Annotated in this window: 56 protein-coding genes, 1 tRNA gene, 2 pseudogenes and 1 riboswitch (1 of these 60 cut by a window edge); of the genes and pseudogenes, 28 read left to right on the plus strand and 31 right to left on the minus strand. The window is 62.8% G+C overall.

Translation table 11 applies throughout. The features are described from left to right. From CR492_RS13025 to CR492_RS13045, 5 genes and pseudogenes are all read left to right on the plus strand, one after another. A pseudogene (locus CR492_RS13025) lies at positions 1-340 on the plus strand (P-type conjugative transfer protein TrbL); the annotation flags it as partial. Between the two features lies 1 nt (position 341). Further along, a complete protein-coding gene (gene trbF, locus CR492_RS13030) occupies positions 342-1,031 on the plus strand; it encodes a conjugal transfer protein TrbF (RefSeq protein ID WP_102844184.1) in 690 nt (229 codons plus the stop codon). After that, complete coding sequence (gene trbG, locus CR492_RS13035; RefSeq protein ID WP_102844185.1) at positions 1,028-2,101, plus strand: P-type conjugative transfer protein TrbG; 1,074 nt, start codon at positions 1,028-1,030, stop codon at positions 2,099-2,101. The genes trbF and trbG overlap by 4 nt, the downstream gene beginning before the upstream one ends. Next, complete coding sequence (locus tag CR492_RS13040; protein WP_102844186.1) at positions 2,098-3,303, plus strand: TrbI/VirB10 family protein; 1,206 nt, start codon at positions 2,098-2,100, stop codon at positions 3,301-3,303. Before trbG ends, CR492_RS13040 begins: the two co-directional genes overlap by 4 nt. Further along, entirely contained in the window at positions 3,300-3,554 is a 255-nt protein-coding gene (locus tag CR492_RS13045) for a DUF2274 domain-containing protein (protein WP_102844187.1), read from the plus strand. The genes CR492_RS13040 and CR492_RS13045 overlap by 4 nt, the downstream gene beginning before the upstream one ends. Here the strand turns inward: CR492_RS13045 and CR492_RS13050 are convergent. From CR492_RS13050 to CR492_RS13075, 6 genes and pseudogenes are all read right to left on the minus strand, one after another. Beyond that, entirely contained in the window at positions 3,518-4,435 is a 918-nt protein-coding gene (locus tag CR492_RS13050; RefSeq protein WP_102844188.1) for a LysR family transcriptional regulator, read from the minus strand. The genes CR492_RS13045 and CR492_RS13050 overlap by 37 nt on opposite strands. A 182-nt stretch (positions 4,436-4,617) precedes the next feature. Continuing rightward, positions 4,618-4,844: pseudogene (locus tag CR492_RS13055) on the minus strand (glutathione-dependent disulfide-bond oxidoreductase); the annotation flags it as partial. Positions 4,845-4,873: 29 nt separating this feature from the next. Continuing rightward, positions 4,874-5,578: a glutathione S-transferase family protein gene (locus tag CR492_RS13060; protein ID WP_102844189.1), complete on the minus strand. Its 705-nt coding sequence runs from the start codon at positions 5,576-5,578 to the stop codon at positions 4,874-4,876. Positions 5,579-5,786: 208 nt separating this feature from the next. Next, on the minus strand, positions 5,787-6,515 hold the full coding sequence (locus tag CR492_RS13065) for an alpha/beta fold hydrolase (RefSeq protein WP_210200252.1): 729 nt from the start codon (positions 6,513-6,515) through the stop codon (positions 5,787-5,789). Between the two features lie 105 nt (positions 6,516-6,620). Continuing rightward, positions 6,621-6,917, minus strand: a complete 297-nt coding sequence (locus tag CR492_RS13070; RefSeq protein ID WP_102844190.1) for a putative quinol monooxygenase — start codon at positions 6,915-6,917, stop codon at positions 6,621-6,623. A gap of 100 nt (positions 6,918-7,017) precedes the next feature. Continuing rightward, the gene (locus CR492_RS13075; RefSeq protein WP_210200253.1) at positions 7,018-7,680 is read right to left on the minus strand and encodes a peroxiredoxin-like family protein; all 663 of its coding nucleotides are present in this window, start codon (positions 7,678-7,680) and stop codon (positions 7,018-7,020) included. 165 nt (positions 7,681-7,845) lie between these two features. On the opposite strand from CR492_RS13075, the gene CR492_RS13080 reads away from it, so the two are divergent. Then, entirely contained in the window at positions 7,846-8,733 is an 888-nt protein-coding gene (locus tag CR492_RS13080) for a LysR family transcriptional regulator (RefSeq protein ID WP_180982542.1), read from the plus strand. 248 nt (positions 8,734-8,981) lie between these two features. Here the strand turns inward: CR492_RS13080 and gcvH are convergent, their stop codons facing one another. Next, positions 8,982-9,362 carry a glycine cleavage system protein GcvH gene (gene gcvH, locus CR492_RS13085; protein WP_102844193.1) on the minus strand — a complete coding sequence of 127 codons (381 nt, stop codon included), beginning with the start codon at positions 9,360-9,362 and terminating at the stop codon, positions 8,982-8,984. Positions 9,363-9,547: 185 nt separating this feature from the next. Here gcvH and CR492_RS13090 point away from each other — a divergent pair, with 185 nt between their 5' ends. After that, entirely contained in the window at positions 9,548-10,027 is a 480-nt protein-coding gene (locus CR492_RS13090; protein ID WP_102844194.1) for a hypothetical protein, read from the plus strand. 433 nt (positions 10,028-10,460) lie between these two features. On the opposite strand, the gene CR492_RS13095 is transcribed toward CR492_RS13090, so the two are convergent. The 8 genes from CR492_RS13095 to CR492_RS13130 form a co-directional block, all read right to left on the minus strand. Then, positions 10,461-10,994, minus strand: coding sequence for a GNAT family N-acetyltransferase (locus CR492_RS13095; protein ID WP_102844195.1), 534 nt, complete (start codon positions 10,992-10,994; stop codon positions 10,461-10,463). A 273-nt stretch (positions 10,995-11,267) separates the two neighbouring features. Beyond that, positions 11,268-11,978 carry a LytTR family transcriptional regulator DNA-binding domain-containing protein gene (locus CR492_RS13100; protein ID WP_102844267.1) on the minus strand — a complete coding sequence of 237 codons (711 nt, stop codon included), beginning with the start codon at positions 11,976-11,978 and terminating at the stop codon, positions 11,268-11,270. A 56-nt stretch (positions 11,979-12,034) separates the two neighbouring features. Then, positions 12,035-13,138 carry an NADH:flavin oxidoreductase gene (locus CR492_RS13105; RefSeq protein WP_102844196.1) on the minus strand — a complete coding sequence of 368 codons (1,104 nt, stop codon included), beginning with the start codon at positions 13,136-13,138 and terminating at the stop codon, positions 12,035-12,037. 56 nt (positions 13,139-13,194) lie between these two features. Further along, positions 13,195-14,070 (minus strand): glutathione-dependent disulfide-bond oxidoreductase, encoded by an 876-nt coding sequence (yghU, locus tag CR492_RS13110; RefSeq protein ID WP_102844197.1) that lies wholly within the window; start codon positions 14,068-14,070, stop codon positions 13,195-13,197. 99 nt (positions 14,071-14,169) lie between these two features. Next, complete coding sequence (locus CR492_RS13115) at positions 14,170-14,817, minus strand: glutathione S-transferase family protein (protein WP_348626718.1); 648 nt, start codon at positions 14,815-14,817, stop codon at positions 14,170-14,172. A 52-nt stretch (positions 14,818-14,869) separates the two neighbouring features. Then, positions 14,870-15,913, minus strand: a complete 1,044-nt coding sequence (locus CR492_RS13120) for a glutathione S-transferase family protein (RefSeq protein ID WP_102844199.1) — start codon at positions 15,911-15,913, stop codon at positions 14,870-14,872. A 319-nt stretch (positions 15,914-16,232) separates the two neighbouring features. Beyond that, positions 16,233-16,898: a peroxiredoxin-like family protein gene (locus tag CR492_RS13125; RefSeq protein ID WP_210200254.1), complete on the minus strand. Its 666-nt coding sequence runs from the start codon at positions 16,896-16,898 to the stop codon at positions 16,233-16,235. Positions 16,899-17,595: 697 nt separating this feature from the next. Next, positions 17,596-17,670 (minus strand) — tRNA-Gly (locus CR492_RS13130). A gap of 538 nt (positions 17,671-18,208) precedes the next feature. On the opposite strand from CR492_RS13130, the gene rpsM reads away from it, so the two are divergent. The 6 genes from rpsM to CR492_RS13165 all read left to right on the plus strand — a co-directional run bounded on the left by rpsM (position 18,209) and on the right by CR492_RS13165 (position 23,648). Next, entirely contained in the window at positions 18,209-18,577 is a 369-nt protein-coding gene (gene rpsM, locus CR492_RS13140) for a 30S ribosomal protein S13 (protein WP_012591969.1), read from the plus strand. 77 nt (positions 18,578-18,654) lie between these two features. Beyond that, on the plus strand, positions 18,655-19,044 hold the full coding sequence (gene rpsK / locus CR492_RS13145; protein WP_012591970.1) for a 30S ribosomal protein S11: 390 nt from the start codon (positions 18,655-18,657) through the stop codon (positions 19,042-19,044). A gap of 141 nt (positions 19,045-19,185) precedes the next feature. Further along, complete coding sequence (locus CR492_RS13150; RefSeq protein WP_102844202.1) at positions 19,186-20,202, plus strand: DNA-directed RNA polymerase subunit alpha; 1,017 nt, start codon at positions 19,186-19,188, stop codon at positions 20,200-20,202. 100 nt (positions 20,203-20,302) lie between these two features. Beyond that, a complete protein-coding gene (gene rplQ / locus CR492_RS13155; RefSeq protein ID WP_102844203.1) occupies positions 20,303-20,731 on the plus strand; it encodes a 50S ribosomal protein L17 in 429 nt (142 codons plus the stop codon). Positions 20,732-20,856: 125 nt separating this feature from the next. Further along, on the plus strand, positions 20,857-22,287 hold the full coding sequence (locus CR492_RS13160; protein ID WP_102844268.1) for a Do family serine endopeptidase: 1,431 nt from the start codon (positions 20,857-20,859) through the stop codon (positions 22,285-22,287). Between the two features lie 47 nt (positions 22,288-22,334). Beyond that, positions 22,335-23,648, plus strand: a complete 1,314-nt coding sequence (locus CR492_RS13165) for a replication-associated recombination protein A (RefSeq protein WP_102844204.1) — start codon at positions 22,335-22,337, stop codon at positions 23,646-23,648. A gap of 20 nt (positions 23,649-23,668) precedes the next feature. Here CR492_RS13165 and phaR read toward each other — a convergent pair whose 3' ends face one another. After that, positions 23,669-24,262: a polyhydroxyalkanoate synthesis repressor PhaR gene (gene phaR, locus CR492_RS13170; protein WP_102844205.1), complete on the minus strand. Its 594-nt coding sequence runs from the start codon at positions 24,260-24,262 to the stop codon at positions 23,669-23,671. A gap of 382 nt (positions 24,263-24,644) precedes the next feature. Here phaR and CR492_RS13175 point away from each other — a divergent pair, with 382 nt between their 5' ends. The 3 genes from CR492_RS13175 to CR492_RS13185 all read left to right on the plus strand — a co-directional run bounded on the left by CR492_RS13175 (position 24,645) and on the right by CR492_RS13185 (position 28,734). Next, entirely contained in the window at positions 24,645-25,823 is a 1,179-nt protein-coding gene (locus tag CR492_RS13175; RefSeq protein WP_280951544.1) for an acetyl-CoA C-acetyltransferase, read from the plus strand. A 180-nt stretch (positions 25,824-26,003) separates the two neighbouring features. Beyond that, positions 26,004-26,729: a beta-ketoacyl-ACP reductase gene (locus CR492_RS13180; protein ID WP_102844207.1), complete on the plus strand. Its 726-nt coding sequence runs from the start codon at positions 26,004-26,006 to the stop codon at positions 26,727-26,729. A gap of 181 nt (positions 26,730-26,910) precedes the next feature. Continuing rightward, positions 26,911-28,734: a hypothetical protein gene (locus tag CR492_RS13185; RefSeq protein WP_102844208.1), complete on the plus strand. Its 1,824-nt coding sequence runs from the start codon at positions 26,911-26,913 to the stop codon at positions 28,732-28,734. A 56-nt stretch (positions 28,735-28,790) separates the two neighbouring features. Here CR492_RS13185 and thiC read toward each other — a convergent pair whose 3' ends face one another. Further along, positions 28,791-30,620, minus strand: coding sequence for a phosphomethylpyrimidine synthase ThiC (gene thiC, locus CR492_RS13190; RefSeq protein WP_102844209.1), 1,830 nt, complete (start codon positions 30,618-30,620; stop codon positions 28,791-28,793). 71 nt (positions 30,621-30,691) lie between these two features. Continuing rightward, a riboswitch (TPP riboswitch) is annotated at positions 30,692-30,791 on the minus strand. A 214-nt stretch (positions 30,792-31,005) separates the two neighbouring features. Between thiC and CR492_RS13195 the strand changes: the two genes are divergently transcribed. The 3 genes from CR492_RS13195 (at position 31,006) to CR492_RS13205 (ending at position 32,862) form a co-directional block, all read left to right on the plus strand. Further along, a complete protein-coding gene (locus CR492_RS13195) occupies positions 31,006-31,350 on the plus strand; it encodes a hypothetical protein (RefSeq protein WP_102844210.1) in 345 nt (114 codons plus the stop codon). Further along, positions 31,347-31,784, plus strand: coding sequence for a nucleoside deaminase (locus CR492_RS13200; protein WP_102844211.1), 438 nt, complete (start codon positions 31,347-31,349; stop codon positions 31,782-31,784). The genes CR492_RS13195 and CR492_RS13200 overlap by 4 nt, the downstream gene beginning before the upstream one ends. 70 nt (positions 31,785-31,854) lie before the next feature. After that, positions 31,855-32,862 (plus strand): zinc-dependent alcohol dehydrogenase family protein, encoded by a 1,008-nt coding sequence (locus tag CR492_RS13205; RefSeq protein ID WP_102844212.1) that lies wholly within the window; start codon positions 31,855-31,857, stop codon positions 32,860-32,862. 30 nt (positions 32,863-32,892) lie between these two features. On the opposite strand, the gene CR492_RS13210 is transcribed toward CR492_RS13205, so the two are convergent. Continuing rightward, the gene (locus tag CR492_RS13210) at positions 32,893-33,606 is read right to left on the minus strand and encodes an LrgB family protein (protein ID WP_102844213.1); all 714 of its coding nucleotides are present in this window, start codon (positions 33,604-33,606) and stop codon (positions 32,893-32,895) included. Continuing rightward, entirely contained in the window at positions 33,603-33,995 is a 393-nt protein-coding gene (locus CR492_RS13215; RefSeq protein ID WP_102844214.1) for a CidA/LrgA family protein, read from the minus strand. Before CR492_RS13215 ends, CR492_RS13210 begins: the two co-directional genes overlap by 4 nt. 258 nt (positions 33,996-34,253) lie before the next feature. Between CR492_RS13215 and CR492_RS13220 the strand changes: the two genes are divergently transcribed. Further along, entirely contained in the window at positions 34,254-34,640 is a 387-nt protein-coding gene (locus CR492_RS13220; RefSeq protein WP_102844215.1) for a hypothetical protein, read from the plus strand. 62 nt (positions 34,641-34,702) lie between these two features. Here CR492_RS13220 and CR492_RS13225 read toward each other — a convergent pair whose 3' ends face one another. Both CR492_RS13225 and CR492_RS13230 read right to left on the minus strand, forming a co-directional pair. Further along, the gene (locus CR492_RS13225; protein WP_102844216.1) at positions 34,703-35,527 is read right to left on the minus strand and encodes an RMD1 family protein; all 825 of its coding nucleotides are present in this window, start codon (positions 35,525-35,527) and stop codon (positions 34,703-34,705) included. 215 nt (positions 35,528-35,742) lie between these two features. After that, positions 35,743-36,477: a haloacid dehalogenase type II gene (locus tag CR492_RS13230; RefSeq protein ID WP_245412074.1), complete on the minus strand. Its 735-nt coding sequence runs from the start codon at positions 36,475-36,477 to the stop codon at positions 35,743-35,745. A 325-nt stretch (positions 36,478-36,802) separates the two neighbouring features. On the opposite strand from CR492_RS13230, the gene CR492_RS13235 reads away from it, so the two are divergent. From CR492_RS13235 to CR492_RS13250, 4 genes are all read left to right on the plus strand, one after another. Further along, entirely contained in the window at positions 36,803-38,560 is a 1,758-nt protein-coding gene (locus CR492_RS13235) for an acetolactate synthase 3 large subunit (protein WP_102844269.1), read from the plus strand. A 5-nt stretch (positions 38,561-38,565) separates the two neighbouring features. Beyond that, positions 38,566-39,129, plus strand: a complete 564-nt coding sequence (ilvN, locus tag CR492_RS13240) for an acetolactate synthase small subunit (protein ID WP_102844218.1) — start codon at positions 38,566-38,568, stop codon at positions 39,127-39,129. A 106-nt stretch (positions 39,130-39,235) separates the two neighbouring features. Further along, a complete protein-coding gene (ilvC, locus tag CR492_RS13245) occupies positions 39,236-40,255 on the plus strand; it encodes a ketol-acid reductoisomerase (RefSeq protein ID WP_102844219.1) in 1,020 nt (339 codons plus the stop codon). A 221-nt stretch (positions 40,256-40,476) separates the two neighbouring features. Next, on the plus strand, positions 40,477-41,616 hold the full coding sequence (locus CR492_RS13250; protein WP_146030261.1) for a hypothetical protein: 1,140 nt from the start codon (positions 40,477-40,479) through the stop codon (positions 41,614-41,616). Between the two features lie 127 nt (positions 41,617-41,743). Here CR492_RS13250 and CR492_RS13255 read toward each other — a convergent pair whose 3' ends face one another. Next, on the minus strand, positions 41,744-43,333 hold the full coding sequence (locus tag CR492_RS13255; RefSeq protein WP_102844221.1) for a peptide chain release factor 3: 1,590 nt from the start codon (positions 43,331-43,333) through the stop codon (positions 41,744-41,746). A 107-nt stretch (positions 43,334-43,440) separates the two neighbouring features. Between CR492_RS13255 and CR492_RS13260 the strand changes: the two genes are divergently transcribed. Beyond that, positions 43,441-43,875 carry a DUF1810 domain-containing protein gene (locus CR492_RS13260; RefSeq protein WP_102844222.1) on the plus strand — a complete coding sequence of 145 codons (435 nt, stop codon included), beginning with the start codon at positions 43,441-43,443 and terminating at the stop codon, positions 43,873-43,875. 10 nt (positions 43,876-43,885) lie between these two features. Here the strand turns inward: CR492_RS13260 and thiD are convergent, their stop codons facing one another. From thiD to CR492_RS13290, 6 genes are all read right to left on the minus strand, one after another. Further along, positions 43,886-44,698 carry a bifunctional hydroxymethylpyrimidine kinase/phosphomethylpyrimidine kinase gene (gene thiD, locus CR492_RS13265; protein ID WP_102844223.1) on the minus strand — a complete coding sequence of 271 codons (813 nt, stop codon included), beginning with the start codon at positions 44,696-44,698 and terminating at the stop codon, positions 43,886-43,888. 29 nt (positions 44,699-44,727) lie between these two features. Beyond that, positions 44,728-45,243: a DUF2937 family protein gene (locus tag CR492_RS13270; protein WP_102844224.1), complete on the minus strand. Its 516-nt coding sequence runs from the start codon at positions 45,241-45,243 to the stop codon at positions 44,728-44,730. Between the two features lie 99 nt (positions 45,244-45,342). Then, on the minus strand, positions 45,343-46,497 hold the full coding sequence (locus CR492_RS13275) for a patatin-like phospholipase family protein (RefSeq protein ID WP_102844270.1): 1,155 nt from the start codon (positions 46,495-46,497) through the stop codon (positions 45,343-45,345). Between the two features lie 5 nt (positions 46,498-46,502). Beyond that, a complete protein-coding gene (locus CR492_RS13280) occupies positions 46,503-47,288 on the minus strand; it encodes an acetoacetate decarboxylase (RefSeq protein WP_102844225.1) in 786 nt (261 codons plus the stop codon). 81 nt (positions 47,289-47,369) lie between these two features. Beyond that, positions 47,370-48,365, minus strand: a complete 996-nt coding sequence (locus CR492_RS13285; protein WP_102844271.1) for a WD40 repeat domain-containing protein — start codon at positions 48,363-48,365, stop codon at positions 47,370-47,372. A 34-nt stretch (positions 48,366-48,399) separates the two neighbouring features. Continuing rightward, positions 48,400-49,461, minus strand: coding sequence for a CobW family GTP-binding protein (locus CR492_RS13290; RefSeq protein WP_102844272.1), 1,062 nt, complete (start codon positions 49,459-49,461; stop codon positions 48,400-48,402). 241 nt (positions 49,462-49,702) lie between these two features. Here CR492_RS13290 and CR492_RS13295 point away from each other — a divergent pair, with 241 nt between their 5' ends. Next, on the plus strand, positions 49,703-50,296 hold the full coding sequence (locus CR492_RS13295) for an SCO family protein (protein ID WP_102844226.1): 594 nt from the start codon (positions 49,703-49,705) through the stop codon (positions 50,294-50,296). On the opposite strand, the gene CR492_RS13300 is transcribed toward CR492_RS13295, so the two are convergent. Beyond that, complete coding sequence (locus tag CR492_RS13300; protein WP_102844227.1) at positions 50,290-51,177, minus strand: transporter substrate-binding domain-containing protein; 888 nt, start codon at positions 51,175-51,177, stop codon at positions 50,290-50,292. The genes CR492_RS13295 and CR492_RS13300 overlap by 7 nt on opposite strands. A 71-nt stretch (positions 51,178-51,248) precedes the next feature. Here CR492_RS13300 and cysG point away from each other — a divergent pair, with 71 nt between their 5' ends. Both cysG and CR492_RS13310 read left to right on the plus strand, forming a co-directional pair. Then, the gene (gene cysG, locus CR492_RS13305; protein WP_245412075.1) at positions 51,249-52,718 is read left to right on the plus strand and encodes a siroheme synthase CysG; all 1,470 of its coding nucleotides are present in this window, start codon (positions 51,249-51,251) and stop codon (positions 52,716-52,718) included. Positions 52,719-52,810: 92 nt separating this feature from the next. Next, positions 52,811-54,136 (plus strand): TAXI family TRAP transporter solute-binding subunit, encoded by a 1,326-nt coding sequence (locus tag CR492_RS13310; RefSeq protein WP_102844228.1) that lies wholly within the window; start codon positions 52,811-52,813, stop codon positions 54,134-54,136. Position 54,137: 1 nt separating this feature from the next. Here the strand turns inward: CR492_RS13310 and CR492_RS13315 are convergent, their stop codons facing one another. Together CR492_RS13315 and CR492_RS13320 are read right to left on the minus strand one after the other, a co-directional pair. Further along, positions 54,138-55,490 carry a GntP family permease gene (locus CR492_RS13315; RefSeq protein ID WP_102844229.1) on the minus strand — a complete coding sequence of 451 codons (1,353 nt, stop codon included), beginning with the start codon at positions 55,488-55,490 and terminating at the stop codon, positions 54,138-54,140. Between the two features lie 3 nt (positions 55,491-55,493). Then, positions 55,494-55,822, minus strand: the 3' portion of a protein-coding gene (locus CR492_RS13320) for a gluconokinase (protein ID WP_102844230.1). It continues 262 nt past the right edge of the window; the window shows 329 of its 591 coding nt (coding positions 263-591); its start codon lies off the right edge, out of view — the gene reads right to left on this strand; the stop codon is at positions 55,494-55,496.

Here is a 55,822-nt window from a genome sequence, read left to right on the forward strand (position 1 = left end):
CGGCGGGGTTGGGCGGGCGGCCGCTTCAGCCGCCGCCGCGCCCGTGCGGCGTGCCGCCGCCCAAGCCGGCAGTTCCATGCGGGAGAGCTTCGCCGCCGGCGCCCGGTCCAGTTTCGCCGCAACCGGCGGCTCATCGACCGGAGGGACGGTCGGCGGCAATTCACCAGGCGCGCCCGCGGCGCCCACGGGCGGATCGGAGGGTTCCGGCCCACCGGCCTGGACCCAGCGCATGAAGCGCAACCAGTCGATGGTCCACGGGGCACAAACCGCCGCGCAGGTCCTCAGGTCCGGCGACAGCCATGGCGGCGGCCATTCCGTCGATCTCTCTGGAGGAGAATAAGATGGCGCTGTTTCGCCGCCCCACGGTTCGCTTCGGCCGGACGCCCGAGCCTGAGACCCCATATCAGCGCGCCGCCCAGGTCTGGGACGACCGCATCGGCTCGGCCCGGGTGCAGGCCAAGAACTGGCGGCTGATGGCCTTCGGTTCGCTGGCGCTCTCCATGGGCCTCGCCGGCGGCCTCGTCTGGCAGTCGACCCACGGCAGCATCGTCCCCTGGGTTGTGCAGGTCGACAAGCTCGGCCAGGCGCAGGCTGTCGCCCCCGCCGCCGCCGACTACGCGCCAAGCGACCCGCAAATCGCCTGGTATCTCGCCCACTTTGTCCAGATGGTCCGCGCTCTGCCGGCCGATCCGATCATCGTGCGGCAGAACTGGCTGCAGGCCTACGACTTCACCACCACCTCGGGCTCCCAGGCGCTCAACGACTACGCCCGCGCGAACGACCCCTTCGCCAAGCTCGGCAAACAGCAGATCGCCATCGACGTCTCGAGCGTGATCCGCGCCTCGCCATCGAGCTTCCGGGTCGAATGGGTCGAGCATCGCTATCAGGACGGCGCGCTCGCCGACAACACCCGTTGGACCGCGATCCTCACCATCGCGATCCAGACGCCGACCTCCGCCGACGTGCTCCGCAAGAACCCGCTTGGCATCTACGTCACCGCAATCAACTGGTCGAAGGAGCTGGGACAATGACCCCACCGATTTCTAAGGAAGCCGGCGGTCCGGCTTCGCGTTTCTCCGTCATTCAGCAGACCCGGAAGGGCGCAGACATGGCTTTCCGTAAAGCCGGCCTCGCGGCTTTGCTGATGTCCTTCACCGCTCTCGGCGGCTGCGCGCACAATTTCATTCCGCCCGACATCAACTACGACAGCGCCGTGCCAGCGAAGCTCGCTTCCGATCCGCCGGCGCCCATCAAGATCGTGGAGCTGCCGAAGCCTCTTCCGTTGCCTGGACAACTGAAGCCGATCGACGGTGGAAAGCAGACACCCGAAGCCGCGGACCCGACCGTGCGCGTCAACCAGGCCAATGCCGCGGCGCGGATCCAGCCGGCGCGCAACGGCTTCATCAACGCGGTCCAGGTCTATCCGTTTTCGCGCGGCGCGCTATACCAAGTCTATACGGCGCCAGGTCAGATCACCGACATCGCGCTGCAGGAGGGCGAGCAGCTCGTCGGCTCCGGCCCCGTCGCCGCCGGCGACACGGTGCGCTGGATCATCGGCGATACCGAGAGCGGCGCGGGCGCCACCAAGAAGATCCACATCCTGGTCAAGCCGACGAGACCGGAACTGCTCACCAATCTGGTAATCAACACCGATCGGCGGACCTACCTCCTCGAACTGCGCTCGACCGAGAAGACCTACATGGCCTCCGTCTCCTGGCAGTATCCCGAAGACCAGCTCATCGCGCTTCGGCGGCAGAACCAGGAGGCCGACGCCGCGGCGCCGATCGCGACCGGCGTCGATCTCGCGTCAATCAACTTTCGCTATGCGATCCAGGGTGACAATCCGGCCTGGCGGCCGCTGCGCGCCTTCGACGACGGGAAGAAGGTCTACATCGAATTTCCGAGCGGGATTGCCCAGGGCGAAATGCCGCCGCTGTTCGTCATCGGTCCGGCCGGCGGCTCCGAGTTGGTGAACTACCGGGTCAACCGCAACTACTACATTGTCGACCGGCTGTTCCCCGCCGCCGAGTTGCGCCTCGGCGACAAGGACAGCGAGCGGCGAGTGCGCATCGTCCGCACCGACGGAAGGCCCCGGTCATGACGGCGGAAGGTCCTGAAGAAAAGCCGCCGTCGCCGACGCCCGTCGTGCCGCCTGATCTGCGGCTTCGGGGCGAGCGGCCGCGCGTCACGCGCTTGTCGCGCAGGGTGCTGATCGGCCTCGGCGCCGTTTCGGCGCTCGCCGTCGCGGGCGCGCTCGGCTACGCGCTCCAGACTCGCAACGCGACGCAAAGCGGCCCCGAACTGCTCTCCACGCAGAATCGTCCCTCCGCCGAGGGCCTCGCCGGATTACCTAGGGACTACACCGGCCTGCCGCGCCTGGCGCCCCCGCTTGGGCCGCCACTGCCCGGCGATCTCGGCAAGCCGATCCTCAATGCCGGCGCCGCACCCAACACCGTCGCTCCTGGAACGACGCCCGACCCGGAAGCGCAGCGCCGCGCCCAAGAGATTGAGGCGGCGCGGCTCAGCCGTCTCTTCGCCCAGACCAATCAGCAGCCTCAGCCGGTCGGGCTCACCGCCCCGGTTGCGGCAGGGACTACGTCGGGTCCAACGCCAACACCGCCGGTCGACGCCGGCGCCGCGCAGAACATGCAGGACCGCAAGACAGCCTTCCTCAACGCTTCGACGGACAAGCGCACGGTCAGTCCGGATCGGCTCGACGCCAAGGCCTCCCCTTATGTCGTGCAGGCCGGCACCGTGATCCCCGCCGCGCTCATCACCGGCATCCATTCCGATCTGCCGGGCCAGATCACCGCCCAGGTGACGGAGGCGGTCTATGACAGCCCAACCGGAAAATATCTTCTGATCCCGCAGGGTGCGAAGCTGATCGGCCAATACGACAGCTCTGTTGCCTTCGGCCAGAGCCGTGTCCTCCTGGTTTGGACCCGGATCATCATGCCGGACGGCGGCTCGATCGTGCTGGAGCGCCAGCCCGGCGCGGACACGCAGGGCTATGCCGGGCTCGAGGATGAGGTCGACAATCGCTGGGGCATGCTGTTCAAGGCCGCCGTCCTCTCGACTCTGCTCAGCGTGGGCGCGGAGGCAGGCACGAGCCAGGATGAGAACAACCTTGTTCAGGCGATCCGCAGCGGCGCTTCCAACAGCATCAGCCAGACTGGCCAGCAGATCGTCCAGCGCCAACTCAACATCCAGCCGACGCTGACGATCCGCCCCGGCTTCCCGGTCCGCGTCATCGTTACGCGTGACCTGGTGCTCGCGCCCTACGGACAGGGAGGGAAACCATGATGAAGCTTAAGCTCGGGCCGCTCGCTGATGACAAGCCGGTCAAGGTCAGCATTGAGCTGCCCGCCGGGGTGCATCGCGACTTGATCGCCTATGCCGAGATTCTAGGTCGGACCACCGGTCAGTCCGCGCCCGATCCGGCCAAGCTGATCGCGCCGATGATCGAACGGTTCATGGCGACCGATCGGGTATTCGCGAAGGCACGACGAAACCCTGCTCAGCCGGGAGCGAGAGCGCCCGAGAGATCGGGATAACGCTCTCGCAGGATAGCGAGAAAGGGTAGCAACGAAGGATTGAAGTTTGTCTGGCGCCAGTAGGCGCGGAAGGCAAGGCGAGTTGGTCCGTCCGCGTCATGCACCTCCCGATAAGTAACGCCGGGATAGACCGCTCCGGTCGCGCCCTCCAGTGCAAGCAAAATGCCCCATCCGGCACCGACCAGCGTGAGAAGCCGATCCAGTCCGACATCGTGGCGAAGAAGACGGCAAGGATCAGAATGTCCCACTTTAGTAACGAGCAGCTTTAGGAATTCCGGACCGGGACCGCGCTGCGGCAACAGCAGTACCTCATGTCTCAGGTCGCTCCAGTGAACAACATCGCGGCTTGCGAGCGGATGATCCTCCGCTAAGGCGACGACGACCCGCTCGCTCCACACCGAAAGCGACTTGTCATCCCGCCCGGGGTAGTTCTCGGCGACAAAGGCAACATCGATGGCGGAGTTTGCCACGTCGGAGATCAAGTGTTCGCTCGATCCATCGACAAAATGGATTTCGACGTCCGGAAACGCACGGCGGTGCTCCACCAACGTAGCCCTGAGATTGCCAGCCGAAAGCGACGCATGAACACCGACGGTTAGGCGGCCGCTCTCACCTCTCGACCGGGTTTTCAAGCGGGAGATCATGAGCTCGGTTTCTTCGATGATCCGTCGGGCTGCCTCAAGGAACTCTTGGCCAGCCGGGGTAAGCCGAGTGCCGCCGTTCGTGCGTTCGAATAGAGTAGCGCCGACCTCCTGCTCAAGATCTCGGATCCGTCGGCTCAGCGTTGATTGGCGCACATTCAATTTTTCGGCCGCTTGCCGCAAACTTCGAAATTGCGACACAGCGATTGCCCACTTCATGTTCTGAAGCTCAACACTCACTTAGTGAATTGTCCTCAGGGTCGGGCCTCGCGGTCCCCAGGCGCGCGTGACGAGTTTCGGCATCTCTTCGAGCGTTGGCAGGAGCGGCGCGTTGTCCCACCTCCTGTTCCAAGCGTCCGATGCGATCGAGCGCATACTCGAAGCCGCTGGACTCCAGCGCTTGCAGGAAGGCACAGGCGTCCGTACTCGGCGCCGGCGTGACGAGTTCGAGCAGCTCATCGAACTTGATCGTGACCTTGACGCCGTTCGGGGCAGCCAGCGAGTAGAGATGGAACGGATGCTGTCCGACGGTCAGTATCTTGTCATGCGTCGCGCCGGCAATGGGCCGATTGATGTTTGCGAAGCGACCGCCATTCTCCTTGTTCGAGGTCCAAACCGTGGACGGCGCGTAGTCGGTGGACTCAATCACGCTTGATCTCCTCGGGATTTGACGATGGCTCAGGCAGCAGGGGGATAATTCGACGGAAAGAGCGCCCGGCGCGTCTCCTCGTCGTTGACCGTCTTGAAGGTGTGCTCCTTGCCTACCTGCCGCGCTCGCGCCACGGCCGGCCGTGCGTCGACCCCCTCGAACAAGCGCTTGAGATTGGGATAAGGGGCCAAGGGATCCTCCGCGCCGCGGAGCACTACGGAGGCCCGGTCGAGCCAGCCCCAGGCGGATATGTCGGCGATAGTGTACTGGTCGCCGACTATGAACGCGCGGTCCGCGAGGTGGTCGTTCAGCACCTGATAGTGCCGCTCGGCCTCGCGACGATAGCGGTTGCGCGCGTAGTCGAGGCCTTCGGGCGCGGCGAACTGAAAATGCGCGGCCTGGCCCGAGAATGGGCCGAGGCCGGAGGCGAGGAAGAGGAGCCACGACAGCAGCTCGGGCCGGTCTTCAGCCGCGCCCCCGAGCTGGCCGGTCTTCTCCGCGAGATAGAGAAGAATCGCCGTAGAATCGAACACACGCGCCTCGCGGCCCCGGGGACCGTCCGTGTCGACGATAGCCGGGACCTTGCCATTGGGGTTGATCGCGAGGAAGGCCGGTGAATGCTGCTCCCCCTTGCTGGTGTCGACGGGGATCGTCTCGTATGGCTGCCCCGTTTCTTCCAGAAACAGCGCGACCTTGGCGGGATTCGGCGTCGGGTGAAAATAAAAGCGGATCAAGGTAGTTCCTTTCAACGATGGGTCGGTAGCGTCTAGTCGCGGGCCTGTATTGTGCTGCGAAAGTCGACGTTCTCAGCGCGGCATAGTTGGTTTTGGAGCGTTCACTCTAAAATGCGTAAGGCGGCTTTGATGACACCGATGTCCGACAGACCCAGGAACAGACTCCGGGCCAGCCGTGAACAGCCACCGTGCCCAAGGGCCGCCGCTGTCAGGGCGCAACTGCGCGGGCAGCCTGCCCGATTACATCGACCACGACCTCAGGGAAGGTTACGGGGATGGCGTGCGAAGATCTCAGTTCGATAACCTGGGAGCGGGCACGACCGGCTTCGAACTGAAACTCTGCTTGGGGGATGACAGGATCCAGAAGCGGCCGGATCTGCCAGCTCGGCTTGCTCGTCCAGGCAGCCGACGTCAGTTTCTCGTTGAGGGCCGCCAGCGAGATGGGTCGCTGGGTGGCGATCATCAGGGCGAGCTTGTCCTCGGGCACGTCAGCGGCCAGGAGATAACTGTACCTGTCGGCTTTGACCACGAGATTGGTGCCGCTGGTCCCGTCTGGCAAGGTGTACGGGATCAGCTCGACCGACGTCGCGAAGTCGCCGCCGGGAAACCGTTCGAGACAGTCGTTTGTCGATTCCCCCGCCGCAGGCATCGGTGAGCCCGCGTAGATAAGCCCCTTGACCTTGGGGTCGTCCCCGGCCTGACTGATGACGGCGCCGCCATAGGCGTGGGAAACGAGGAGCACGGGTCCCTCGATCGTGTCCAGCAGGCTTCGCAGGTACGCAGCATCGTGCGCAACGCCCCGCAAGGGATTGGAGAAGACCTTGATCGCGTAGCCTTCGCGCTGGAGCCCCTGGATCACACCATGAGTCCAAAGCGACGAATCTTCGACCGCGCCGTGTACGAGCACGACCGTAGGTTTCGTTGATGTAATATCCACTGGACGTCCTTTCGAGGAAAGCGGGAGGATGGGCGGCTGGCGCGTTGGTCACGCCAAGCCGCCCAAGGCCTGTCGGTATCGGCGATCAAGCGCCGACGTGCGGCCTTACTTGTGTACGATCACCTGCAGGCGAAGGACCTTGGTCTCGGCAAACAGATCGTCTGCCCGCTCGACAAACTCCTGCCCGGGAGGGCCGCTCATATGCGCTTCGCCAGCAGCTTCGTCGACGAAGGTGTCGAACACGCGATAGACGCCCGGCTCTCCTTCGACCTTCGAGCCGTGCCAGGTCAGGGTTCCCGCCTCGTCCTTCACCAGCGACGCTTCTTTTGCGAGAAACGCCTCCACTTCTGCTTCTTTGCCGGGCTTGGCCTTCATCTCGATCAGGAATGCAAACTTAGCCATTTCATTGCTCCTTTGTTGACATGCGCACGCTGCTGCGCGCGCCGCACTCAGCTGGCTTCATCGCCAGCTCAGTTTCGTGACTAAACTTCGACTTACGCGTTTAAGAGCGTCTGCTTGCCAGCTGATCCAGGACCGGGAACATCAGCGAGGGCTCGGGGCGGCGGGTATAATCGCCATTCACCTCGGCGTAGACGATCGTTCGGTCCTGCGCGATGACGTAGCGGGCACTCATCGGCAGGGTCCAGCTGTCCTCGCCATTGAAGATTGGCAGGTCGGCGCCGAGCGTCCTGTGAGCGACGCGCAGATACTCCGGCAGCGTCCAGCGCAGGTTGAACTGCGAGGCGACTTCGCCAGCGTGATCGCCCAAAATCGGGAAGCCGAGCCCGTTCTGCCGCTGGGACTTGCGGCTGTTGGGCGCCAGCTGCTGGGAGATCGCGACCAGGCTCGCACCGCGCGCCTCGATCTGCGGGCGGGCCGCCTCGAGCGCGGTCAGCTCGTAATTGCAGTACGGGCACCAGACGCCGCGATAGAAGGTCGCCACCAGGGGTCCTTTTGCGAGCAGCGCCTCGGACGAAACCGGATTGCCGTCCGGGTCGGGGAGGGTGAACGCCGGCGCAACGTCGCCGACCTTCAGCGCGCGAGCCGGCGCGCCCGACGCGATCAGCTCGTCGACCGAACGATGCAGGGCTTCGACTGCCGCCGGGGGGGCAAGTCGGGTATCGAATTCGACCTTGAAGGCATCGAGTTTGCCTTGCAGCGGCAAATCGGACTGCAAGATATGGGCGAAGGTTTCCTGGAAATTCATCGGGCGTCTCCTTGGCGGCTCAGCATCAGTGCTGCCGTGACGTTCAAATGATCCATTCTAAGAAATTGCAGTAGAACGGCTAAGGCGATATAACCTATTCAAATATGGAATAGGCGGTGTTGGATGGATCGATTGCATGCGATGGAAGTGTTTGTTCGCGTCGTTGAGAGTGGCTCCTTCTCCGCCGCCGCCCGCGATTTGCGGATTGGCCAACCCAATGTGTCGAAATTGGTCGCGGCGATGGAGGAGCGCCTTCAGGTGCGGCTTCTGGTCCGCACAACGCGCCAACTTCATCCGACCGAAGCTGGCCAGGCCTTCTACGAGCGGGCGCGCCGCACCCTCGCGGAAGCCGATGAGGCGGAGACCGCCGCGCGCGGATTGGGCAAAGGGCTCGATGGACGGCTGCGCGTCAGCGCGCCCGTCACGTTCGCGAGACTGCATGTCATTCCAAAGATCGGCGGGTTCCTGGACGCGCATCCAAATCTTGGTGTCGATTTCGTCCTCGACGATCGCTTCGTTGATTTGATGGGCGAGAACGTAGACGTCGCGCTGCGTGGGGGAGAGCTATCGGATTCGAGCCTCACCGCGCGAAAACTTGCCACGTGCGAGAGATTGGTCGTTGCGAGCCCTACATACCTCGCACGGATGGGCACTCCGTCCACCCCGGATGACCTGCTCGAGCACACCGCGCTTGTCTACACGCAGGGGCTGATCGCGGAGGAATGGCGCTTTCGTCGCGCGAGTGAGAATACGTCCGTCCGCATCCCCACGCGGCTGTCGTTCAGCGCGGCCGAGGGCGTTCGGGAGGCGGTCATTGCCGGCCTTGGCCTCGCGATCAGCACGCGGTGGGTCATGCAGCCGGAGCTTGCGAGCGGGAGCGTGGTCCCGGTGCTGACCGATTGGAAGCTTCCCGACGCTGACCTATGGGCCTTATTTCCGTCTGGGAGGCTGCCGACGGCGAAGGCGCGCGCGTTCGTGAGCTGGTTCGAAGAGATTTTCTCGAAGACGTAGGCGTCGTGGACAGAGGGTATCCACAGTTTGATCGAAGCAAGTGTGATGAACGCGAGGTAGGATTTTTTGGTGGTGTCGTTTCTGGTAGCAACCCGCCGCCAGTTTACGCGTGCTAAAAAGGCGCTCGACGAGATTGCGCCAGCGGTATTTCGCGCGATCGTGCGGGATGGGACGCGGCGATTGCTCTTGGTGGGGATGAGATAGCGAGGGTGAACGGTCCCGTCGGGCGCGCATGTCCGTGAGCGTTTCTACGTTGTGAGCGTATCGATGAACGTCATGTAAGCCGCCTCATCCATGAGAGCTTTGCTCTCTTTGCCATCCGCGACGCGAACTTTGTAAAACCAGCCCGCGCCCATCGGATCGACATTGACCATTGTCGGGTCATCGGTGACGCCAGCATTGACGGCCGTAACCTCGCCCGAGATGGGTGCATCGAGACCGTTGGACACCTTCACCGATTCCACGGCTGCCACCTCTTGGCCCCGTTCAAGGCGGGCGCCAACTTCCGGGAGATCGACATGGACCACTTCACCGAGCTGCGCCTGAGCATAATCGGTGATGCCAACGACCGCTTCGTCGCCGTCAAGGCGTATCCATTGGTGATCTTGGTTGAAGCGCATTGTGCTCATCTCACGCCCTCCAAGTCTTGATCGCCAATGCTCTGCGAAGGGCGTATGACGCTGGTGGACCAGGGCAAGGCTTGGGTGGATATATCGCAGCCCGTGGGGCGGCCAAGACCTTGCTGGCGCAGTCATCTATGTACGACCCGACGCGGCGAACCGCTAAACGCCGTTTTGCGAGCTAGGAATATGATATGAAGGTTCTTCTTTTTGGTGCGGTCCTGGTGATGTCGGTCGCGCCGGCAATTGCGGCGCCCTACCGTACACCCGTCCCCGCCACTTTCGAAAGCCGCGGCGCGGACCGGCGGGCGATTGTGAAGGTGCTCGACACTTACACAAAAGCCGTTTCAACCAAGAATCAGGCGTTGTTTGAGTCCTTGCTCCTAGACAAGGGCATTCCTTTCTCGGGCGTCCCGCTTTCCCGGAAGGATAAGGATCCTACGGTGAACACTTCACATTACGAGGAATTTCGCAAAGCTGTGTTCGAGGGAGAACCCTTCACGCAGAGCTTCAAGGACATCCACATCAAACAAGACGGTACCTTAGCGCAAGTCTCGCTGGTCTTCGAGAACAGCACTGCCACCGAAAAAAGCTGGGGCTGGAAGACGATGGAGTTGATCAAAGTGGGCGGACAATGGAAAATCGCCGCAGAGTTCTTCACCGGTTATAATTGATGGCTTGGATCGACGCGAATAATTATGGGATCGCTTACCCGGCGCGCCGGTGCTGCGACCTCCAAAACAACGCCGATTTTCGCGCCGCTCCCCGGCCCGAGCTCGTATTGCGGGCTGGCCGGCTGCACCCGGCGCTTCTACCGCGGAGATACGGTTGCCCTGTAACGGGGTGGTTGCCATCGCCGCCGGGTTGGTGTCGCTGAACAGCGGCACGTTCCTTCGAGCCGCTGACGTTCTCCCCGGAAAGCATGCCAAGGCAAGTCAGTTCATTCGATCGAGACGAGTGATGCCGCGATGCTGATGTTCCAAGGATCGGCTCGTTGAGCGTCGCGCCTGCGGCTGATCCGGGTCAGCCGGTCCGCATGACACTATCAGCCAATGCGCGGTCGTGACGAGGCCCTGCGCGAGCGGCCCCAGACATTTCTGAAGTCTCTCACTGTGATGGACGGGTGCGACGCATTATGAAATCGCGGTCTATCCACTGGCCTATCGGAAAATCATACTCGCCAACCGTTTCGAAGCCGTACGCCGCGTAGAACGCTTGGGCTTTTCGGTTGCCGGACCAGACTCCGATCCATTGTGCTCCGGCCGAACGGGTGCCCATCCAGGCAAGCGCAGCCTGCATCAGACGGCCGCCATGGCCTTGCCCCTGCTTGGCGCGGCTGACATAGAGACGGTTCAGCTCCATATCGGACGCCGCTACGTCGGGGTGCGGCAAGCTGCAGGGGCCAGCATCCGCATAGCCAATTAGCTTGCCTTCGTCGTCGATGACCCATGTTGCCTGGTCCCGATCGAGGAGTCTTGCTCGCACCACTGCCTCGGAACTCTTCTCTCCTTCGAACGCGGCGATATCTTCCGCCGAATACGGCATGGCGAAATCGACCAGTGACATCTCGCGCCAGGTTCGACGAGCCAAAGCTGCCAGGGCCTCCACATCGGTTGATCCCGCACGGCGCAGTGTGGACATCCCTATTCTCCATCGCGTTTCAATGGCGGCTGTCAGAGATGGCGAAGCTGCCCCCCTCCGTGGTATTTGCTTCGCCGTGCCGGCCGATGCGGCGCCGTCCCCTTCGCCCCGGACCGTGCTGCATTCAGTACAGGATCCAGCGCGTGCAGGTCCATTCCAGTCGCCGGTCGCCGGTTGGTCCTCGATCAAGTCGCGCATAGCAACTCGACCTAGGCCAACCTGTGGCTTGCTAATGGAAAGGTGATCCGGGTGAAAAGGCGCCGCGCCGCGTTGTCAGCCTCTCACAAACGCTCGGACGCTCGCCATATAGCTCTCGCCGATGGCGACCTCGCCGCCGGCGCGCAGGCGAACGACCCACTTTCCGGAGCGACCGCGACCGACCGCCACAACGCTTCGTTTCGCCACCAGGGCGGAGCGGTGAACCCTCAGGAAGGCCGCCGCGTCGAGCTCGCTTTCGAGCTGGGAAAGCGTCGAATGAAGCAGATAGGAGGAACTCCCTAAATGCAGCCGCATATAGTCGCCTTCCGCCGAGACGTAATCGATCCGATCGACGTCGATGCGGACCATGTCGCCGCCGTCGCGTACCCAGAACTCGGATCGAGGCTTGGTTCTTGAAAGCGAGGGCGCGCCTTCAGACTCTTGCACCCGATCGAGGGCCTGTCGTAGCCGGTCAAGGGTGACCGGCATCAACAGATAGTCAACTTCCTCACGAGCGAACGTTTGCACCGCGAACCGCTCGTGCGCCGTGGTGGAGACGATGCTCGGCGCGAGCTGACGGTTCAAATGGGCATCACGGGCGGCTTCGTCGACGAACGTGTCGAACACCCGATAGACCCCCGTTTCCCCTTCAACCCTTGTCGCATGCCACGTCAGGATTCCAGGTTTGTCTTTTACGAGCAGCGCTTCTCTCGCGAGAAACGCCTCGACCTCTGCTTCCTTTCCAGGTTTGGCCGTCATCTCGACCATCGATGCAAACCGAGCCATCTCCTTCCTCCTTTCGATGCGTTGCACACACGGTCGTGCGCGGCGCCAACTTGCTTTCACGTCGCCAGCTCAGTTTCCTTGACGTCGGCGATCGGCCCAAGGATCGCCGGATCGAACGCGTTGAGAGCGTTCCGATCGGACAGGCGCCTGGGCAGGTCTGGGTTCGCCAGGGCACCCCGCCCTATGGTGAGGATATCGGCACCTTCGTTCAGCGCGGCCGTCGCCCGCTCAATGTCGTGCAGACTGCCGTTGGCAAGGATCACCGCCTTGGGTGCATAGCGTTTGGCGAGACGCATCAAGGAGGGACCGCCCTTAGCGAACGCTGGCTGCCATGCCTCGAACTCGGTCACATGGATGAAATCGGCGCCGGCATCGGCCAGGCTGCCGAAGATGATCTCGGCATCGCGCTCCGCGCCCGCCCATTTGTGATGATAGTCATTCACCTTGGCTTGCGACAGACGGACGCCGACCGGCACCTTGGCACCCACCCGCGCACGCACCGCCTTGAGCGTTTCAAGGATCAAGCGCACCCGGTTCTCTGTGGCGCCGCCCCACTGATCCGTTCTGGCGTTGGCGTACTCGGTCAAAAACTGGTCGAGCAGATATCCATTGGCACCGTGGATCTCGACGGCGTCAAAGCCGGCGACTTCGATCGCGCGCCCCGCAGACTCGGCAAAGCCGTTGATTGCGTCGGCGATCTGATCCTCCTTCATCGCGGACGGCAGAACGTAGCGATCCTTGCCGTGATAGAACGTCATCTGTTCGCCCTTCGGCTGGACGGGCGACGGCCCTACGGTGCTGTCGCGAAATCGATTGTGCTGGCTGATAGCGCCGGCATGCATGAGCTGGGCGATGGCGAGTGTACCGTGCGCCTTAATGCCTCTGACGACCGGCGTCCAAGCACTGGCCTGCGTCTGGTCAGTCATACCGGGCTGATGGACATAGCCCTGCGAAAATGCCTGATCGGTGTATATGCCTTCGGTGATGACCGTCCCGAAGCCACCCTGTGCGAAACGCTCATAGTAGCGGGTCATCCTTTCGGTTGCTCGGCCATCTTCAGTCGCCGAGATGCGCGTCATCGGCGCGACCGAGAAGCGATTTTTCACGGTATGGCCGTTTATAACCATCGGTGCAAAAAGGGCGCGAGTATCGATGTCCATCGTACAAACCTCCGGAGGCGCCAAATCTTGGCGAAGCTCAGATCCACTCAATCGCTTCAAGGAACGTGAAACTGGTTCTGAGTTAGTCGGTCGAAGTCGCTTGCATCGTGGCGTTCGAGAAGTTGCTCGGACGGCTCCCCAAACAAACTGTTGACCATCCGCCCACGCTTGACCGCGGGGCGATCGGCGATGGCTTTTACCCAGCGCTGGACATTGGCATATTCGTCGAGTGACAGAAATTCAGCCGCGTCCCCATAGAACCGGCCGAGCGCGACATTCCCATACCAAGACCACACTGCGATATCGGCGATCGAATATTCATCGCCCGCCAGATAGGGCGTCTCCGCCAGGCGCCGATCGAGAACATCGTATTGGCGCTTCGCCTCCATCGCAAAGCGATCAATGGCATACTCGATCTTGGTTGGCGCATAGGCATAGAAATGCCCGAAGCCACCCCCGAGGTAGGGCGCACTGCCCATCTGCCAGAACAGCCAGGACAAGGTTTCCGCCCTCTTGGCAGGATCAGTCGGCAGGAGGGCCGCGAATTTCTCGGCCAGATAGGTCAAGATCGCGCCAGATTCGAATACGCGTATCGGGTCTTTGGCCGAGCGGTCGATCAGGGCGGGGATCTTGGAGTTGGGATTGACCTTGACGAAGCCGCTGCCGAATTGGTCTCCCTGTCCAATTCTGATCAGCCAAGCATCATATTCGGCGCCCTTATGGCCAAGCTCAAGCAGTTCCTCGAGAAAAATGGTCACCTTTTGACCATTTGGCGTGGCGAGAGAATAAAGTTGGAGCGAGTGCTTGCCGACCGGCAAGTCCTTTTCATGTGTTGACCCAGCAGTGGGCCGATTGATGGCGGCGAAGTCTCCACCATTAGGCTTGTTCCACACCCAGATTTTGGGCGGAGTATAATTGATTGCTTCGGACATAGTTATCTCCTCAGGCCCTGGGCCACGTTGAGCAATTGGATAAGATTTGATGCGACCGAGGAACGGATGCGAACTGGAGTGCCAATGCGGCACCCCGGATCACCCATCAAAGGCGGATGTGCTTCTGACAAATGCCGGACGTGTTCGGACCTGAGAAAACCAGCGTGAAAGCGCGGGAAGTCGGTCCCAGGGCAGCTCGTCGGCGACCGCGGATACGATCGTCACAGCTGCGATATCGGCGATTGAAAAAGCGTCGCCGGCGATAAACGTGCTTGCCGAAGCGAAGCGTTCCGCATCTTCGATGGCAGCCATGGAGCGATCGGACAGCACCTTTGCGGCGACGGCATCACCTTGAAGCTTTAGAAAAAATCCAGCGTGGTTCGGCACGATTACGTCCGTGACGAAATAGGTAAATCGCTCAAGCACACGGGCCTGGGCCCGCGCATCGCCTGCGTGCAGCAGTTTTTCCGGTGCCTTAGATCCGGCATAGAGCACGATCGCATTGGACTGAGTCAAAACGAATGGATCGTCCCGCTGCGAAAGATCGATCAGGGTCGGCACCTTTCCGGTCGGATTCAGGCGCCTGTATTCGACCTCGCCCTCGCCGGGCGCCCTTGGGTCGTAATGGCGCACGACGTAGGGCAATTCGGCTTCCTCCAACGCCATCGCAGCCCGAATGCAATTGCCCGTCTTCATCCCGTAGAGAACGAATGGCGATGAATGGTCGAATTCTTCTAGAACGCTCACTGTGGTAATCCTTAAAGGAAAAATGAAGACTGCTTTGTATGTAAAGTATATTCTACGCCGCCGTTACAGATTCCTTACGAACTGCAACAACGCCATTGGTCTGGGCGTGGTTTTGACTTTGGGTTTTGGGTGACGCAACCGCATCAAGTCCCGCAAGATGGGGCCCGGTGGGTACAATTCCAGGCGGGTTGAGCGCCTTTATGGAATAATAGCCCCGCTTGATGTGGTCGATATTCACGGTTTCGCGCACGCCCGGTATGGTCAGGATCCGGGCGAGGTAGGCTGTCAGTTCAGGATAGTCGGCAACTCGGCGAAGATTGCACTTGAACAGACCGTAATAGGCCGCGTCAAAACGCACCAACGTCACGAACAAGCGCAAGTCGGTCTCCGTCAAGGTGTCTCCGAACAGGTAAGCCCCGCGCCGGCTAAAGCGCTCTTCGAGCTCATCTAGCGCCAAGAACACATCAGCGAACGCTTCTTCGTATGCAACCTGGGTGGTGGCGAAGCCGGCACGGTAGACGCCATGGTTCAGCCGCGAATAGAGGTGGTCGTTCAATGCATCGATGTCTGCGCGAAGCGCCTCTGGGTAGAGGTCAAATTCGCCTCCGGCTAACTTGCCGAAACCGGAGTTGATCATCCGCATGATGTCCGCGGATTCGTTGTTAACGATCGTTTGGCGCTGCTTGTCCCAAAGCACCGGCACGGTCGCCCGACCCGTAAAATGAGGATCAACGTCAGTGTAGATTTCATGCAGGTAAGTGGCGCCGCTAAGCTCATCGCGGTGGGCCCCTGGGTAGTCGCCAAAGCGCCACCCCTCATCGGTCAGGACCGGTTCGACGACGCTCATCGAAATTACGGATTCAAGCTGCTTGAGCTTTCGGGCGATGACCGCGCGTGACGCCCATGGGCAGGTCAGCGCCACGTACAAGTGATAGCGACCGGCTTCGGCCCTGAAGCCATCACGTCCCGTCGGACCTGCCGCGCCATCTAGAGTAACCCAGTGGCGGAAACTGGAAATTTGACGAACATAGCCGCCCTTGGCGTCAGTGGCCTCCACGGGTTGCCATTTTGCCATCCATTTCCCGTCGACCAACATTGTTAAATCCTTTTTGAAATTGCTTTTCGGAAACTCAGCTTCATCTGATCGACCAGTGAACCTCGACGGAGTTGAGTGTGACGAAATCGAAGACGTTGATCATGGAAAGTACTTTTCCCATCCGGTCGATGCGGAAGGCCCGTAACTCTCAATGAAGAGACGTTGCGCCTTCCCCGGCTCGGACCTTCCGGATCTGCTGCCGAACCGATTTGCGCGCTGCGCGTGCGGCAACGGTGGTGTGCGACGGTGCTCCCCCATCGCCCCGCCCCACATTCAGTGCGCTAGTGCGCCGAAGATGAGGGCGGAACGGAATAGAGAGTCAGGCGGCGCGCTTACTTGCCAGCTGATCCAGGACCGGGAACATCAGCGAGGGCTCGGGGCGGCGGGTATAATCGCCATTCACCTCGGCGTAGACGATCGTTCGGTCCTGCGCGATGACGTAGCGGGCACTCATCGGCAGGGTCCAGCTGTCCTCGCCATTGAAGATTGGCAGGTCGGCGCCGAGCGTCCTGTGAGCGACGCGCAGATACTCCGGCAGCGTCCAGCGCAGGTTGAACTGCGAGGCGACTTCGCCAGCGTGATCGCCCAAAATCGGGAAGCCGAGCCCGTTCTGCCGCTGGGACTTGCGGCTGTTGGGCGCCAGCTGCTGGGAGATCGCGACCAGGCTCGCACCGCGCGCCTCGATCTGCGGGCGGGCCGCCTCGAGCGCGGTCAGCTCGTAATTGCAGTACGGGCACCAGACGCCGCGATAGAAGGTCGCCACCAGGGGTCCTTTTGCGAGCAGCGCCTCGGACGAAACCGGATTGCCGTCCGGGTCGGGGAGGGTGAACGCCGGCGCAACGTCGCCGACCTTCAGCGCGCGAGCCGGCGCGCCCGACGCGATCAGCTCGTCGACCGAACGATGCAGGGCTTCGACTGCCGCCGGGGGGGCAAGTCGGGTATCGAATTCGACCTTGAAGGCATCGAGTTTGCCTTGCAGCGGCAAATCGGACTGCAAGATATGGGCGAAGGTTTCCTGGAAATTCATCGGGCGTCTCCTTGGCGGCTCAGCATCAGTGCTGCCGTGACGTTCAAATGATCCATTCTCGATTCTTACAGAAGAGAGCTCGTGATAATATCATATATGCCGTTTTGGAATGTATGGGCGTGAATTTATGGAGCTGCCGGGATCACCAGAATTAAGCCGATTACGGATCCAAGGCCGCCGGCCACCCGGTGAAACCCGGCCGCTTAGCCCCAGAGCGCGAAGTTTTCTCGGGCCAATGGAGGGCAAGGGTCGATCTATGCTGCTAGGCGGGGGATGGCCCGCTCGACCAATCGCAAGAATCGGGTGTTGCGAGCCCCCACAACAGAATGGTCGTCAGAGGCCGACCCTGGGCGTTGCGTCTATCGCCTACCACCGAGAGGACAGTTGCGCGGGCAGGATTTGAACTTGCCCGGCGAGCGTCCAGTATCGGGATCGGGAACCGCCTTGGCGGCAGCTGGCGGTAGTTGCTGGCCATCCAAGTGGCCTCGGAACCGGCCTCATAGGCACGCCAGAGCACGCCCAAGCCGCACCCAGCTTTCGCCGGACTGCTTACATAGTGCTTACATTTTTTTGATAACCAGAATGTAAGCGCCAAAAGCGAAGGGCCGCCTCGCGGCGGCCCTGTCATAACGCTCTAATTTTCTTGAAGAAAATTTGGAGCGGGCGAAGGGATTCGAACCCTCGACCCCAACCTTGGCAAGGTTGTGCTCTACCCCTGAGCTACACCCGCATCCATCCGGCGGCTGCGGAGCCGACGGTTTCGGCTATATGGCGCAAACGAATTGCGATTGCAACAGCCGGTTTCGCCGAATTCGGTTGGCGGAGCCTGGCGCATTCCACGCGCCGCCGCCCGCGTAAGGGCTTCGACCGACCGGGCGCGGCGGCGTCTTGTGAAAATGCGTCCTGCCCGGACGCGCGGCGGCGCGGCAAAAGCTTGTCCCATTCCCGATGCGTCCGAAGCGCTCGGCCCGCGCTCTTCCAGGATGATACGCCCCCGCGCCCGCCTTGCGGGAAGCGCCGCGGCCTGCCATTGACGGACCGTCCGGATCGCCCCGCACACGCGCGCGATCGTTTAATTCGCTTGACGGGTTGGCGCAGATCGGCTATCGCCCCATCTTCAGCCTGAAACGCATGTTTCCGGGGACGCTTGCTGCGTCTCCGATTGAGTTAGGCGCCCCGCATGGGCCGGCCTCCACCGGACGCGGGCATTTTAATTTATTTCGCCGCTGCGCGCCTTGCCGCCGTCGCGGCCGATATGGAGACAGGTTTTGGCACGTATAGCTGGCGTCAATATTCCGACCAATAAGCGCGTCGTTATCGCGCTTCAATATATCCACGGCATCGGCTCCAAGAAAGCCGAAGAAATCTGCGCCAAGGTGAATATTCCCGACGCGCGTCGCGTGTCGGAGCTCACCGACGCCGAGGTTTTGCAGATCCGTGAGACCATCGACCGCGATTATCTCGTTGAGGGCGATCTGCGCCGCGAAGTCGCGATCAACATCAAGCGCCTGATGGACCTTGGCTGCTACCGGGGCCTCCGGCACCGTCGCCAGCTGCCCGTTCGCGGCCAGCGTACGCATACCAATGCGCGCACCCGCAAGGGCAAGGCGAAGCCGATCGCCGGCAAGAAGAAGTAGCCGCGCAACTGGCGAACCCGTTTCAATAAAGCTCCCGAGCGCCTGGCATTACGGGCGCGCCCGAAGGATTTGGACATATGGCAAAAGAAGCTACCCGCGTTCGTCGCCGCGAGCGCAAGAATATCGTTTCCGGCGTCGCCCATGTGAATTCGACATTCAACAATACAATGATCACCATCACGGACGCGCAGGGAAACACCATTTCCTGGTCGTCGGCCGGCACGATGGGGTTCAAGGGCTCGCGCAAGTCGACGCCCTACGCCGCGCAGATGGCGGCTGAGGATTGCGCCCGCAAGGCGGCCGAGCATGGCATGCGCACGCTTGAGGTCGAAGTGTCAGGTCCGGGTTCGGGTCGTGAATCGGCCTTGCGCGCGCTGCAGGCGGCGGGCTTTACCGTCACCTCCATCCGCGACGTGACGCCGATCCCGCATAATGGTTGCCGTCCGCGCAAGCGCCGCCGCGTCTGAGCGGCTCCCGGTCGGCCTGCCGCCATCCGGGGCGCTCTGTTTCTTACTCGATCTGCGCCGCGCCATGGTCCGCCGACCGGACCCTCCGCGCGTCGAAGTCCGGGCGCCATCGCGCGCCGCACCGTCAGAAAGGCTCTGTTCGTGATTCAAAAAAACTGGCAAGAGCTCACCAAACCCAACAAGCTTGAAGTGATTTCGGGCGACGATCCGAAGCGTTTTGCGACCATCGTCGCCGGGCCGCTCGAACTCGGCTTCGGGCTCACGCTCGGCAATTCCCTGCGTCGCATCCTTCTGTCGTCGCTGCAGGGCGCGGCGATCACCTCCGTCCATATCGACGGGGTGCTGCATGAATTCTCCTCGATTCCCGGCGTGCGCGAGGACGTGACCGACATCGTCCTCAACATCAAGGACATCGCGATCAAGATGCCGGGCGACGGGCCGAAGCGGCTCGTCCTCAAGAAGCAGGGGCCTGGCAAGGTCACTGCCGGCGACATCCAGACCAGCGGCGACATTTCCATCCTGAACCCCGGCCTCGTGATCTGCACGCTCGACGAGGGCGCCGAAATCCGCATGGAGTTCACGGTTCACGCTGGCAAGGGCTATGTCGCGGCCGACCGCAACCGGGCCGAGGACGCGCCGATCGGGCTGATCCCGATCGACAGCCTCTACTCGCCGGTCAAGAAAGTCAGCTATCGCGTCGAGAACACGCGCGAGGGCCAGAACCTCGATCTCGACAAGCTGACGCTCCAGGTTGAGACGAATGGCGCGCTGAGCCCGGAAGACGCCGTCGCTTTCGCCGCCCGCATCTTGCAGGATCAGCTCAACGTCTTCGTCAATTTCGAGGAGCCGCGCCGCGTCGAGGCGACGCCGTCGATCCCGGAGCTCGCCTTCAATCCGGCGCTCTTGAAGAAGGTCGACGAACTCGAGCTTTCGGTGCGTTCGGCGAACTGCCTGAAGAACGACAACATCGTCTACATCGGCGACCTCATCCAGAAGAGCGAAGGCGAAATGCTGCGCACGCCGAATTTCGGCCGCAAATCCTTGAACGAAATCAAGGAAGTGCTCGCGCAGATGGGCCTCCATCTCGGTATGGAGGTGAATGGCTGGCCGCCGGACAATATCGACGACCTCGCCAAGCGTTTCGAGGAACATTACTGAGCCCTCGCGGCTCGGCGCCATCGAGATCAATGTCCCGAAACGGGACAAAGCAGCGGCCGTACCTTGGCACGGCGGCCGCAACAATAATGGAGATAGCCAGATGTATCACGGCAACGCGCACCGCCGCTTCGGCCGCACCCACGAGCACCGCAAGGCGATGTTCGCCAATATGTGCCAGGCGCTGATCAAGCACGAACAGATCGTCACCACTCTGCCAAAGGCGAAGGATTTGCGCCCCGTGGTCGAGAAGCTGGTGACCCTTGGCAAGCGCGGCGATCTGCATGCGCGCCGGCAAGCCATCGCCCAGATCAAGGACGTCGCGCTCGTCGGCAAGCTGTTTGCCGTGCTGGGTCCGCGCTACAAGGATCGACACGGCGGCTATACCCGGGTGCTCAAGGCCGGCTTCCGCTACGGCGACAATGCGCCGATGGCCGTGATCGAATTCGTCGACCGCGACGTTGACGCCAAGGGCAAGGATTCCGGCCCCGTGTTCGGCGCGGATCAGGACGAGGCGGCCGTCGCGTCGTAAATGCGGGCGGCGGCGCCCAGTTCGGGCGCGAGGCCGCCGAGCCCTTTGCAAAAGCCGGGCGAATGTTTCACCCGATCGCGCCATGGCGCAATCCCATGGCGCCGATCCATGCCATGGAGCGGTCCATGACGACGGGATTTTTCGCAAGGCGCGATGATCGCCTGCGCCGCGCTTGCGGCGTCGCGCTTGCGCTTGTTGTCGGCTTTGGCCTTTCCGCGCAGGCGGAGACGGCGCGTCAGGCGCCGCAGGCCGCGACCGAGGTAATGCTCTCTCTCGCGCCGGTGGTGAAAAAGGCGCAGCCCGCGGTCGTGAATGTCTATGCGTCGCGCACGGAAAAGCGGTCGCGCAACGCTCTCTACGACGATCCGATTTTTGAGCGGTTTTTCGGCGGGGGCGGGCGCCCAGGCGGCTCGACCTCGCGCTCGCTCGGCTCCGGCGTGCTGGTCGATTCCTCCGGCCTCGTCGTCACCAATTATCACGTCATCGAAGGCATGACGGACGTCAAGGTCGCGCTTGCCGACAAGCGTGAGTTCGATGCCGACATCGTGCTGCGCGACCAGCGCACCGATCTTGCGGTGCTTCGCTTGAAGGGCGGCGCCAATTTCCCCGTGATGGAGCTTGGCGATTCCGACGCCCTCGAAGTCGGCGACTTCGTGCTGGCGATCGGCAATCCCTTCGGCGTCGGCCAGACCGTGACGCAGGGGATCGTTTCGGCGCTGGCCCGCACCCAGGCGGGCATTTCCGATTCCGGCTTTTTCATTCAGACCGACGCGGCCATCAATCCGGGCAATTCCGGCGGCGGCCTCGTCGATATGAGGGGCCGACTCGTCGGCATCAATTCGGCGATCTTCTCGCAAACGGGCAATTCCGTCGGCATCGGCTTCGCGGTTCCGAGCAATATGGTGCGGGTTGTCGTCGCGGCGGCGAAATCCGGCCAGCGCGTGCGGCGGCCCTGGCTGGGGGCGAGCCTGCAGGCGGTCTCGCGGGAAATCGCCGACTCGCTCGGCCTCGACCGCCCGTCGGGGGCCCTCGTCGCCGAAGTCACGGATGGCGGACCGGCGGACAAGGCCGGCGTCAAGCGCGGCGACATCATCGCCGCCGTCGACGGTCAGACGATCGACGATCCTGAAAGCTTCGGCTATCGCCTGTCGACCAAGGCGCTCGGCGGCGAGGCCTCGCTTTCGCTGATGCGCAACGGCAAGCCGCTGAACGTCAAGCTGGCGCTATCGCCCGCGGCGGAAATCCCGGCGCGCGATCCGGTCAAACTGAAAGGTCCCTCGCCTTTCTCCGGCGCGACGGTGATCAATTTGTCGCCGGCGGTGATGGAGGAAATGTCAATACACGGCGTCAATGATGGCGTCGTGATCGGCGAAATCGAGGATGGGTCGACCGCGGCGGAGGTCAATTTCCAGAAGGGCGACGTGATTCTTCTCATCAATGACGTCAAGATCCAGACGACCCGCGATCTTGAGAAGGCGGTCAACGGCCGCCATGCCTATTGGAAGCTGACCATTTTGCGCGGCGGGCAGGTGGAGACAACAGTGCTCGGGGGCTGAATCCTGCGCCGCGTTCCTTCGTCCGGCAGAATCGGCAAGGTTGAACCATGAGCGATCTCTTCGCGGCTGCGGGCCTTGAGACATCGGCGCCGCATCCGCTCGCCGATCGCCTGCGCCCGAAAACGCTGGCCGAGGTCGTCGGGCAGGATCATCTTGTCGGCCCCGATGGCGCGCTGACGCGGCGCATCGCATCGGGTTCGCTTGGAAGCCTGATCTTCTGGGGGCCGCCCGGCACTGGCAAGACCACGGTCGCGCGCCTGCTCGCGCATGAGACGAATTTCGCATTCGTCCAGGTCTCGGCAATTTTTTCCGGCGTCGCGGAGCTCAAAAAACTGTTTGAGGAGGCGCGCGGACGGCGCGCCGTCGGCCAGGGCACGCTGCTATTCGTCGATGAGATCCATCGCTTCAATCGAGCGCAGCAGGATGGTTTCCTTCCCGTGATGGAGGACGGCGCCATCACTTTGATCGGTGCGACCACCGAAAATCCGAGTTTTGAACTCAACGCCGCTCTGCTCTCACGCGCCAGCGTCCTGACTTTCCGCGCCCTCGACGAAGAGGCGATCGAGAAGGTTTTAATAAGGGCGGAAACGCTCGAGGCGCGGCCTTTGCCGCTGGAGCCCGGGGCCCGCGCCGCGTTGGTGCGGATGGCTGACGGCGATGGCCGCGCCGCCCTGACGCTCGCCGAGGAGGTCTGGCGCGCCGCCGCACCCGGCGAAATCTTCGGCCCGGAACAACTCGCCGAGATCGTGCAGCGCCGCGCGCCGATCTACGACAAGGCGCAGGAGGGCCATTACAATCTGATCAGCGCGCTGCACAAGGCTGTGCGCGGCTCGGATCCAGACGCCTCGCTCTATTACCTCGCGCGCATGTTCGACGCCGGCGAGGATCCGCTGTTTCTCGCAAGGCGCGTGGTGCGAATGGCGGTGGAGGATATCGGGCTCGCCGACCCGCAGGCGCTGGTCATCGCTAACGCCGCCAAGGACGCCTATGATTTTCTCGGCTCTCCCGAGGGGGAGCTCGCCATCGCGCAGGCGGTGATTTACCTGGCGACGGCGCCAAAGTCGAACGCGGCCTATATCGCCTACAAGAGCGCGATGCGCCTCGCCAAGGAGCATGGTTCCCTGATGCCGCCAAAGGTCATCCTGAACGCGCCGACGAAGCTCATGAAAAACGAAGGCTATGGCTCAGGCTACGCTTATGACCATGACGAGCCGGATGCTTTTTCAGGCCAGAACTATTGGCCGGAGGCGCTTGGCCGACAAAAGCTCTATTCGCCGACGGCAAGAGGGTTCGAGCGCGATTTGCGCGAGCGGCTCGCCTATTGGGCGAAGCTGCGCAAGGCGCGCGATCCAGAATCCTGAGGGCGCGCGACGCGCAAAGTTCACTCTTTGTGCGTAATGCCCTCAATGCGCTTTTGCATTTCGTCGAGCTGGCGTTTCATATCTTCGATATCGCTTTTCGTCGTTGGCGCCGGCTCCGCTTCGGGCAAGGGCTCCGGCGTCGCCAGCGGGGCGACGAAGGGCGTGAACATCGCCAGCGCCTGGTTGAAGAGCGCCATATTCTTGCGCGCCTGCTCCTCGAGAGAGACGAAGCTCGGCCCGAGCGCATGGGGACCGATGCCGCTCGCCATCTTGTCGCGGAACCGGCCTTGCTCGCTGGTCAGCTTGTCGATCGAGAATTCGAGATAGGTCGGCACCAGCATCTGCATGCTGTCGCCATAAAAGCGGATGAGCTGGCGCAGAAAAGCGATCGGCAGGAGGCTCTGTCCGCCCTTGCCCTCCTGTTCGAAGATGATCTGCGTCAGCACTGACCGCGTAATGTCTTCGCCGCTCTTGGCGTCGAAAACAACGAAATCTTCGCCTTTCTTGACCATCCCGGCAAGGTCTTCCAGCGTGACATAGGCGCTGGTGCCGGTGTTATAGAGGCGCCGGTTCGCGTATTTCTTGATTGTGATGGGTTGTTTGTCATGTGCCATGGCCGGTCGTCCACCTCCGGAAGTCGCTACGTGAGCCATCTGCTTCGCTTTCTCCAAGGATGTTGCGGCCGACCTCACCTTTTCTTGTTTGGATGAATCGATCCCAAAATGACGCGCCGCGGTCAAGCCTCTTTCGAGCGAAACTTGCGCAAACACAAAGCAAGCGCAGCGGCGCTTAAGCTTTTCGCCGTGCCGGGTCGGATCGGACTTTGTTCAGGATATGACGTTTGGAGCAGGGCGAGAACTGTTTTCTGCGGCGATTTTTTGCTCCCTTTTTCGCCGCGGCCACTATAATCCATTTCGACGGCGCTCTGTTGTCGTAGGATCATGCGGGCAAGAGCCTTTGGAGTTTGGACGCTCCGCAATGGCCGCCCCAAGGAGGATGCCCATGTCTGATATTGTTATCGTGAGCGCGGCGCGCACCGCCGTCGGCGCATTCAACGGAGGCTTCGCGGCGGTCCCGGCGCATGAGCTTGGCGCGGCGGCCATCAAGGGCGCGCTGGAGCGGGCCGGCGTCGAGGCGGGTGAAGTCGACGAAGTCATTCTCGGGCAAGTGCTGACGGCGGGGCAAGGGCAGAATCCGGCGCGTCAGGCGTCGATGAAGGCCGGCGTGCCGCAGGAGCGCACGGCCTTCAACATCAATCAGTTGTGCGGCTCGGGATTGCGCGCGGTCGCGCTCGGACTGCAGCAGATCGCCGGCGGCGACGCCAATATCATTGTCGCGGGCGGTCAGGAAAGCATGTCGCAGGCGCAGCACAGCGCCTATTTGCGCTCTGGCGTCAAGATGGGCGACCTCAAATTCGCCGACACCATGATCACCGACGGGCTGACGGACGCCTTCAACCGCTATCATATGGGTCAGACTGCCGAGAACATCGCCGCCAAATGGCAGCTGACCCGCGACGAACAGGATCGTTTCGCCGTCGCCTCGCAGAACAAGGCGGAGGCGGCGCAAAAAGGCGGCAAGTTCGACGAGGAAATCATCCCCTACACGATCAGCACCAAAAAGGGCGATATCGTCGTCGACAAGGATGAGTTCATCCGCATGGGCGCGACGCTTGAGGCGCTCGCCAAGCTGCGCCCAGCCTTCAACAAGGAAGGCAGCGTGACCGCCGGCAACGCCTCCGGCATCAACGACGGCGCTGCGGCCGTGGTGCTGATGACCTCCGCCGAGGCGGCCAAGCGCGGCCTTGAGCCGCTGGGCCGCATCGCCTCGTGGGCGACGGCGGGCGTCGATCCGGCGATCATGGGCACGGGCCCCATTCCGGCTTCGCGCCGGGCGCTGGAAAAGGCCGGCTGGAAGGTTGCCGATCTTGATCTGATCGAGGCCAATGAGGCCTTCGCCGCGCAATCGCTGGCGGTCTGCAAGGATCTCGCGCTCGATCCCGACAAGGTCAACGTCAATGGCGGCGCGATTGCGATTGGCCATCCGATCGGCGCTTCGGGCGCCCGCGTGCTGGTCACCCTGCTGCATGAATTGCGTCGACGCAACGGCAAGAAGGGCCTCGCCACGCTTTGCATCGGCGGCGGCATGGGCATCGCGCTGACCATCGAACGCTAAGACCTAAAGCGGCGAGGCGCTTGAAGACGCGCCTCGCTGCTTCGGAGCCGCTTGACCAAAGTCCAGGGAAGGGCGGCTTTTTTGCGTTTTGGACCGAAGAGAATACGATTGACAGGCGGCGGCTGTTAAAGTGACGCATTAAAGAAAAACAGCGTGAAAGCTGGATTGGGGAGAACGGAAATGGCGCGAGTGGCAGTAGTAAGCGGCGGATCGCGGGGAATAGGCGCGGCTGTCAGCACGGCTTTGAAGGCGGCTGGGTATTCTGTCGCGGCGACCTATGCGGGCAATGACGCCGCCGCCACGAAATTCAAGGCGGAGACGGGTATCCCCGTCTACAAATGGGACGTCTCGAACTACAAGCAATGCGCCGAGGGTCTAAAGCAGGTGGAGGCGGATCTAGGTCCGGTTGACATCCTCGTCAACAACGCCGGCATCACCCGCGATTCGGCGTTCCATAAAATGACGCCGGAGCAATGGTTCGAGGTGATCAACACCAATCTGAACTCGCTGTTCAACATGACCCGTCCGGTCATCGAGGGCATGCGCGAGCGCGGCTTTGGGCGGATTGTCAATATTTCGTCGATCAACGGCCAGAAGGGCCAGTTCGGCCAGACCAATTATTCCGCGGCGAAAGCGGGCGACCTTGGCTTCACCAAGGCGCTGGCGCAGGAGAGCGCCGGCAAGGGCGTCACCGTGAACGCCATCTGCCCCGGTTATATCGGGACGGAAATGGTCAAGGCCGTGCCGAAGGAAGTCCTCGAAAAATCAATCCTGCCGCAGATCCCGGTGCGCCGGCTCGGCGAGCCCGAGGAGATCGCGCGCTGCGTCCTGTTCCTCGTGTCGGACGATGCGGGGTTCATCACCGGATCGACTCTGAGCGCCAACGGCGGCCAGTATATGGCGTGACGTTTTAGAGGAGCCGTCTTCGCCCGCGGGTCGCGCAGCAGCGCGGGAAGGGGGCTCCGGCAACAAAAATCTCCGCCGGCGCGGCTCAAGGCGCGATGCGTCGGCGAAGGTCAGCATTCAATCCTGCTTCTGGAGCGCCGATGCAGCGTAAACGGCCAGAATCCGCCGCCGTGGCGGCGCGATGAGCGTAGGGACGGGCGGCCGGCGCCTTGAACGCCTGTTGCTTGCCGTGCTGACCCTTTATGGTCTGGCGCTCATTGTTCCGGATTTTTATCGGCTGGCGCGTCCGCTCGGCTCTTTCGGCTTCTTTGCAAACAATGACGGCCTGATTTTCGACGTGAAGGGACCCTTCGCGGAGGAGTCGGCGTCGCCGGCGTGGCAGGCGGGATTGCGGGTCGGCGATCGAATCGACTTGCCGAAGATGCGCTGCATTCCGGTCGATACGAACACTTGTGCGACCATGCTCGCGGCGCGCGGAGGCCAGCAACGGGTCATGCCGGGCCGGGTCGGCGCGCTTTGGCTGGCGGAAGGATCGCCCCGAGCGGGGGAGAGGATCGATCTTGCCGCGCGGACGCCCCCGTCGAATTGGCTGCTAGACCTCATCGTCTTTCTCGACCAGGGCGCTGGCGCGCTTTTCCTCCTTGGCGCCGCATGGCTGGTGTGGATCCGGCCTGGACCGATGACCTGGGGCTTCTTCATCTATGCCGTCCAGTTCAATCCTGGACAGGAATTCGAATTTTACGCAAGACTTCAGCAATGGCCCGCGGCCTTGCTTGCGCAGGAAGTCGCCAGCGGCTTGTTCCAGGCGGCCGGGTACGCAGGCTTCATCCTCTTTGCCCTGCGCGCGCCGACAGGCCGCATCGAGACGCAATGGCGGCCTCTCGAGCGCGCGCTGCCGGCTTTGACGATCGCTCTTGGCGCTATCTCCGTGCTCGCTGTCGGAAGCGCCTTTGGCTATCGGACAGAAGTGCTGACGCGGATCGTTTTGATCGCGGGTCTTTTCGTCAGCGTTCTTGTGCTCTTCATCCTGCTTGCGCGGCGAAAAGATCTCGAGCCGCAAGATTTCCAGCGTTTGCGCTGGGTGATCTGGGGCTGTCTCATTGGTCTTCCCGCCTGCGTGGTGGCGTCGCTTGCGCAGTCAACCTCGCTGATCGAATTCTCGCTCACGGAAGACGCGATCGGCTTGCTTTTCCTGATCAACGGCATTCTTGGCATATTCGTTGTCGAGGCGATCCGCCGGCCGAGGGTGATCAATGTCTCGATCCCGTTGCGGCGCGCCACCGTGCTGGGACTGTTGTTGAGCGCGCCGGCGCTGTTCCTGCACGGCCAGATCGAAGAGCTCCACGACTGGATCCACCTTCCGGCCTGGGCCTCGCTCGTGATCGCCTCCATTCTCCTTTTTGCAATTTCACGCCTGCATGAACATGGCGTGCGCCTCCTCGAAGGCCTGTTTGACCCTGACCGGCGCGGCGCGGAGGCGCGCTTTGCGCAAATGGAAAGAGCTATTCTTGCCGCAAGAAGCGCCGACGAAATCGATCGGCTTCTGACCGAGGGTCCGGCTCGCGCGCTCGCCCTCTCGTCGGCGGCCGTGTATCGCAGCGATGGCGACCAAATGCGGCGCTATGAAAACGGCGTCGGATGGACGCCGGAGATGGCGGTCGTGCTCGATCCGAACGCCCCCCTTCTGGCGGGAAAGACGATCGGTCCTTCCTTCGAGATCGATCCCGAACGGACGCGGCAGAGCGATTTTCCGCAAGGGCCGCAGCAGCCGGCGCTGGCGTTGCCTGTCGCCGACGCGCTGCGGTGCTTTGCCGTCGCGCTTTATGGCGCGCAGACGTCTGGCGCCAGTCTCGATGGCGCTGATCGCCATGCGCTCGAAAAGCTTGCGGCGGCGGCCTCCGCCGCTTATGCGCGGGTCGAACGCGAAGCGCTCCGCGCGCGAATCGCCGCGCTTGAAACGCAGGCGTCCACCGGGACGGCTCCGGCCTCGGGAGCGCTAGGCTGACTGGGCGGCTCGCTGCGGCAAAGTAAGCGCCCGGCGCGGGTCCGGGCGCTTCTCAATTAAACGTAAAGCTTGCCGCCGCCATCGACAAATTCGGCGCTCTTTTCAGCCATGCCCTTTTCGCGCTCCATCGCGGCGACCTCGTCGCGAATATCCTGCGTGATCTTCATCGAGCAGAATTGCGGCCCGCACATCGAGCAGAAATGCGCGGTCTTGTGCGCATCCTTCGGCAGCGTCTCGTCATGGAACTGCCGCGCCGTGTCAGGATCGAGCCCGAGATTGAACTGATCCTCCCAGCGGAAGTCGAATCTTGCGCGCGACAGCGCATCGTCGCGCAGCTGCGCCGCCGGGTGGCCCTTGGCGAGATCGCCGGCATGGGCGGCGATGCGGTAGGTGATGACGCCTGTCTTGACGTCGTCGCGATCGGGCAGGCCGAGATGCTCCTTCGGCGTCACATAGCAGAGCATGGCGCAGCCGAACCAGCCGATCATCGCGGCGCCGATGCCGGACGTAATATGATCATAGCCCGGCGCGATGTCCGTCGTCAGCGGCCCGAGCGTATAGAATGGCGCCTCGTGGCATTCCTTCAGCTGCTTTTCCATGTTGATCTTGATCTTGTGCATCGGCACATGGCCCGGCCCTTCGATCATCACCTGGCAGCCCTTGTTCCAGGCGATTTTCGTGAGCTCGCCGAGCGTCTCCAGTTCGGCGAATTGCGCGCGATCATTGGCGTCGGCGATGGAGCCCGGACGCAAGCCATCGCCAAGCGAGAAGGAGACGTCATAGGCGCGCATGACGTCGCACAGCTCGTCGAAGCGTTCGTAGAGGAAGCTCTCCTTGTGATGGGCGAGGCACCAGCGCGCCATGATCGAGCCGCCGCGCGAAACGATGCCCGTGGTCCGCTTCGCCGTCAGCGGAATATAGCCAAGCCGCACGCCGGCGTGGATCGTGAAATAATCGACGCCCTGTTCGGCCTGTTCGATCAGCGTGTCGCGGAACAGCTCGAACGTCAGTTTGGTCGGATCGCCATTGACCTTCTCCAGCGCCTGATAGATCGGCACGGTGCCGATCGGCACGGGAGAGTTGCGGATGATCCAGTCGCGGATGTTGTGGATGTTGCGGCCCGTCGACAAATCCATGACCGTGTCGGCGCCCCAGCGGATCGCCCACACCATCTTCTCGACCTCTTCGGCGACAGAGGACGTCACCGCCGAATTGCCGATGTTGGCGTTGACCTTCACAAGAAAATTGCGGCCGATGATCATCGGCTCAAGCTCGGAATGGTTGATGTTGGCGGGGATGATGGCGCGGCCGCGGGCGATTTCGTCGCGCACGAATTCCGGCGTGATGAAGGCCGGAATCGACGCGCCGAAACTTTCGCCGTCGGCGATTTTCGCTTCGGCGCCCTCCAGCATCGCCTCGCGGCCGAGATTTTCCCGGGCCGCGACATAGATCATTTCTTCGGTGATGACGCCTGCGCGCGCAAATTCATATTGCGTGACGAGCGCGCCGTCGCGGCCCTTGCGTGGCGACGTGTTGGCGGGGCAGGGCGGCGCGAGGCGGTCGGGCGACACCGAGCCATTGTCTTCCGGCTGAACCGGTCGTCCCGAATAGAAGTCGAGCCCGGCGCGCCGCGCCAGCCACGGGTCGCGGATCCGCCGCAATCCGGCGGAAAGATCGATCGCAGGCTCGGATTCCGTGTAGGGGCCGGAGGCGTCATAGACGCGCACCGGCGGCTCCTTCGCGGACGGATCGAGCGTGATCTCGCGCAGCGGCACGGCGATGTCGGAGAGCCCGTCGGGATGCACATAGATCTTGCGCGAGCCGGCCATGGGACCCGCGGTCACGCTTTCCGGACGAAGACCCTTCGGCTTGTCGTGAATGTTCATCTCGCTCCTCCGCGCTGTTGTTTTGTCGTTTTCTGGCAGGAGGCGGATGCTCGGAGCGATAAACGGGACGCTCTTTGCTAAGATGCCGATCCCTGCGCTGGCATTATCCAGATTCAGGTTCGATGGGTGTGATCTCAGCCGCCGTCTCCGGCAGCACCCCAAGGCGAAATGCGAACCTAGCGCGCGACGCCTCCGGCTGCAAGCTGATTTGATCTGGCGCAAAAGGCGTAGGGCGCCGACGAGAATTTTATCGTGATCTAGGCAATAGTGCTGATGGCCAAGACCCTTAGGGGCGGATAAAGCCAAGTGAAAATCAAACATTTGCCGGGAGCGCGAGCCATTGAGCGGGTTTGGACGCATTGAGAGTCAAAAACGGCGTTCGAAGATGACGAGCGCCGTGGCCGCGGCGTCGCTGATCGACATGATTGGCTTTACGGGCTCGGGCTATCCTAGGGCCGTTCCGACCATCCTCGCCGAGCGGGCCAGCGCGCGCGTCTCGACCGGCGGCCCAGGCGATTTCGCGCGCATGGCCGATCCGCGCGGCCTTTCGCCAAGGCAGAGCGCCCGCGGAATCTTTCATTACTCGGCCCATCCGGACTACGGGTCGGCGCTTTTCGACTATTTTGCCCGGGCCGAGGCGGCATCTTACGGGCGACATGCTCCCTGTTTGCTTGACGAGGCGCTCTCCTGGCGTCAGCGCTTCATCAAGACAGGGACGATGCGCGCATGATTTCTCGCGCGACCGACGAGCGCTTCATGCGCATGGCGCTGAAAGAAGCGGCGCTTGGCGATTTTCCCTTTGGCGCGTTGATCGTGAAAGATGGCGAGGCAATCTCCACCGGCCGCAATCTCGGCGAGACCAATGATGATCCGACGGCGCATGCGGAAATGGTGGCGCTGCGCGGCGTCATCGCCGCCTATGGCTCCGCACGGCTGAGGGATTCGACGCTGTACGCGACCGGCGAGCCTTGCCCGATGTGCATGGGCGCCATCATCTGGTGCGGCGTCGGACGGCTGGTCTATGCCGCCTCGATCGAGCAATTGGCGCAGCGGATCGGACAGATCGATGCGCCGTGCCGTGATCTTGCCCGCCGGGCGCGCTTTGCCGAGATTTGCATCGAGGGAGGCCTTTTGGCCGATGAGGCTCTCGCCCTGTTCGACTAGATCAAATTCACGCGCTCCCGCAGAAGCGGGAACGGCGCGAACCAACGAGACAATCTGGAGGGAGGATCAAATGGCGAAGGCCATATTCGTCGAAGCCGGTGGCGGGTTTGACCACGTGGTGGTTGGCGCGAGCGAGGCCGCCGCGCCAAAGAGCGGCGAAATAACCGTAAAACTGCATGCCTGCTCGCTGAACTACCATGACTACGTGGTTGTGAGCGGCGTTTGGGGGCCGTCCGAGCGGCGCATTCCGATGGCCGACGGCGCCGGCGAAGTCTCCGCCGTCGGCCCCGATGTGACCGAATTCGCCGTTGGCGATCATGTCGTCAGCACCTTCTTTCCGACCTGGCTCAGCGACGCGCCGATCGTCGACAGCTTCGCCACGGTTCCCGGCGACGGCGTCGATGGCTACGCGCGCGAGATTGTCACGCTCCCGGCGACGGCCTTCACCCATGCGCCGAAAGGCTACAGCCACGCCGAGGCGGCGACCTTGACCACTGCCGGCCTGACGGCGTGGCGCGCGCTCTTTGTCGACGACAGGCTCAAACCCGGAGACATCGTTCTTGTGCAGGGGACCGGCGGCGTCTCGATCTTCGCGCTGCAATTTGCAAAGCTTGCGGGCGCGAGCGTCATCGCAACGTCATCGAGCGATGAAAAACTCGAACGGCTCAAGGCGATGGGCGCGGATCATGTGATCAACTACAAGACTGACGCGGCCTGGGGGGAGACGGCGCGCAAGCTCACGGGCGGGCGCGGCGTCGACCACGTCGTCGAGGTCGGCGGCCCGGCGACGCTCGAACAATCCATGGCGGCCGCGCGCGTCGGCGGCCTTATTTCGGTGATCGGCATCCTGACCGGCGTCGCCGGCGAGTTCCCGCTGCTGCCGGCGCTGGTCCGGCAATTGCGCCTGCAGGGGTTGATCGTCGGCAGCCGCAAGCATCAAATCGAGATGATTCGCGCCATCGACGCCACCGGCATGAAGCCGGTCATCGACAAAAGCTTTGCGCTGGAGGAAATCGTCGCGGCCTTTCGCCATCAGGAAAGCAACAGACATTTCGGCAAGATCTGCTTGAGCTTTTGATGGTGCCGGGCGTGGCCCGCCGCCCGGCTTTCACATGAGGAGGAGGAAGATCGGCGCGATCAACGCGGTCGCGACCGCGTTCAGCCCCATCGCGATGCCCGAAAACGTGCCGGCGACGGAATCCACGCTAAAGGCGCGGGCGGTGCCGATGCCGTGCGACACGAGGCCAACGGCAAACCCGCGCGCGGCGAAGTTGCGGATGCGCATGGCGTTCATCAGGGGCGTCACCATGACTGCTCCGATGATGCCTGTGGAGATCACCAGCACGGCGGTGAGGGCCGGAACGCCGCCGAGCTGCTCGGAGATCGCCATGGCTACCGCCGCGGTCACCGATTTCGGCGCGAGCGAGGCGAGAATATCGCGCGGCAATCCGAACGCAAGCGCGATCGCCAGCGTCGACACAAGGGCCGTCGCCGATCCGACGAGGAGAGCTGCGGCCATCGGCAGCAGATTGCGCCGCACCAGCGGCCAGTTGCGATAGAGCGGCAAGGCGAGCGCGACCGTCGCCGGCCCCAGCAGAAAATGCACGAATTGCGCGCCGTTGAAATAGACCTTGTAGTCGGTTCCGGTCAGCATCAGCAGCGTCGCGACAAAGATGACGGCGATCAGCACCGGATTGGCCAGCGGGTTGCGATTCGTAAGACGCGACAGCGCGTCCGCCGCCAGAAAGGCGAGCAGGGTGATGCTCAGCCACAAAAGCGGCGTCGTCGAAAGATAGACCCAAAGGTTGAAGGGCGCCGTCATGGCTTCGCCTCCCCGGCGGCCCCGTCGACCCAGCGGGCGACAGCGAGGAAGACAAGAACAGTGACGATGAGCGTGATCGCCGTCGATCCGATCAGAACGACCGCGATGGCGAGACCGTGATCTTCGATCAGCTTGAGGTGTTGCACCACGCCGACCCCGGCCGGCACGAACAGCAGCGCGAGATTTTGCAAAAGCCCGTCGGAAACGCGCCCGACGTCGCTTTCGCCGACCGCCGCCCGATCGGTTCCGCTGACGCGCTGGTAAAGCTGCAGGCTGGCGAAAAGCAGAACGAGGCCGAGCACGGGGCCGGGCACCGGCAACGCCAGAGCGCGCGAAAACGCCTCGCCCGCAAGCTGGCATAAAAGGAGCAAGACGAATCCGCGCACCATGGCAGGCGCTCCCCTCTTTGCGCCCGCCGACCGGAGCGGGACTTTGGCTGCGTTAAAACGTGAGGATCCTTGTGTCGCGGGCAAGCGATGTTTAAAGAACGCAGCTTGGCGAAAGCCGCATGTAACGCCAGCGCGCCATCGCGGACGGAGCGCGCAATATAGCAGCTGCGCCGTCCGCGCCGATAGGCTCGCAAGGCGCGATGGCGCTCATTTTCAGGGCCGTCGTTGATGAAATTAAAGCGGGTCAGCTGATTGCCGATGGCGGAAACGTTTCCGGAGAAATACGCGGCGGCATTGCGCGACTGGGCGCCGATCGCGCTCTGGATCGCGGCTTTCGCTATTGCCGATCGCTGGTTCGACCTCCCGATCGTCTTTTCGGCTCCTGCGGCGTTTCTCGGCGCCCTCATCTACGGCTATTTTGCCCGCGAGCGATCGAAGCGCCGAAGGGCCGATTTGATGGAGGAAGCCGCCGCCGCCTGGGAGGAGGTCGAAGCCGCCGCGCGTGACGTCCAGGAAGCCGAGAGCACAAGCGCCGCGGCCGCGGTGATCGCGCAGCGCGGCGAGGCTTATGCCGCTGCGCTCGATCGATCGGCGATCGTGGCCCGGCGGCTCGCCGATTACGACGCGCGTCGCAAGGGTGGTTGAATGTGAGGCGGCCCGCCGTAAAACCTCCGGCCGCGGGGAACCTGCAAAGGACGACGCGAAGCTTAGTGCGGCCTGAAAAAGATTAGCTGGCCGATGGTTAGAAGAATCTCGGCGACGATCAGGATGACGATCGTCGCCTCGAGCCGCGTCGCGCGGTCGGCGTCGAGGATGTCGGTCAGGATTCGCGCGGTCTCGACGATCATGTCGAGCTTGTTCTTCAAGGTTTCGGCGCGTTCCTTCAGCTCATATTCGTCTTCGAGGCGCGCGTAGAGGCGCTCAAGATCGGGCCGGTCCCAAAGAACGTCGGGCTTTTCCTCGACGGCGACCCGGCCTGAGACGCGATGCTGCACCAGCAGCGTCTGTCCGATCAGCTTCAGCATGGACCGGCGCCTCCAGGGTGGCCGTCCTGTGCGGGCGAGGCTCGCCGCAAAGGGTTCGACGATGTCGAACACAGCGTTGACCTCGCGCTCATCGCGTCCGAGCGAGACGCTTTTGGCGAGCGCGTCGGCGACGACGAGAAGGCGCTCCGGCGCCGCGTCCTTCATCGCGATCGAGCCCGCGGGTTCGATCCTGTCGTCGAACTGGGGCGCGATTTCGAGGACGACCATTTCATCGTCGATGTGTTCGTGCCGTCCCGAAACGCGCAGTTTCACCTGCGTCAGGACATCGTCTTCCTCCAGCGGCGAGAGGCCGATCATGACGGCGACGCCGAAGCGGTAGAGCGCGACGAGGCCGTTGGCGCCGGCGTGGAAGGCGAGCGGATTTGTCGAGATTGTGTCGGAGCGCTCGAGCCCGGCGGCGTCGATGCGGTCGCCGAGCAGGAGGGCTCGGGCGGTCAAGCGGCGCACATCCGCGGCGGCGGGGAGGGGTCGATCAGAATTGGTCATGACTTGAGCCTAGCGCTCTTTCCGGCCGGATGAAATCGTCCGACGATTCAGAAATAACGCCAGATCAATGGTTTGAAGAGACGCCGCCGGCGCAGGCCTTTTGCGAACGCCGACGCCTCCGCCACCTGAGCGGCGCGATTGTCCAAAGCAGTAGCGGTATTACATGACATTTTTGTGCGGCGCGCAATTGCATCGGCGCTCAAGGTCGCTTTGCTTCATTCCGTCGCCCCCAATCGCCGCGCGAGATCGCTGATGTCGGCGGCGACGAAGTCCGTCTGGATCTCCGGCGCACGCTCGCCCTTTCCGCCGGGTCCGAACTCGAGCGGCCGGGCGATATGCGCGGTCCTGAGGCCGCAGGCGGCCGCAGCGGCAAGATCATCGCTGTGCGCGGCGACCATCAAACAGGCCGACGGCGGCAAGTCTAACGCTGCCGCGGCGCTGAGATAAACCTCCGGCGCCGGCTTGTAGGCGCAGGCGATCTCTGCGCCGAGGATGGCGTCGAAGGGAAAGCCGTTGCGGCGCGCCAGCGCCACGAGAAGCGAAATATTGCCGTTCGACACCGGCGCGATCAGGAACGCCTCACGCAAGGCACCGAGCCCAGCCGCGACGTCCGGCCATGCGTCGAGCCGGCGCCAGGCGAGATTGAGTTCACCCAGCGCGGCCTCGGGGGCTCCGCCAAGGCCAAAGCGCGGCAGAATGCGATCGAGGTTGCGGCGATGGATCAGATCGAGCTTGGCGAAGGCGATCCGCCCGGAGCGGACTTCTTCCATGCCGGTCTGGTACTCGCCGCGCCAGGCGTCGGCGAAGGCCGGCCAATCGAGGCGATAGCCAAGCGGCGCCAGAAGGGCTTCGGCCTCCCGCGCGACGCCGCCGCGCCAATCGACCAGCGTGCCGAAGACGTCGAAAAAGAGCGCCTTGACGTTTAAATTGAGCGGCGTCGCGTCGGACACGAAAAATCCCCGAAAGCTGGCGGCCTTAACGCTTAGCGCCGGGGCGGATCGGCCGCGCGCGGAAAGATCATTGACGCCAAGCCGGCCCTCGGCTATAGACCGGCCTCCTATTTGAGGAATAAACGTGAAGTTTTCTCTCATCGTAACTTGCGCGTCGGGGTCGGGACGGAGATAAACTCCGAGTTCCCGAGCTGGCGCGCGTCCCGAGGCCCTTAGGGGCCTTTTTTATTGTCCGCAAGCCAGCGCCGCGCAGGAGGCGTGAGGGCTTAAGGCCTTGTCGAAGGTCCGATCGGCCGAAGATCGGAATTCTATTCCGGAGCTGAGCATGTCGAATTTGATCACCGGAGCCGAGATGGTCGTGCGGGCGCTGCAGGACCAGGGCGTCGACAGTATTTTCGGCTATCCGGGCGGCGCGGTGCTGCCGATCTACGACGCCTTGTTTCATCAGAACCAGATCGTTCACGTACTGGTGCGCCATGAGCAGGGCGCCGCGCACGCGGCGGAAGGCTATGCCCGCTCCAGCGGCAAGGTCGGCGTCGTCCTCGTGACCTCGGGACCCGGCGCAACCAACGCCGTCACGGGCCTCACCGATGCGCTGATGGACTCGATCCCGCTGGTTTGCATCACCGGCCAGGTGCCGACGCATCTCATCGGCTCCGACGCGTTCCAGGAATGCGACACGGTCGGCATCACGCGCCATTGCACCAAGCATAATTATCTGGTGCGCTCGATCGAGGATCTGCCGCGTGTGCTGCATGAGGCGTTTTACGTCGCGCAAACGGGTCGGCCGGGTCCCGTCGTCATCGATATTCCGAAAGACATTCAATTCGCGCTGGGCGATTATTTCGGCCCGCACAAAATCGAGCACAAGACCTATAAGCCGAGGCTTGACGGCGACGCCGAGAAGATCGAGCACGCCGTCACCATGATGCTGGCGGCGCGGCGGCCGGTTTTTTACACGGGTGGCGGCGTCGTCAATTCCGGGCCGGAAGCCTCGCGGCTGCTGCGCGAATTCGTCGAACTGACCGGCTTTCCGATCACCTCGACGCTGATGGGCCTTGGCTCCTATCCGGCCTCGGGCGACAAATGGCTTGGCATGCTTGGCATGCACGGGACCTTCGAGGCCAATAACGCCATGCATGATTGCGATCTCATGATCGCCGTCGGCTCGCGTTTCGATGATCGCATCACCGGCCGGCTCGACGCCTTCTCGCCCGGCTCGAAGAAGATCCACATCGACATCGATCCCTCCTCGATCAACAAGAACGTCAAGATCGATCTCGGCATTATCGGCGATTGCGCGCATGTGCTGCGGCAGATGTTAGATGCCTATCGCGCGCGGAAATCCGCGCCCGACGAGGCCGCGCTGACGCGCTGGTGGCAGGAGATCGACAAATGGCGCGCCCGGAAGTCGCTGTCCTTCAAGCAGTCGGGCGCGGTGATCAAGCCGCAATATGCGGTACAGCGCCTCTATGAGCTGACGAAGAACCGCGACGCCTACATCACGACGGAAGTCGGCCAGCATCAGATGTGGGCGGCGCAGCACTATCATTTCGAAGAGCCGAACCGCTGGATGACCAGCGGCGGCCTCGGCACGATGGGCTACGGCCTGCCGGCGGCGATCGGCGCGCAGATCGCCCATCCGGGCGCGCTCGTCGTCGACATCGCCGGCGAAGCTTCGATCCTGATGAATATTCAGGAGCTGTCGACCGCCATACAATTCCGTTTGCCGGTCAAGATCTTCATCCTCAACAATGAATATATGGGGATGGTCAGGCAATGGCAGGAATTGCTGCACGGCGGGCGTCTGTCGCAGAGCTATTCGGAGGCGCTCCCTGATTTCGTCAAGCTCGCCGAAGCCTATGGCGCGCAGGGCATCCGCTGCTCGGATCCCGCAAGTCTTGATGGCGCCATTATCGAGATGATCGAATCGCCCCGCACCGTGGTGTTCGATTGTATCGTCGACAAGACCGAAAACTGTCTGCCGATGATTCCCTCGGGCAAGGCGCATAATGAAATGCTGATGCCCGACGAAGACGATATCGAGGCCGTGATCGACGCGGCCGGCAAGATGCTGGTTTGAGAGACATGAACGCCGTGACCGCTCCCCCCTCCGCGCCGCTTTCGCCCTATTCCTCGGCCATCGGCAAATCCAACATCGAGACGCATACGCTCTCGGTGCTGGTCGATAATGAGCCGGGCGTGCTCGCGCGCGTCGTCGGCTTGTTTTCCGGCCGCGGCTACAACATCGAGAGCCTGACCGTCGCCGAGGTCGTGCAGGCCGAGCATCTGTCGCGCATCACCATTGTGACGACCGGCACGCCGGTCGCGATCGAACAGATCGGCCATCAGCTGGAGCGGCTCGTGCCGATCCACAAGGTGACCGATTTGACCCTGCGCGGCGATTCCGTCGAGCGTGAGCTGGCGATGATCAAGGTCGCCGGAAGGGGCCAGGACCGCGAGGAGGCGCTGCGGCTCGCCGACGCCTTCCGCGCGCGAGTCGTTGACGCTTCCATTGAAAGCTTCGTTTTCGAGCTCACCGGCGCCGCCGCGAAAATCAACCAGTTCGTCGAGCTGATGCGGCCGATCGGCCTCGTCGAGGTTTCGCGCACCGGCGTCGCCGCGATCGCACGCGGCCCGCAGGCGATGTGAGCTTTGCGGTTGCTTTGACAAAGCGGCGCGGGCGCTTAAAAAGCCCGTCATTCTATTCGTAGATCGTCCGCAACGCTTGCGGCAGTTTTTGAGGAAACGTCACGTCATGCGCGTCTATTATGATCGGGATGCCGACATCAATCTCATCAAGTCGAAGAAGGTCGCCATTGTCGGTTATGGCAGCCAGGGCCACGCGCATGCGTTGAACCTCCGCGATTCCGGCGTCAAGGATGTCTGCGTCGCGTTGCGTGAGGGCTCGGCCACGGCGGCGAAGGCGGCGGGCGAGGGCCTCAAGGTTCTCAGTGTGGCCGACGCCGCCAAATGGGCCGATGTCGTGATGATGCTGACTCCCGACGAATTGCAGGGCGACATCTACAGCGAACATCTGGCGCCGAACCTCAAGCAGGGCGCCGCGCTGTTGTTTGCGCACGGCCTCAACATCCACTTCAACCTGATCGAGCCGCGCAAGGATCTCGACGTCGCCATGGTTGCCCCAAAAGGCCCGGGCCATACGGTGCGATCGGAATATAAGCGCGGGGGCGGCGTGCCCTGCCTCATCGCCATCGCGCAGGACGCCTCCGGCAACGCCCATGACATCGCGCTTTCCTACGCCTCGGCGATCGGCGGCGGGCGCGCGGGCATCATCGAGACAACCTTCCGCGAAGAATGCGAGACGGATCTGTTCGGTGAGCAGGTCGTGCTCTGCGGCGGCCTCGTCGAGCTGATCCGGGGCGGCTTCGAGACGCTGGTCGAGGCCGGCTATGCGCCGGAAATGGCCTATTTCGAATGCCTGCATGAAGTGAAGCTGATCGTCGACCTCATCTATGAGGGCGGCATCGCCAACATGAATTATTCGATCTCGAACACCGCCGAATATGGCGAATATGTCACCGGCCCGCGCATCGTCACGCCGGAGACGAAAGCCGAAATGAAGCGCGTCTTGACCGACATCCAGTCGGGCAAATTCACAAGAGACTGGATGCTGGAGAACAAGGTCAACCAGACCTCGTTCAAGGCGACGCGGGCCAAGGCGGCCTCGCATCAGATCGAGGAAGTCGGCGCAAAGCTCCGCGCCATGATGCCCTGGATCGGCGCCAACAAGCTGGTGGACAAGGCGAAGAACTGAGGGTGGAAGGGGCGTACCCGAAATGACGGCGTGGAATAGAGCCGCCTCAAGGCGCAAGCCGAGTTCAATTACGGGCTTGGCACCGAGATACTGTTCCTATTCGTCGCTCCCGGCAATAGTGGTGCGGTGAGGTGCACGGTCGAGAACTCGTTCGGAGCAGACGGACTAAAGTATGTTTTTCGCCTTAGTAACATGCCCTGACGAATTTCGGAACTCTTGCCATGTCGCTACGGATGATAAGGGACGTGCTAAAAGCCAGAGAAGTCCTGACGCATTGCTCCCTCTGCGGGCGGGCCTTTGCGCGTTTTCCTTCAGATGAAGAGCATATTTTTCCGCGATGGCTTCAACACCACCACGAGCTTTGGAACCGGAAGCTCAATATTCCGAATTTCCTAGGCAAGCGTTACAAGACCGTCAAAATCACAATTTGTCAGCGGTGCAATGGCACGACTTTTGGTGCCCTTGAGACGCGCCTTGCGCCGCTTCTTACCAACGGTGACCCATTCACTAGCATCGTCACGGTCTGCGACGCTGAACTTGCAGTCTGGCTTGGAAAAATTTTCTGGCTGCTCATCCGCAAGAGTCATTCCGTTATCGATTATAGAACTCGGGGCTTGCCGAAACCGGGGCGCATTATCCCCGATGAATTGTTCCCGGGCACGCTTTATCTCGGAATGATGCAGCGCGCATTTGCTACGGGAAAGGGGTTCGAATCATGCTTTAATAACGATCTACTTATTCCCGAGTTATTTTGTGGTGCTCCGTTTTCGCTCTACCGTTTTCGTATAGATACCCGTGACAATCGATTTGAAGCCTTCGATTTCATGGACAATCCGGCAACCTTGGGAGTTGCTTTTCGTAGCGACAATCTCGGTATCATATGTATTTTCGATGGCGGCTTGCACCGACGCTTTCGCCAACATTGGTACGAGTTTTTAGCCGGTCACGCGCTCCATCCGCTACAGTTTGCGGAAGTTGCCGCGCGCATAATCTATGATCAGACTGTTCTTCATGAGGATGCGACGAGGGTAACTTACTATTGGAATAAGGCGCTTAATGCCATTGTTTCGCAAATGCATACGCCGCGATATTTTAATCCGTACTTGGAAGTGCATCACGATCCAAAACGGCAAGCGGACTTGATCGCGCGCTTCACTTTTAATGATCCTTCCTGGATTCTTCGCCCAGACGGTAGCATGGTGACCTGCCTGCACGATTTAAATGGTGATTTTCTGCGCTTTGCAGTGACCGATGAGGAATTGGCTGCGGCCCGGGCCGATCCCAATCAGATTGTATTTGGCCCCATGAATAGCGACTGGCGCGTCAGCGAGCATGGGCCGAGCAGTAGCGGGTCTGCCTAAAGTCCTACGGACTTTGGGTCGCGGAGGCGCAAAATCAAACCTCAATAAGCTACTCATTGCGAGTCTGGTCGTCTTTAGCTGCACGTAATTCCCCAGCCACTTCTCAATGCGATGCAGGTACAGGCCACTACGCCGCCTTCTGGTAATCCTTGATGTCCGAAAAAATCACCTCGGGCCATTTGTCCTGTTCATATTTCAGATCCCACGCCGACGCGGCCATGAAGACGGGGGCGCCGTCGAGGTCGAGCGCCATTGACGAGGGATGTGCGCGGATGAATTTGTCGAGTTCGGGGGCAGGCGCCGTGATCCAGCGGCAGGACTCGAAGCGGCTCTGCTCGAAGCTGACGCCTAACCCATATTCGGCCTCAAGCCGCTCGGCCAGCACGTCGAGCTGCAGCGCGCCGACGACGCCGACGATGGCGCCGGAGCCGTCGTTCGGCAGAAACAGCTGCACGACGCCTTCCTCGCCCATCTGGCTCAAGGCTTCGCGCAGCTTCTTCGCCTTCATCGCGTCGCCGATTTTCACGCGACGCAGGATTTCCGGGGCAAAGCTCGGCACGCCGCGAAAGACAAGATCCTCGCCCTCGGTCAGCGTGTCGCCGATGCGCAGCGTGCCATGGTTGGGGATGCCGACGACATCGCCGGCATAGGCTTCCTCGGCGAGCTGGCGGTCCTGCGCGAAGAAGAATTGCGGCGCATTAAGCGCGATGTTCTTGCCGGTCCGCACCAGCTTCGCCTTCATGCCGCGCCGCAGTTTTCCCGAGCAGACGCGCATGAAGGCGATGCGGTCGCGGTGGTTCGGATCCATGTTCGCCTGGATCTTGAAGACGAAGCCGGTCATCTTGTCTTCGCGCGCATCGACTTTTCGCGAGGCGGCTTCCAACCCCTGCGGCGGCGGCGCGAATTCGCCGAGCGCGTCGATGAGGTCACGTACGCCGAAATTGCGCAGCGCGCTGCCGAAAAAGGTCGGCGTCAGATGGCCTTCGAGAAACGCCTTGCGGTCGAAATGCTTGAGCCCGCCGCGCGCGAGTTCGATCTGCTCGCGCACGGTTTCGAATTCGGATTCGCCAAGCAGACTTTTGATGAACGGGTCGTCGGGGCCGGAGACCGCGACCGGCTCGCCGTCGCGGTCGATCTGGCGCACGATATTGCGCGCAAGGTCGAAGGTGCCCCTGAAGCCGCGGCCGGAGCCGAGCGGCCAGGTCATCGGTGCGACGTCGAGGGCGAGCGTCTTTTCAATCTCGTCGATGAGATCGAACGGGTCGCGCGTCTCGCGGTCGAGCTTGTTGATGAAGGTGATGATCGGGATGTCGCGCAGGCGGCAGACCTCGAACAGTTTTCGCGTGCGCGCCTCGATGCCCTTGGCCGCGTCGATCACCATGATGGCGGAATCGACCGCCGTCAGCGTACGATAGGTGTCTTCGGAGAAATCCTCATGGCCCGGCGTGTCGAGCAGATTATAGACGCAGCCGCCATATTCGAAGGTCATCACGGAGGTGACGACAGAGATGCCGCGCTCGCGCTCGATGCCCATCCAGTCGGAGCGGGTCTGGCGGCGGTTCGCCTTGGCGCGCACTTCGCCGGCGAGCTGGATCGCGCCGCCGAACAGCAGCAGCTTTTCGGTGAGCGTCGTCTTGCCGGCGTCGGGGTGGGAGATGATGGCGAAAGTGCGCCGGCGCGCCACGGGGTCTTTAAGCTGGGGGTCGGAAGCGTTCATAGGTTTGCTACGTCGCAAGGGGCGCTCGCGATGTCAATTGTTTCGGGGCGCCTGGAACAGCGCCGCGGAAACGGGCATTGACGGGGCGTAAATCGAGGAGAGCGGCCATGCCGCAACCGGATTCCGACGATCCGTTCGATCTGCGCCGTTTCGTCGAGGCCCAGGAGGGCGTCTTCGCGCGGGCCTGCGCGGAGCTCCAGCGCGGGCGCAAGGCGACGCATTGGATGTGGTTCATCTTTCCGCAGATCGCCGGGCTCGGATCGAGCGCCATGGCGCAGCGCTATGCGATGTCCGGGCGCGCCGAGGCGCAAGCCTATCTGCGCCACATGATTCTGGGGCCGCGGCTCAAAAGCTGCGCCGAAATCGTCAACGCGCTCGAAGGCGGCTCGGCGGCGGAGATTTTCGGCTATCCCGACATGCTGAAATTCCAGTCTTCGATGACGCTGTTCGCCGCAACGGCGGAGGACAATCGCGTTTTCCTCGAGGCTTTGCGCAAATATTTCGGCGGCGGGCAGGATCAGGCGACGCTGGAGCGGCTGTGACGCCGTGGCCTCAAGCCTTCGGCCAGAGCGCGAAGAAATGGTGGGTTGGCCCGTGGCCTTCTCCCGTTCCGACATTCAGGGCGCCCGCGGCGCCGAGCGCGCCGGTGAGATAGGCTTTGGCGGCGGCGACGGCGTCGAGAAGCGGCAGGCCGCGGCCGAGAAAAGCGGCGATCGCCGAAGACAGCGTGCATCCCGTGCCATGGGTGTTGCGCGTTTTGACGCGCGGCGCTGAGAGAATTTCCTCGGTTGCGCCGTCGAGGAAAAAATCCTCCGATGTCTCGCCCCCGGCGTCGCCGCCCTTGATCAGCACGGCTTTGGCGCCGAGCCGAACGAGGCGGTCCGCCGCCTCGCGCATCTGCGCCGGACCTAACGGGCGCGGCGCGTCGGAGAGGCGCCTCGCCTCACTGAGGTTGGGCGTCACGAGGCTCGCGAGCGGGAACAGGCGGGCGACGATCGCCTGTTCGACGCCCTCGCTGGCGAGCGCGTCGCCGCTTGTCGCGACCAGCACCGGATCCAGCACGATCGCGGGCGGCTTGTAAAAAGCCAGCCGATCGGCCACGGCCTCGACGACGGCCGCCGAGCCGAGCATGCCGATTTTGACCGCCGCGACCGCGATATCGTCAAATATCGCGTCGATCTGAGCCGCGACGAAATCGGCTGGCGGCACATGGACCGCCCTGACGCCGCGCGTGTTCTGCGCCGTCAGCGCCGTGATCGCCGCCATGCCGTAACAGCCGAGCGCCGAAAATGTCTTGAGATCGGCCTGAATCCCCGCGCCGCCGCTTGGGTCTGAGCCGGCGATCGAAAGAATGTTGGGCGTCATATCGTTGCTTCCTGCTGACGGGCCATGCGTCAGCGCCGCAGCGGAGCCGGCTTCGCGCGGCCGCGTCCGCGGTGGCGGAACGGCGCGAAAAGAATTTGCCAGGCGCCGAAACCAGCCACGAAACCAAGCCCGCCGAGCGCGAAACCCTCGCCCGTCACCGGAACCGCAGGCTCGAAGCTGGCATAGGCCCGGCGCGCGATCAAGGGATCGAAGTCGGCGGCAAGCGCCGTCAAGCGTCCGATCGGCCCCGATTGCGCCATGGCTTGGTTAGAGCGCGTCAGTTTCTGGAGTCGCTCGGAAACATCCTTCATCTGGCTGCCGCGGTCGCGTACGAATTCGTCTGTGCTGGCGCGCAGCCGCGCAATCCCTTCGTCCTCGCTGAGGCCCTGGCGCGCGCTGTCGTCGTCGAAGGTTGTGACGATCGCCTGCAATTCGTCGATCGCGCCGCCAAGCCTTTGACGATATTGTTGGGCGTATTCGGGGATTTGCGACGCGGCGACGCCGGTCGCTATCCCGAAGCATAGAGCGAGCCTTGACCGCAGCATTGCTCACCCCTGTGGCGCTTGTACGCCGGTAAGATAGGCGCCGGGGTCAACAAGGTCCAGTCGCGGCGCGACGCGGGGGGCCGACGCGCCGCGAAACTGTCAGGTCGGGTCTTCGCGATGCAGATCGTGCAGGGTCACGCCCTTCGTCAAAGAGGAGCGCCGCAGCCATTCGGGATGGCGCAGGGTGCGCAACGTGTCCTCATAGCCGGAGTCCCAATGCTCGCGCATCGAGGTGCCGGAGAATTCATAGTCGCGCGCATGGCCTTCGTAATTCTTATGCTGGTAGATCAGCTGGACGATATTGACGATGGCCGGCTTTTCCGCCTGCGCGATCAATTCGCGTTCGCCGGGCAGCAGCAGTTCCGGCGGAATGCGCTTCAGGGCGTCGACAAGCTGTGTCTTGAGCTTGTAGATGCGCGCAAATGTGTCGGTGTTCTGCCGCGTGCGGCTTGAATAGACGATCTCCTTGTGACGCGTCAGAACGTCGGACATCTGCCGGGGCAGCACCCCCCGCGCGCTGAACAGATCGACCTGGAACACGAGGGATGACAGATGTTCCTCCTGATCGAGCAAATATTGCAGCGGCGTGTTGGAAACGATGCCGCCGTCCCAATAGTATTCGCCCTCGATCTTCACCGCGGGAAGCGCCGGCGGCAACGCGCCGGACGCCATGATGTGCTCCGGCCCAATGCGCTGCTTTTGCGTATCGAAATAGACAAAGTTTCCCGTGCGCACATTGACCGCGCCGACGCTCAGCCGTTTGCGTCCGTCGTTCAGAAGGTCAAAGTCGATCAGGCTTTCGAGCGTCGCTTTCAAAGCTGCAGAATCGTAATAGCTGGTTGCGCCGTCGGAGCCCGGAAATTGCAGCCACGGGCTCGTCCTGCGAGGCTGGAAAAAGCCCGGCTGCCCCATCAGCAGCGTGAACAGCGAGCTTGTCTGGTTGCGCAGATCCCGAAAATGATCGCCCTGCGGCGTGTAGCTCCAGATTTTGCGGCCGGACACGGTATTCCAGAAGGCCTCAAGGTTCTTGAGGCGCGAGATCGGCGTGTTGCCGGCGATGATCGCCGAATTGATCGCGCCGATCGAGACGCCGGAAATCCAGTTCGGCTCGACGCCGGCTTCGCTCAGCGCCTGGAACACGCCGATCTGATAGGCGCCCAGCGCGCCGCCGCCCTGGAGCACGAGGGCGACGCGATCATAGGCGCGCGAGATCGCCGCGATGTCTTCTGTTCTTGGCGCGCGGGTGGGCGTCATCTCGTTCATCGCGTCGCCTCAAGGATGGCGTTTTCGTCCGAGGACAGGCGACTCGGCGACAGATAGTCATGCACGACCTCGCCGAGGCCGAGCGTCATGTCGCCGATGAAATGTGTCGCCGACACCACGTCGAGCACGGGCAGCCGGGCCACGTCTGCTGCGACATGATTGAAGAGTTGCAGGGCGGCGGGGCCGCTCCAGGCGCCCTTCAGATCGACGTCCTGCATGTGGTAGCGCACCAGCTCGCAGATGCGCGGCGATCCATCGACGTCGGGAATGATTTTGATCAGAAAATTCGGCTCGTCGAGCGCGCGCAGCGTCGGTTCAAGATCGAGTATCTTGTGCTTGTAGCCCATCGTCGCGACGGCGCAGAGCACCGAGCCGTAGGTTAGTTTGCCGACGAGCACTTCCTGTTCGCGCGCGAGCGTCGGCTTGGCGAGTTTCTTGGGAAAGCCCCAGATTTCGCGCCCGCCGGCGATCGGCGCCTCATCGTCGAGATACATCGAATGAACATAAGAGCCGCGCTCGCCGCGAAAGGAGACGGGGATGACCTGCCCGGTTTCCGTGTAGTCGCCAAAGCCGGTGGAGTCCGGCATGCGGATGAATTCATATTTGACGATGTCGCCGACAGGCTCGAGCGGCTCCGGCAGCACAGCGCGCAGAGCGCTTGGATCGGTCCGGTAGGAAATAACCATGAATTCGCGATTGTAGAATCGATAGGGCCCCGGCGGATAAGACGGATCATTCAGCGGCATGGCGAAGGCGCGCGCGGCAATTTCATCGATTTTCATGGGATGCCTTGATCGAGGTCATGGAATCCCAAAAATCTAGCAGAGCCATGTGACGGAGAATTAACGCCGCGCCTGCGTTTGTCAGGCCGGCATTGTCAGCAACCCCGCCGCGCCATCGGCGCCGCCGAACAACATCCTGCGTCCGGTCTCGTCCCAGGCGAGGGTTGTGATCGCGCCGGCCCCCTCCGCGCGCACGAGAAGTTCGGCGCCGTCCGCCTGGCGGCAAAGCAGGATCATGCCATCCTCATAGCCCTGCGCGAGGATCGGGCTTTTGGGATGAAACGCCACCGTCGTGACCCTTGCGGAGCGCACGCCCAATTCGCTCGGCGCCTTGTTGACGGGGCCTTCCTTCGAGTTGAACGGCCAGACAATGGCGGCCTCGGCGCCGGAGGTCGCGAGCCAGTTTCCGTCATGCGACCATGACATGGAGCGCGGCTTCGCCGGATAGCCGCTGAGGCGCAAATCCTTCTTGTCCGAGAGGCGCCACGCATGCAGCGCGTTCTCCTGCATCGAGGTCACGATGAATTTTCCGTCGGGGGAGGCGGTGATCTCGAGATGCGAGCCTTTCCAGTGCAATTCGTCGGGCTCCGCCGCGGCGTTGGGAAACCACAGACTTGCGCCATTGTAGTGCGAGACGGCGAGCCGGTAGCCTTTCGGCAAAAACGCGAGGCCGCGTACGGTTGACGGCGCCGTGAAGGCCTTGACGTCGCCCTTGGCGCCACGGGCGAACACCTGCCGTCCGGTCGACCAGGCGACAGCGCCGTCCGCGCGGGCGGCCAGCGCGTCGATCCATTTGCCTTTTTCGCGCGCAAGCTCGCGCATTACGCCATCGCCCGCGATTTCAACCACGCGCCCATCGTCGCCGCCGGTGATCAGAACATCTCCCGCCTTCACGGCGATGAGAATGGCGGCGTCCGGATGCGCCGCGACCAGTCTTGCGTCAGCGCCGCCTCCGAGCAGAATTTGTCCGTCGCCCAGCGCGAAAGCGGGCGCCCCAGCGATGAAAGCCGCGGCCGTCACCGGCGCTCCGGCGTCGAGCGCCGCGACATTGGACGTCAGCGATGTTGGCGCCGCCATAGGGGATCTCGCGATGGTTTCCATGGGATCTCGCTCAGGCGGCGCAGGCGAGGAAGCCGCTGCGGATTTCATCTTCCTTGAGGTGACGGCCGATGAAAACGACGCGGCTGCGGCGCGTCTCGCCCGGCTTCCAGTCCTGTTGCAGATCGCCGTCGAGGATCATATGCACGCCCTGGAAGACGAAGCGCTTCGGCTCGTCCTTCAGCGCGATGATGCCCTTGGAGCGCAGGATCGCTGCGCCCTCGGTCTGGATATAGGAATTGATCCAGGGCAGGAATTTATCGGGATCGACGTCGCCCTCGATCGTCAGGGCCACCGACTGCATCTCCTCATCATGGTAATGCTTCAGGCCGTGGCCGTTTTTGGCATGATGATCGTCATGGTCATGATGCTCGTGCTTGTGCCCATGATCGTGGTTGTGGTCGTGTTCGTGGTGATCATGCTCTTGTTCCACTTCGAGGAACTGCGGCTCGATTTCGAGAATGCGGTCGAGATCGAAGGCGTTGCGGTTCAGGACTTCCTCCAGCGAAACCGCGCAATTCTGCGTCTTGTGCAACCGGGCGTAGGGATTTATGGCGCGGATGCGCGCCTCCACATCGGCGAGATCCTCGGCGCCGACGAGGTCGATCTTGTTCAAAATGATGACGTCGGCGAAGGCGATCTGGCTCTTGGCCTCGGGCGCATCCTTCAGCCGCTCCGCCAGCCATTTCGCGTCGGCGACCGTCACCACCGCATCAAGACGAGCGGCCTCGCGCACATCCGCGTCGACGAAAAATGTTTGCGCCACAGGCGCCGGATCGGCAAGGCCCGTGGTTTCGACGATGATCGCGTCGAACTTGCCCTTGCGCTTCATCAGCCCCTCGATGATGCGGATGAGGTCGCCGCGCACCGTGCAGCAGATGCAGCCATTGTTCATTTCGAACACTTCTTCGTCGGCCCCGACGACGAGGTCGTTATCGATGCCAATCGAGCCGAATTCATTGACGATGACGGCGAATTTCTTGCCGTGGTCCTCGGAGAGAATGCGGTTCAAGAGCGTCGTCTTGCCGGCGCCGAGATAGCCGGTGAGCACGGTGACGGGTATTTTATCGGCCATTCGATCCTCCGGGGGAGCTGACTTTGGACGCGCCGCCGCGGCGGCGGGATTGGCCTCAAAATAGGGGGCGCAGCGGCGGACGCCAAGTCTTGGACCCGGCGGCCCGCCGGATCCGCCATTTGCTGCGCGCCAGCGACGAAATCCTGGCTCATGCGGCGCCGGCCATTGGCTGACGCAGCCTGCGTCCTGGCGCCGGTTTTCGTGAGTTGGATCCGACCGCGCGATCTGGTACGCAAAGCGCATGACCAAGACGTCCCGTCAATTCCTCGTCATCGTCGCAGCGCTGGGGCTCGGCCTCGCATTGTTTGGCGCTTTTGCCCTGCGCGAGCTTTCCGATCGGGCGGAGGGGCAGGGCGTCGCGCGGATCGGCGGTCCGTTCGAGCTCGTTGCGCAGACTGGCGAGCCCTTTACCGACGCCAGCCTGAAGGGACGTCCGCACATCGTCTTCTTCGGCTACACCCATTGTCCCGATTTCTGTCCAACGACGTTGACGCAAATCTCCTCTGTGTTCGGGGAACTCGGGGCGGACGCAAAGATCGGCGCGCTGTTCGTCTCGATCGATCCGCAGCGGGATACGCCGCAGGCGATGAAGGACTATCTTGAAAGCTTCGATCCGCGCATCATTGGCGTCACGGGAAGCGACGCGCAGATTCGCGCCATCGCCAAGGCCTACAAAGTCTATTTCAGGAAACAGGACGGCGAGGGCGGCGCCTATACCATGGATCATACCGGCGTCGTCTATCTGATGGACGCCGACGGCCGCTTCGTCAACGCGCTTAATCTTGAGCGGCCGGCGGCCCAGGTCGCCGATGAACTCAGGCGCTATATTCAATAAAATCCCAGCGGGAAATATTTCAAATAGAGATCCGTGTAGACCCCGCGCGCCCAAAGGTCGGCGAGGGCGTAATCGAGCGCCTGCCGCAGCGCCGGATTGTCTTTTTTCAGCGCGATCCCGACGCCATCGCCGAAAAAATGCGATTCAAGGAAAGAGCCGCCGGAAAAAGCGCAGCAATCCCGCGCGGCCGGTCCTTGCAGCCAGACGCTGAGGGCGGCGCCGTCGCCGAAAATGACGTCGACGTCGCCATTCTTCAGCGCGTCCGTCAGCGCCGTTTGCGAGTCGAAGGTTTTGCGCACGGAGCCCTTGAAATATGCGTCGAGATAGGCCTCATGCGCCGTTCTTGCGATCACGCCGATGAATTTGCCGCGCAGCGTCTCCGGGCTCGCCTCGCCGAGCTGCGTCTGCCGCAAGCGAACGAAGCGCGCCGGATTCTTGGCGTAAGGAACCGTGAAATCAAGCGTTTCCCGTGCCTTGGCGTCGATCTTGAGCGAGGCGATGATGGCGTCGCCTTCGTCGGCTTTGAGGGCGTCGACGAGCGTGTCGAAGCGACGGGCCTGAATTGTGCAAGAGAGCTTCAGCGTCTCGCAAATGGCGCGGGCGAGATCGATGTCGAATCCTGCCAGAGCGCCGTCCGGCATTTCGAAATGGAACGGCGGATAATCGCTGTCGGTGAGAAAGCGGAGGCTGTGCAGATTGCCGAGATCGGGCTTGCTCGGCCGCGCATGCGGATCAAAGAAGCTCGGCGCGAAGGTCGGATCGCCGAGCGCCGGAGCGCACCAGACAAGGGGCGCGGCCACGACAAGCAGAGCGGCGCGCCGAACTCTGGCGCGGAACGGAATTCGTCTGATATATTGAATGTTTAACCTCAGGTCGGACATGAATCCATCGCCCGGATGCTAAACTGGCGTTCAAAAGATTTCCGAGCGCAGACTATGACGAAAGCGTCGCCATGAACAGGACGTCGGCCGCTCCAGCGCCTGCCGAGCCCGGCCGCCCGATCATGACCGGGCTCGCCTCGCTGCCGGTATTCTTCAATGTCAGGGGCAGGCGCGTCGTCATCGCCGGCGGGTCCGCGGCCGCCTTGTGGAAAGCCGAACTCGTTCAGGCGGCCGGCGCGTCGGTCGCGGTTTTCGCCGCCGCCCCCTGCGACGGATTGGCGGAGCTTGAGCGCCGATGCGCGTCGGTGATGCTGGTCCGCCGGCGATTTGAGCCCGGCGACATGGAGGGCGCGGCTCTGGCGCTTGCCGACTGCGACAGCGCCGAAGAGGCGGCGCAATTTCACGCTGCCGCGCGGGCGCGCGGCGTTCCGGCGAATGTGATCGACAAGCCCGCTTCGTCCGATTTTCAGTTCGGCGCGATCGTTGATCGTTCCCCTTTGGTCATTGCCATTTCGACAGATGGCGGCTCGCCCATTCTCGGACAGGCCTTGCGCGGCCGTATCGAAGCCATGCTGCCGGCGGCGATCCGGCTTTGGGCCGGCGCTGCTAAATCCTGGCGCGCGCCGCTGAAGGCATTGGATCTCGCTCCAAAATGGCGCCGACGGTTCTGGGAGCTGTTTAACCAGCGGGCTTTGACGCCAAACGCCGCGCCGCCCGGCCCTGACGAATTCAAGTCGCTGCTGGCGGAGGCGACGGCTGAGGATCCGCGCGCAGCGCAGGGCTCCGTCGCGCTCGTCGGCGCCGGCCCGGGCGATCCGGAACTGCTGACGCTGAAAGCCTTGCGCCTCCTGCAAGCGGCGGATGTCGTGCTTTACGACGATCTTGTCGCGCCGGAGATTCTCGATATGGGGCGCCGCGAGGCGACAAAAATCCCGGTCGGCAAGCGCGGCTACCGGCCGTCCTGCAAGCAGGACGACATCGTCGCCCTGATGATCGAGCTCGCGACCGAGGGCAAGCGGGTGGTGCGGCTCAAGGGCGGCGATCCGATGATTTTTGGGCGCGCCAGCGAGGAGCTTGCCGCCCTTCACGCCGCGGGAATCGCGACAAGCGTAGCGCCCGGCGTCACGGCGGCGCTCGGGGCGGCCGCCTCGCTGCAGCTCTCGCTGACCGAGCGCGTGCGGGCGCGGCGGCTGCAATTCATCACCGCCCACGCCCATGACGGCCGGCTGCCGGAAGACATCGACTGGCGCGCGCTGGCCGACCCCCGCGCGTCCAGCGTCATTTATATGGGCGCGCGAACGCTCAGCTCCCTCGTTGAGCAGCTGGCGGCGCATGGCGCGGACCCTTCGACGCCGGCGCTTCTCGTCGAGCGCGCGACCTGCCCGGACGAGCGCGTGATCAGGGGAACGCTGGCGAGCCTGCCCGCGAAAGCCGCGGCGCTCTCGCCGTCCGGACCCTGCCTGATCCTGATCGGCGCCGTATTCGCCGGGGGCGCCGAGGCAGAGCAGATTCGGGAGGCGGCCGACATTGCAATCGCCTGAATCCAGTCGTCCGAACGTCATGACGCCGCCGCGTTTTGGTGTCGCATTGAGCGATCGCCGCGAGAGACCGCGGCCGAAGCAGGGAGGTAGGCTTGCGTAGCATCGCCCTTGTTGCGGTTGGCGTCGCTTGCGTGCTCGGCGCGGCCGGACTTTCCCTCTATCTTTATGAGCGCCCCACCGTTTTGCGCGTAGCGGTCACCCGCGAAAGCGACGATCAGCATGTGCTCGCCGTTGCGGCGCATGAATTCGCGCAAGCGCGCGATCAGGTGCGGCTGAAGCTCGTTCTTGTCGATTCCCTTGCCGAAAGCGCCCGCGCCTTCGAGGACGAGCGCGTCGATCTCGCGATCGTGCGCAGCGACGTTTCCATGCCGGTCAGCGGACAGACCGTGCTGATCATGCGGCGCAACGCGGCCGTGCTCATGGCCCCGGCCGGATCGGAGATTCGCCAGTTTGGCGATCTCAAGGGTCATCGCATCGGCGTGGTGGAAGCGGCGCGTACGGGGCGCTCGGGCGTCAACGTTCTGCTCGATGCGGCTCTCGCTCAATATGATGTGGCCGCGTCCTCCGTCCGCCGCGTGCCGCTGACGCCGGCCGAATTGCCCGACGCGATCGAGCGGCGCGATGTCGACGCGGCGCTCGTCATCGATACGCCGGGCGCTGAAACCCTGACCGAGGCGGTGGCCGCAGTGGCGCAGGCGGGGCGCGGGCCTCCCGTGTTCATCCCGATCGACGACGCCAAGGCGATTTCCCAGCGAAGTCCCAATTTTGAATCGATCGAAGTGCTGCGCGGCGTTTTTGGCGGGGCTCAGCCGAAGCCCGCGTCGAGTTTCGAGACGCTCGGCGTCAGCACGCGGCTCATTGCCCGCCACAGCCTCGGCAATGACGTCGTCGCCGAACTGACCGAGTTATTGCTGACGGCGCGGCCTTTGCTGGCGGCGCAGGAGCCGATCGCAAATCGCATTGAGCCGCCTCCGACGGACAAGGGCGCAGCGCTTCCGGTGCACCCCGGAACGCTGGCCTATCTTGGCGACGAAGAGCAGAGCTTCTTCGATAAATACAGTGATTTCATTTACATCGGCGCGATGTTGGCCAGCTTGTTCGGCACCGCCATCGCAACGCTGGCGGCGCGCTTCAATCGCAAGCGCAACACCGATCTTGAGGAAATCCTGCATCGTCTCTTGCAGATCATCGCCGCGGCGCGAGCCGCAACGCGGGCCGATATGCTCGACGCTCTCGAAAAAGAGGCCGACGACCTCCTCGCCCAGGCCCTTGCCCATGACTGGAATCACGCGATGAGCGGCAGCCGGGTCGCGGCGACCGATCTGGCGCTCAATCAGGCGCGTCAGGCGATCACCGAGCGCCGGCTATATCTTGCCTCCCCGCGCGGAACTTTCGCGCCGCGCCTCGTCGGGGAATAAATCAGACAAAATGCGCCAGCAGCAGGATGAGGCCGAGGCTGACGACCGAAAGGATCGTCTCCATCGCCGTCCACGTCTTGAAGGTCTCCGCGACGGTCATGTTGAAATATTGCTTGACCAGCCAGAAACCCGCGTCGTTGACGTGAGACAGCACCACCGATCCGGCGCCGGTGGCGAGCACCAGAAGCTCCCGGTTGACGCCCGGGACGAGCGCCACCACCGGGGCGACGATGCCGGCCCCGGTGATGGTCGCGACCGTCGCCGATCCCGTCGCGATGCGGATGACCGCGGCGACGAGCCAGGCGAGCAGGATCGGCGAGACTTCCGCGCGAACGGCGAGATGGCCGATGACGTCGCCAACGCCGCTGGCGACCAGCATCTGCTTGAAGCCGCCGCCGGCGCCGACGATGAGCATGATGGCGGCGATTGGCGTCAGGCTCGCATCAAGGAGCTTGCCTATCTGCTCGCGCGAAAAGCCGCGCGCCGAGCCGAAGGTGTAGAACGCCAGCAGCAAGGCCGCCAGAAGCGCCGTAATGGGATGACCGATCAGATCCATCCAGATGCGGACAGGGCTGCCGGTCGCGAACAGAACATCGGCCAGCGCTTTCAGCAGCATGAGCAAGACGGGTAGCAGGATCGTCGTCAGCGTGACGCTAAAGCTCGGCAGGCTTGAATATTTAGTGTCCTGCACGAACTGATCGGCGAGATCTTGCGCGACATGCCCCGGAATGCTGCGCGAAATGAACGAGCCGAAGATCGGCCCGGCCACAGCGGCGGCCGGCAGGCCGACGATCAGGCCATAAAGGATCGTCTTGCCGATATCGGCGCCGAACACGCTGACGGTAAGCAGCGGTCCGGGATGGGGCGGCACCAATCCGTGCACCGCCGAAAGGCCGGCGAGCAACGGGATGCCGATCTTGATCAGGGGAACGCCGGAGCGGCGCGCGACGATGAAGACCAGCGGGATCAGCAGCACGAAGCCGATTTCGAAGAAAAGCGGGATGCCGACGAGAAAGGCGGCCAGCATCATCGCCCAATGCACTTTCTCCCGGCCGAAGGAGCGGATCAGGGTCTGGGCGATCTGATCGGCGCCCCCGGATTCGGCCATCAGCTTGCCGAGCATGGTGCCAAGGCCAAGGACGATGCCGACAAAACCGAGGACCCCGCCGAACCCTTCCTGGAAGGATTTCATGATGAGATCCACCGCCATGCCGGAGGTGAGGCCGAGAAAAACTGAGGCCAGAATCAGGGCGACAAAGGGATGAACCTTGAAATTGGTGATCAGCAACACGAGGCCGATAATCGTAACGGCGGCGTCGAGAAGTAGATAGGTCTCGCGCGTGATCTCCGACATGGGTTAGGCCCCGCTCGTGTCGCGCAACGACCGATAGGTTTCCCCGCGCTCCGGCTGCGCTGAATTGGCGCCGCCCGCAGTGTTGGAGGCGCGCCACCATTGGCTGGCGCGTTCGGCCAGTATTTCGAGGGGAAGCGTTGCGTCGAGCGTCAAGGTCGCCGCTTCGCGATGCGGCGGTTCGAGGGCGTCGAACTGGCTTTTGATGAGGCTCGCCGGCATGAAATGCCCCGGCCGGTTGGCGACGCGCGCCGCCGCGACCTCGGGCGTCAATTCAAGATAGACAAAGCCGAGCCCCGGCAAGGCATGGCGCAGCGTATCGCGGTAACGCTTCT

The organism is Methylocella silvestris, assembly GCF_002891535.1.
Taxonomy (GTDB): domain Bacteria; phylum Pseudomonadota; class Alphaproteobacteria; order Rhizobiales; family Beijerinckiaceae; genus Methylocapsa; species Methylocapsa silvestris_A.

Excerpts from the sequence above, each read along its gene's own strand:
- trbF (WP_102844184.1), top strand. The coding sequence starts at position 342 with ATGGCGCTGTTTCGCCGCCCCACGGTTCGCTTCGGCCGGACGCCCGAG.
- trbG (WP_102844185.1), top strand. The coding sequence starts at position 1,028 with ATGACCCCACCGATTTCTAAGGAAGCCGGCGGTCCGGCTTCGCGTTTC.
- CR492_RS13040 (WP_102844186.1), top strand. The coding sequence starts at position 2,098 with ATGACGGCGGAAGGTCCTGAAGAAAAGCCGCCGTCGCCGACGCCCGTC.
- CR492_RS13045 (WP_102844187.1), top strand. The coding sequence starts at position 3,300 with ATGATGAAGCTTAAGCTCGGGCCGCTCGCTGATGACAAGCCGGTCAAG.
- CR492_RS13070 (WP_102844190.1), bottom strand. The coding sequence starts at position 6,917 with ATGGCTAAGTTTGCATTCCTGATCGAGATGAAGGCCAAGCCCGGCAAA.
- CR492_RS13080 (WP_180982542.1), top strand. The coding sequence starts at position 7,846 with ATGGATCGATTGCATGCGATGGAAGTGTTTGTTCGCGTCGTTGAGAGT.
- gcvH (WP_102844193.1), bottom strand. The coding sequence starts at position 9,362 with ATGAGCACAATGCGCTTCAACCAAGATCACCAATGGATACGCCTTGAC.
- CR492_RS13090 (WP_102844194.1), top strand. The coding sequence starts at position 9,548 with ATGAAGGTTCTTCTTTTTGGTGCGGTCCTGGTGATGTCGGTCGCGCCG.
- CR492_RS13095 (WP_102844195.1), bottom strand. The coding sequence starts at position 10,994 with ATGTCCACACTGCGCCGTGCGGGATCAACCGATGTGGAGGCCCTGGCA.
- CR492_RS13100 (WP_102844267.1), bottom strand. The coding sequence starts at position 11,978 with ATGGCTCGGTTTGCATCGATGGTCGAGATGACGGCCAAACCTGGAAAG.
- CR492_RS13105 (WP_102844196.1), bottom strand. The coding sequence starts at position 13,138 with ATGGACATCGATACTCGCGCCCTTTTTGCACCGATGGTTATAAACGGC.
- yghU (WP_102844197.1), bottom strand. The coding sequence starts at position 14,070 with ATGTCCGAAGCAATCAATTATACTCCGCCCAAAATCTGGGTGTGGAAC.
- CR492_RS13120 (WP_102844199.1), bottom strand. The coding sequence starts at position 15,913 with ATGTTGGTCGACGGGAAATGGATGGCAAAATGGCAACCCGTGGAGGCC.
- rpsK (WP_012591970.1), top strand. The coding sequence starts at position 18,655 with ATGGCAAAAGAAGCTACCCGCGTTCGTCGCCGCGAGCGCAAGAATATC.
- rplQ (WP_102844203.1), top strand. The coding sequence starts at position 20,303 with ATGTATCACGGCAACGCGCACCGCCGCTTCGGCCGCACCCACGAGCAC.
- CR492_RS13160 (WP_102844268.1), top strand. The coding sequence starts at position 20,857 with ATGACGACGGGATTTTTCGCAAGGCGCGATGATCGCCTGCGCCGCGCT.
- CR492_RS13165 (WP_102844204.1), top strand. The coding sequence starts at position 22,335 with ATGAGCGATCTCTTCGCGGCTGCGGGCCTTGAGACATCGGCGCCGCAT.
- phaR (WP_102844205.1), bottom strand. The coding sequence starts at position 24,262 with ATGGCACATGACAAACAACCCATCACAATCAAGAAATACGCGAACCGG.
- CR492_RS13175 (WP_280951544.1), top strand. The coding sequence starts at position 24,645 with ATGCCCATGTCTGATATTGTTATCGTGAGCGCGGCGCGCACCGCCGTC.
- CR492_RS13180 (WP_102844207.1), top strand. The coding sequence starts at position 26,004 with ATGGCGCGAGTGGCAGTAGTAAGCGGCGGATCGCGGGGAATAGGCGCG.
- CR492_RS13185 (WP_102844208.1), top strand. The coding sequence starts at position 26,911 with ATGAGCGTAGGGACGGGCGGCCGGCGCCTTGAACGCCTGTTGCTTGCC.
- thiC (WP_102844209.1), bottom strand. The coding sequence starts at position 30,620 with ATGAACATTCACGACAAGCCGAAGGGTCTTCGTCCGGAAAGCGTGACC.
- CR492_RS13195 (WP_102844210.1), top strand. The coding sequence starts at position 31,006 with ATGACGAGCGCCGTGGCCGCGGCGTCGCTGATCGACATGATTGGCTTT.
- CR492_RS13200 (WP_102844211.1), top strand. The coding sequence starts at position 31,347 with ATGATTTCTCGCGCGACCGACGAGCGCTTCATGCGCATGGCGCTGAAA.
- CR492_RS13205 (WP_102844212.1), top strand. The coding sequence starts at position 31,855 with ATGGCGAAGGCCATATTCGTCGAAGCCGGTGGCGGGTTTGACCACGTG.
- CR492_RS13210 (WP_102844213.1), bottom strand. The coding sequence starts at position 33,606 with ATGACGGCGCCCTTCAACCTTTGGGTCTATCTTTCGACGACGCCGCTT.
- CR492_RS13215 (WP_102844214.1), bottom strand. The coding sequence starts at position 33,995 with ATGGTGCGCGGATTCGTCTTGCTCCTTTTATGCCAGCTTGCGGGCGAG.
- CR492_RS13220 (WP_102844215.1), top strand. The coding sequence starts at position 34,254 with ATGGCGGAAACGTTTCCGGAGAAATACGCGGCGGCATTGCGCGACTGG.
- CR492_RS13225 (WP_102844216.1), bottom strand. The coding sequence starts at position 35,527 with ATGACCAATTCTGATCGACCCCTCCCCGCCGCCGCGGATGTGCGCCGC.
- CR492_RS13235 (WP_102844269.1), top strand. The coding sequence starts at position 36,803 with ATGTCGAATTTGATCACCGGAGCCGAGATGGTCGTGCGGGCGCTGCAG.
- ilvN (WP_102844218.1), top strand. The coding sequence starts at position 38,566 with ATGAACGCCGTGACCGCTCCCCCCTCCGCGCCGCTTTCGCCCTATTCC.
- ilvC (WP_102844219.1), top strand. The coding sequence starts at position 39,236 with ATGCGCGTCTATTATGATCGGGATGCCGACATCAATCTCATCAAGTCG.
- CR492_RS13250 (WP_146030261.1), top strand. The coding sequence starts at position 40,477 with ATGTCGCTACGGATGATAAGGGACGTGCTAAAAGCCAGAGAAGTCCTG.
- CR492_RS13255 (WP_102844221.1), bottom strand. The coding sequence starts at position 43,333 with ATGAACGCTTCCGACCCCCAGCTTAAAGACCCCGTGGCGCGCCGGCGC.
- CR492_RS13260 (WP_102844222.1), top strand. The coding sequence starts at position 43,441 with ATGCCGCAACCGGATTCCGACGATCCGTTCGATCTGCGCCGTTTCGTC.
- thiD (WP_102844223.1), bottom strand. The coding sequence starts at position 44,698 with ATGACGCCCAACATTCTTTCGATCGCCGGCTCAGACCCAAGCGGCGGC.
- CR492_RS13270 (WP_102844224.1), bottom strand. The coding sequence starts at position 45,243 with ATGCTGCGGTCAAGGCTCGCTCTATGCTTCGGGATAGCGACCGGCGTC.
- CR492_RS13275 (WP_102844270.1), bottom strand. The coding sequence starts at position 46,497 with ATGACGCCCACCCGCGCGCCAAGAACAGAAGACATCGCGGCGATCTCG.
- CR492_RS13280 (WP_102844225.1), bottom strand. The coding sequence starts at position 47,288 with ATGAAAATCGATGAAATTGCCGCGCGCGCCTTCGCCATGCCGCTGAAT.
- CR492_RS13285 (WP_102844271.1), bottom strand. The coding sequence starts at position 48,365 with ATGGCGGCGCCAACATCGCTGACGTCCAATGTCGCGGCGCTCGACGCC.
- CR492_RS13290 (WP_102844272.1), bottom strand. The coding sequence starts at position 49,461 with ATGGCCGATAAAATACCCGTCACCGTGCTCACCGGCTATCTCGGCGCC.
- CR492_RS13295 (WP_102844226.1), top strand. The coding sequence starts at position 49,703 with ATGACCAAGACGTCCCGTCAATTCCTCGTCATCGTCGCAGCGCTGGGG.
- CR492_RS13300 (WP_102844227.1), bottom strand. The coding sequence starts at position 51,177 with ATGTCCGACCTGAGGTTAAACATTCAATATATCAGACGAATTCCGTTC.
- cysG (WP_245412075.1), top strand. The coding sequence starts at position 51,249 with ATGAACAGGACGTCGGCCGCTCCAGCGCCTGCCGAGCCCGGCCGCCCG.
- CR492_RS13315 (WP_102844229.1), bottom strand. The coding sequence starts at position 55,490 with ATGTCGGAGATCACGCGCGAGACCTATCTACTTCTCGACGCCGCCGTT.